The 54,848-nt window shown below is 69.7% G+C and carries 58 protein-coding genes; 32 read left to right on the top strand and 26 right to left on the bottom strand.

Annotated elements, in window-relative coordinates:
- Positions 1-811: 811 nt before the first annotated feature.
- From amrb99_RS06245 to amrb99_RS06235, 3 genes are all read right to left on the bottom strand, one after another.
- Entirely contained in the window at positions 812-1,234 is a 423-nt protein-coding gene (locus amrb99_RS06245; RefSeq protein WP_190853394.1) for a DUF4440 domain-containing protein, read from the bottom strand.
- 162 nt (positions 1,235-1,396) lie between these two features.
- Positions 1,397-1,846 (bottom strand): nitroreductase family deazaflavin-dependent oxidoreductase, encoded by a 450-nt coding sequence (locus amrb99_RS06240; RefSeq protein ID WP_190853392.1) that lies wholly within the window; start codon positions 1,844-1,846, stop codon positions 1,397-1,399.
- The gene (locus tag amrb99_RS06235) at positions 1,843-2,121 is read right to left on the bottom strand and encodes a DUF6069 family protein (RefSeq protein ID WP_190853390.1); all 279 of its coding nucleotides are present in this window, start codon (positions 2,119-2,121) and stop codon (positions 1,843-1,845) included. The genes amrb99_RS06240 and amrb99_RS06235 overlap by 4 nt, the downstream gene beginning before the upstream one ends.
- Before the next feature lie 114 nt (positions 2,122-2,235).
- Between amrb99_RS06235 and amrb99_RS06230 the strand changes: the two genes are divergently transcribed.
- Entirely contained in the window at positions 2,236-2,727 is a 492-nt protein-coding gene (locus amrb99_RS06230) for a MarR family winged helix-turn-helix transcriptional regulator (protein WP_190853388.1), read from the top strand.
- A gap of 435 nt (positions 2,728-3,162) precedes the next feature.
- Here amrb99_RS06230 and amrb99_RS06225 read toward each other — a convergent pair whose 3' ends face one another.
- Positions 3,163-3,567 carry a hypothetical protein gene (locus amrb99_RS06225; RefSeq protein ID WP_190853386.1) on the bottom strand — a complete coding sequence of 135 codons (405 nt, stop codon included), beginning with the start codon at positions 3,565-3,567 and terminating at the stop codon, positions 3,163-3,165.
- 727 nt (positions 3,568-4,294) lie between these two features.
- Entirely contained in the window at positions 4,295-4,714 is a 420-nt protein-coding gene (locus amrb99_RS06220) for a DUF2809 domain-containing protein (RefSeq protein WP_190853384.1), read from the bottom strand.
- 586 nt (positions 4,715-5,300) lie between these two features.
- Here amrb99_RS06220 and amrb99_RS06215 point away from each other — a divergent pair.
- The 5 genes from amrb99_RS06215 (at position 5,301) to amrb99_RS06195 (ending at position 8,864) form a co-directional block, all read left to right on the top strand.
- Positions 5,301-5,822, top strand: a complete 522-nt coding sequence (locus amrb99_RS06215) for an SDR family NAD(P)-dependent oxidoreductase (protein WP_241755306.1) — start codon at positions 5,301-5,303, stop codon at positions 5,820-5,822.
- Positions 5,774-6,052 (top strand): SDR family oxidoreductase, encoded by a 279-nt coding sequence (locus amrb99_RS49720; RefSeq protein WP_347256558.1) that lies wholly within the window; start codon positions 5,774-5,776, stop codon positions 6,050-6,052. The genes amrb99_RS06215 and amrb99_RS49720 overlap by 49 nt, the downstream gene beginning before the upstream one ends.
- A gap of 400 nt (positions 6,053-6,452) precedes the next feature.
- Positions 6,453-6,830, top strand: a complete 378-nt coding sequence (locus amrb99_RS06205; protein WP_190853379.1) for a VOC family protein — start codon at positions 6,453-6,455, stop codon at positions 6,828-6,830.
- 50 nt (positions 6,831-6,880) lie between these two features.
- On the top strand, positions 6,881-7,882 hold the full coding sequence (locus amrb99_RS06200) for an RNA polymerase subunit sigma-70 (RefSeq protein WP_190853478.1): 1,002 nt from the start codon (positions 6,881-6,883) through the stop codon (positions 7,880-7,882).
- Positions 7,883-8,072: 190 nt separating this feature from the next.
- Positions 8,073-8,864 (top strand): SDR family oxidoreductase, encoded by a 792-nt coding sequence (locus tag amrb99_RS06195; protein WP_190853377.1) that lies wholly within the window; start codon positions 8,073-8,075, stop codon positions 8,862-8,864.
- A gap of 347 nt (positions 8,865-9,211) precedes the next feature.
- Here amrb99_RS06195 and amrb99_RS06190 read toward each other — a convergent pair whose 3' ends face one another.
- Positions 9,212-9,919 (bottom strand): hypothetical protein, encoded by a 708-nt coding sequence (locus amrb99_RS06190; RefSeq protein ID WP_190853375.1) that lies wholly within the window; start codon positions 9,917-9,919, stop codon positions 9,212-9,214.
- Positions 9,920-10,909: 990 nt separating this feature from the next.
- Between amrb99_RS06190 and amrb99_RS06185 the strand changes: the two genes are divergently transcribed.
- On the top strand, positions 10,910-11,566 hold the full coding sequence (locus amrb99_RS06185) for a hypothetical protein (RefSeq protein WP_190853373.1): 657 nt from the start codon (positions 10,910-10,912) through the stop codon (positions 11,564-11,566).
- A gap of 35 nt (positions 11,567-11,601) precedes the next feature.
- Here amrb99_RS06185 and amrb99_RS06180 read toward each other — a convergent pair whose 3' ends face one another.
- Entirely contained in the window at positions 11,602-11,766 is a 165-nt protein-coding gene (locus amrb99_RS06180; protein ID WP_190853371.1) for a hypothetical protein, read from the bottom strand.
- 177 nt (positions 11,767-11,943) lie between these two features.
- A complete protein-coding gene (locus amrb99_RS06175; protein WP_190853369.1) occupies positions 11,944-12,678 on the bottom strand; it encodes a hypothetical protein in 735 nt (244 codons plus the stop codon).
- On the opposite strand from amrb99_RS06175, the gene amrb99_RS52970 reads away from it, so the two are divergent.
- Positions 12,607-13,272, top strand: coding sequence for an NUDIX hydrolase (locus amrb99_RS52970; RefSeq protein ID WP_347256552.1), 666 nt, complete (start codon positions 12,607-12,609; stop codon positions 13,270-13,272). The genes amrb99_RS06175 and amrb99_RS52970 overlap by 72 nt on opposite strands.
- Here the strand turns inward: amrb99_RS52970 and amrb99_RS06165 are convergent.
- Positions 13,264-14,592 (bottom strand): PQQ-binding-like beta-propeller repeat protein, encoded by a 1,329-nt coding sequence (locus amrb99_RS06165; RefSeq protein ID WP_190853365.1) that lies wholly within the window; start codon positions 14,590-14,592, stop codon positions 13,264-13,266. The genes amrb99_RS52970 and amrb99_RS06165 overlap by 9 nt on opposite strands.
- A 480-nt stretch (positions 14,593-15,072) precedes the next feature.
- Complete coding sequence (locus tag amrb99_RS06160) at positions 15,073-16,065, bottom strand: zinc-binding alcohol dehydrogenase family protein (RefSeq protein WP_206699813.1); 993 nt, start codon at positions 16,063-16,065, stop codon at positions 15,073-15,075.
- A gap of 54 nt (positions 16,066-16,119) precedes the next feature.
- Between amrb99_RS06160 and amrb99_RS06155 the strand changes: the two genes are divergently transcribed.
- From amrb99_RS06155 to amrb99_RS50660, 3 genes are all read left to right on the top strand, one after another.
- Entirely contained in the window at positions 16,120-16,596 is a 477-nt protein-coding gene (locus tag amrb99_RS06155; RefSeq protein ID WP_190853363.1) for a MarR family transcriptional regulator, read from the top strand.
- 89 nt (positions 16,597-16,685) lie between these two features.
- Entirely contained in the window at positions 16,686-17,258 is a 573-nt protein-coding gene (locus tag amrb99_RS50665) for a carboxylesterase family protein (RefSeq protein ID WP_241755278.1), read from the top strand.
- Positions 17,259-17,272: 14 nt separating this feature from the next.
- A complete protein-coding gene (locus amrb99_RS50660) occupies positions 17,273-17,848 on the top strand; it encodes a hypothetical protein (RefSeq protein ID WP_241755277.1) in 576 nt (191 codons plus the stop codon).
- 331 nt (positions 17,849-18,179) lie between these two features.
- Here amrb99_RS50660 and amrb99_RS06145 read toward each other — a convergent pair whose 3' ends face one another.
- Positions 18,180-18,572, bottom strand: coding sequence for a tautomerase family protein (locus tag amrb99_RS06145; protein WP_190853361.1), 393 nt, complete (start codon positions 18,570-18,572; stop codon positions 18,180-18,182).
- 110 nt (positions 18,573-18,682) lie between these two features.
- On the opposite strand from amrb99_RS06145, the gene amrb99_RS06140 reads away from it, so the two are divergent.
- Positions 18,683-19,537, top strand: coding sequence for a LysR substrate-binding domain-containing protein (locus amrb99_RS06140; protein WP_190853472.1), 855 nt, complete (start codon positions 18,683-18,685; stop codon positions 19,535-19,537).
- A gap of 669 nt (positions 19,538-20,206) precedes the next feature.
- On the opposite strand, the gene amrb99_RS06135 is transcribed toward amrb99_RS06140, so the two are convergent.
- The 3 genes from amrb99_RS06135 to amrb99_RS06125 all read right to left on the bottom strand — a co-directional run bounded on the left by amrb99_RS06135 (position 20,207) and on the right by amrb99_RS06125 (position 22,821).
- The gene (locus amrb99_RS06135; RefSeq protein ID WP_190853359.1) at positions 20,207-20,410 is read right to left on the bottom strand and encodes a hypothetical protein; all 204 of its coding nucleotides are present in this window, start codon (positions 20,408-20,410) and stop codon (positions 20,207-20,209) included.
- A 591-nt stretch (positions 20,411-21,001) separates the two neighbouring features.
- The gene (locus tag amrb99_RS06130) at positions 21,002-21,661 is read right to left on the bottom strand and encodes a hypothetical protein (RefSeq protein WP_194736593.1); all 660 of its coding nucleotides are present in this window, start codon (positions 21,659-21,661) and stop codon (positions 21,002-21,004) included.
- Between the two features lie 410 nt (positions 21,662-22,071).
- Positions 22,072-22,821, bottom strand: a complete 750-nt coding sequence (locus amrb99_RS06125; protein ID WP_347256557.1) for an alpha/beta hydrolase — start codon at positions 22,819-22,821, stop codon at positions 22,072-22,074.
- An 811-nt stretch (positions 22,822-23,632) separates the two neighbouring features.
- Between amrb99_RS06125 and amrb99_RS06120 the strand changes: the two genes are divergently transcribed.
- Positions 23,633-23,809 carry a hypothetical protein gene (locus tag amrb99_RS06120; protein WP_241755276.1) on the top strand — a complete coding sequence of 59 codons (177 nt, stop codon included), beginning with the start codon at positions 23,633-23,635 and terminating at the stop codon, positions 23,807-23,809.
- Positions 23,810-23,954: 145 nt separating this feature from the next.
- Here the strand turns inward: amrb99_RS06120 and amrb99_RS06115 are convergent, their stop codons facing one another.
- Positions 23,955-24,452, bottom strand: a complete 498-nt coding sequence (locus tag amrb99_RS06115) for a Tautomerase enzyme (protein WP_190853355.1) — start codon at positions 24,450-24,452, stop codon at positions 23,955-23,957.
- A 94-nt stretch (positions 24,453-24,546) separates the two neighbouring features.
- Between amrb99_RS06115 and amrb99_RS06110 the strand changes: the two genes are divergently transcribed.
- The 7 genes from amrb99_RS06110 (at position 24,547) to amrb99_RS06080 (ending at position 29,780) form a co-directional block, all read left to right on the top strand.
- Positions 24,547-25,038, top strand: a complete 492-nt coding sequence (locus amrb99_RS06110) for a helix-turn-helix domain-containing protein (protein WP_190853352.1) — start codon at positions 24,547-24,549, stop codon at positions 25,036-25,038.
- A gap of 87 nt (positions 25,039-25,125) precedes the next feature.
- Entirely contained in the window at positions 25,126-25,290 is a 165-nt protein-coding gene (locus amrb99_RS06105) for a hypothetical protein (RefSeq protein ID WP_190853350.1), read from the top strand.
- A 388-nt stretch (positions 25,291-25,678) separates the two neighbouring features.
- Positions 25,679-26,320, top strand: coding sequence for a hypothetical protein (locus amrb99_RS06100; RefSeq protein WP_190853348.1), 642 nt, complete (start codon positions 25,679-25,681; stop codon positions 26,318-26,320).
- Between the two features lie 306 nt (positions 26,321-26,626).
- Positions 26,627-27,109, top strand: a complete 483-nt coding sequence (locus tag amrb99_RS06095; RefSeq protein ID WP_190853346.1) for a hypothetical protein — start codon at positions 26,627-26,629, stop codon at positions 27,107-27,109.
- Positions 27,110-27,705: 596 nt separating this feature from the next.
- Positions 27,706-28,023, top strand: coding sequence for a hypothetical protein (locus tag amrb99_RS06090; protein ID WP_190853344.1), 318 nt, complete (start codon positions 27,706-27,708; stop codon positions 28,021-28,023).
- A complete protein-coding gene (locus amrb99_RS06085) occupies positions 28,020-28,772 on the top strand; it encodes a glucose 1-dehydrogenase (RefSeq protein WP_190853342.1) in 753 nt (250 codons plus the stop codon). Before amrb99_RS06090 ends, amrb99_RS06085 begins: the two co-directional genes overlap by 4 nt.
- A gap of 9 nt (positions 28,773-28,781) precedes the next feature.
- Positions 28,782-29,780, top strand: a complete 999-nt coding sequence (locus amrb99_RS06080; RefSeq protein WP_190853339.1) for an amidohydrolase family protein — start codon at positions 28,782-28,784, stop codon at positions 29,778-29,780.
- 49 nt (positions 29,781-29,829) lie between these two features.
- On the opposite strand, the gene amrb99_RS06075 is transcribed toward amrb99_RS06080, so the two are convergent.
- The gene (locus amrb99_RS06075; RefSeq protein WP_190853337.1) at positions 29,830-30,555 is read right to left on the bottom strand and encodes an FCD domain-containing protein; all 726 of its coding nucleotides are present in this window, start codon (positions 30,553-30,555) and stop codon (positions 29,830-29,832) included.
- A 152-nt stretch (positions 30,556-30,707) separates the two neighbouring features.
- Here amrb99_RS06075 and amrb99_RS06070 point away from each other — a divergent pair, with 152 nt between their 5' ends.
- Genes amrb99_RS06070 through amrb99_RS06045 form a run of 6 tightly spaced genes read left to right on the top strand, consistent with a single transcriptional unit; the run spans position 30,708 to position 37,587 of the window.
- A complete protein-coding gene (locus tag amrb99_RS06070) occupies positions 30,708-31,535 on the top strand; it encodes a fumarylacetoacetate hydrolase family protein (protein ID WP_241755275.1) in 828 nt (275 codons plus the stop codon).
- The gene (locus amrb99_RS06065; protein ID WP_190853332.1) at positions 31,532-32,461 is read left to right on the top strand and encodes a VOC family protein; all 930 of its coding nucleotides are present in this window, start codon (positions 31,532-31,534) and stop codon (positions 32,459-32,461) included. The genes amrb99_RS06070 and amrb99_RS06065 overlap by 4 nt, the downstream gene beginning before the upstream one ends.
- 23 nt (positions 32,462-32,484) lie before the next feature.
- Complete coding sequence (locus amrb99_RS06060; protein WP_190853330.1) at positions 32,485-33,321, top strand: SMP-30/gluconolactonase/LRE family protein; 837 nt, start codon at positions 32,485-32,487, stop codon at positions 33,319-33,321.
- On the top strand, positions 33,318-34,829 hold the full coding sequence (locus amrb99_RS06055) for a bifunctional 3-(3-hydroxy-phenyl)propionate/3-hydroxycinnamic acid hydroxylase (protein WP_190853328.1): 1,512 nt from the start codon (positions 33,318-33,320) through the stop codon (positions 34,827-34,829). Before amrb99_RS06060 ends, amrb99_RS06055 begins: the two co-directional genes overlap by 4 nt.
- Positions 34,823-36,400 (top strand): AMP-binding protein, encoded by a 1,578-nt coding sequence (locus amrb99_RS06050; RefSeq protein ID WP_190853326.1) that lies wholly within the window; start codon positions 34,823-34,825, stop codon positions 36,398-36,400. The genes amrb99_RS06055 and amrb99_RS06050 overlap by 7 nt, the downstream gene beginning before the upstream one ends.
- Positions 36,397-37,587, top strand: a complete 1,191-nt coding sequence (locus amrb99_RS06045; RefSeq protein WP_190853324.1) for a lipid-transfer protein — start codon at positions 36,397-36,399, stop codon at positions 37,585-37,587. Before amrb99_RS06050 ends, amrb99_RS06045 begins: the two co-directional genes overlap by 4 nt.
- Before the next feature lie 145 nt (positions 37,588-37,732).
- Here amrb99_RS06045 and amrb99_RS06040 read toward each other — a convergent pair whose 3' ends face one another.
- The 6 genes from amrb99_RS06040 to amrb99_RS06015 form a co-directional block, all read right to left on the bottom strand.
- The gene (locus amrb99_RS06040; protein ID WP_190853321.1) at positions 37,733-39,166 is read right to left on the bottom strand and encodes a M1 family metallopeptidase; all 1,434 of its coding nucleotides are present in this window, start codon (positions 39,164-39,166) and stop codon (positions 37,733-37,735) included.
- A complete protein-coding gene (locus amrb99_RS06035) occupies positions 39,154-39,354 on the bottom strand; it encodes a hypothetical protein (protein WP_190853319.1) in 201 nt (66 codons plus the stop codon). Before amrb99_RS06035 ends, amrb99_RS06040 begins: the two co-directional genes overlap by 13 nt.
- Before the next feature lie 10 nt (positions 39,355-39,364).
- A complete protein-coding gene (locus amrb99_RS06030; protein ID WP_241755274.1) occupies positions 39,365-41,338 on the bottom strand; it encodes a serine hydrolase domain-containing protein in 1,974 nt (657 codons plus the stop codon).
- Positions 41,339-41,456: 118 nt separating this feature from the next.
- A complete protein-coding gene (locus amrb99_RS06025) occupies positions 41,457-42,065 on the bottom strand; it encodes a response regulator (protein WP_190853314.1) in 609 nt (202 codons plus the stop codon).
- Between the two features lie 11 nt (positions 42,066-42,076).
- The gene (locus amrb99_RS06020) at positions 42,077-43,030 is read right to left on the bottom strand and encodes a nucleoside hydrolase (RefSeq protein WP_190853312.1); all 954 of its coding nucleotides are present in this window, start codon (positions 43,028-43,030) and stop codon (positions 42,077-42,079) included.
- Between the two features lie 107 nt (positions 43,031-43,137).
- Positions 43,138-43,662: a hypothetical protein gene (locus amrb99_RS06015; RefSeq protein WP_190853310.1), complete on the bottom strand. Its 525-nt coding sequence runs from the start codon at positions 43,660-43,662 to the stop codon at positions 43,138-43,140.
- Between the two features lie 119 nt (positions 43,663-43,781).
- Between amrb99_RS06015 and add the strand changes: the two genes are divergently transcribed.
- The 4 genes from add (at position 43,782) to amrb99_RS05995 (ending at position 47,740) form a co-directional block, all read left to right on the top strand.
- Complete coding sequence (gene add / locus amrb99_RS06010; RefSeq protein ID WP_190853308.1) at positions 43,782-44,816, top strand: adenosine deaminase; 1,035 nt, start codon at positions 43,782-43,784, stop codon at positions 44,814-44,816.
- The gene (locus amrb99_RS06005; protein WP_190853306.1) at positions 44,813-45,868 is read left to right on the top strand and encodes a LacI family DNA-binding transcriptional regulator; all 1,056 of its coding nucleotides are present in this window, start codon (positions 44,813-44,815) and stop codon (positions 45,866-45,868) included. The genes add and amrb99_RS06005 overlap by 4 nt, the downstream gene beginning before the upstream one ends.
- 40 nt (positions 45,869-45,908) lie before the next feature.
- Complete coding sequence (locus amrb99_RS06000; RefSeq protein ID WP_347256551.1) at positions 45,909-46,559, top strand: TetR/AcrR family transcriptional regulator; 651 nt, start codon at positions 45,909-45,911, stop codon at positions 46,557-46,559.
- Between the two features lie 260 nt (positions 46,560-46,819).
- Positions 46,820-47,740 (top strand): cyclase family protein, encoded by a 921-nt coding sequence (locus amrb99_RS05995; RefSeq protein ID WP_347256550.1) that lies wholly within the window; start codon positions 46,820-46,822, stop codon positions 47,738-47,740.
- Positions 47,741-47,815: 75 nt separating this feature from the next.
- On the opposite strand, the gene amrb99_RS05990 is transcribed toward amrb99_RS05995, so the two are convergent.
- Complete coding sequence (locus amrb99_RS05990; RefSeq protein ID WP_190853301.1) at positions 47,816-48,691, bottom strand: YhjD/YihY/BrkB family envelope integrity protein; 876 nt, start codon at positions 48,689-48,691, stop codon at positions 47,816-47,818.
- A 227-nt stretch (positions 48,692-48,918) separates the two neighbouring features.
- Positions 48,919-51,189, bottom strand: coding sequence for a catalase (locus amrb99_RS05985; protein ID WP_190853298.1), 2,271 nt, complete (start codon positions 51,187-51,189; stop codon positions 48,919-48,921).
- Positions 51,190-51,374: 185 nt separating this feature from the next.
- On the opposite strand from amrb99_RS05985, the gene amrb99_RS05980 reads away from it, so the two are divergent.
- Positions 51,375-52,175, top strand: a complete 801-nt coding sequence (locus amrb99_RS05980) for a helix-turn-helix domain-containing protein (RefSeq protein ID WP_241755273.1) — start codon at positions 51,375-51,377, stop codon at positions 52,173-52,175.
- Positions 52,176-52,260: 85 nt separating this feature from the next.
- Positions 52,261-52,656 carry a VOC family protein gene (locus tag amrb99_RS05975; protein WP_190853296.1) on the top strand — a complete coding sequence of 132 codons (396 nt, stop codon included), beginning with the start codon at positions 52,261-52,263 and terminating at the stop codon, positions 52,654-52,656.
- Positions 52,657-52,937: 281 nt separating this feature from the next.
- Here amrb99_RS05975 and amrb99_RS05970 read toward each other — a convergent pair whose 3' ends face one another.
- Entirely contained in the window at positions 52,938-53,789 is an 852-nt protein-coding gene (locus amrb99_RS05970; RefSeq protein ID WP_190853293.1) for an oxidoreductase, read from the bottom strand.
- A gap of 133 nt (positions 53,790-53,922) precedes the next feature.
- Positions 53,923-54,798, bottom strand: a complete 876-nt coding sequence (locus amrb99_RS05965) for a helix-turn-helix transcriptional regulator (protein ID WP_190853291.1) — start codon at positions 54,796-54,798, stop codon at positions 53,923-53,925.
- Between the last annotated feature and the right edge of the window lie 50 nt (positions 54,799-54,848).

Genomic DNA, 54,848 nt, shown 5'->3' with positions numbered 1-54,848 from the left:
ACGTGTCATCCCAGCGCCTCACGCCCGCCGCTGGACCCGATCGCACCCCGGTCACCGACTGCCGGGGATCCGGCAAGGGGGCGAGCGCGGCGGTCGGGTGGGCGAGTCCAGCGCCTTCTCTCTCGCGCGCTGTCCGGGCCTCGGTGGGGCTCGGGGACGAGGCCGCTCGCCCCCGAGCCCCGGCGCCGGAGGGGGTCGGCGCCGGCATATGTGAGCGCCCTCCCGGGGTCCGACCGCACGCCAGCGGACCCCGGGAGGACCGGTTCCCGGTCGCGGCCCGGCCGCCCCGTCGGCGAACGGGGCAACGCTCGGTGCGGGGACGGGCCGCGCGAGTGCCGATGCCCGGACCGGGCAGGGCCAAACAAGCGCCCGGTGGCGGCGCTGGCGGCCCCTCGGACGCGCTCCGGGAGAGCCCGCCCGAGTAGGTGATAACTCCCATAGCTATGCGGTCCCGGGCCTGCAGTCTCGTCTGCTCACCCAGCCCGCCTCGGCATAACCAGACTGAACCGTCGCGGCGGTCGCGCCGAGCTCGCCACGACGAACCATCACACCGTGCCGGCCCGAACCTTTCCCTTCAACGGAGAAGTCTGGGCCTGCGCGCTTGCGGGGTGAGGGCGCAAGAGGGTCGGTTGTCCCAGGCCGGGAGGGTTCCCCAAGGCAGGGAAGTGGTCCGATGACCGGGCTCTCTTGCAGGCTGATGCAGAGTTTTCGGCGCCTTCCCCGGCAATCGGGAGCCCGTGTGTCGGACCCGGGGCGGGCGCGACCTACGTGCCCGGGAAGGATCGTCGGGAGCCGGTGGTATGCCTTGTCTTTAGTTGTGCAGCGGTGATTCGCCGATGGGGGTGTTCTGTGCCGCTGCGAGCCACCATCGCCCGGCGCGTTCGACCAGGACGTACAGTGCCATCTCGGAGAATCCGTCGGCGTCGGCTGCCTGCCGGCGGATGTGTGTCACCACCACGCCGGGTGCGGGGGCGAGTGCGGTGACCACCTCGAACCGTGACGCTGGTGCGGCGTTCGCCACCATGAGCCGTCGGTGGATGGCGTTCAGTTCGGTGTAGCCGGCCACGGTGGCTCCGTAGGGGCTGCCCCACAGCACGTCTGCCGCGAAGGCGGAGTCGTAGAGGTCGGCGTCGCGGGTCTCGCCGGCCCGCTGCAATGTCGTGGCGAAGTCGGCTGCCACCGTCTGCGCACTCACGGCCTGTTGGCGGTCGCTCAGGGCAGGTCGCGTCTTCATGGTTCCTCTATCCGTTTCCGTCTGGGGTCGGTGCGGGATCGATGGGGTGCCGGAGTTCGGCACGGAAGGGCGCCGTCGGTGGGGACGGCGCGCGCTCGCCGGGGCGGCGGCGGTCGTGTCGGGGGTTCTCGGGGATGCGGCGGGTGGCTCGGTCCGGTCCGGTCACCCGGGCGGGGCCTGTGGGGTGAGGATCACCAGGGGCAGTTCGCGTGCTGATTCCTCTTGGTACTTGGCGTATTGGGCGAACAGTTCGGTCATGATCTGCCACAGCCGGGGCTTCTCCTCGGCGGTGGCGGTGCGGGCGGTCGCGGTGAAATGGTCCGGACCGACCTGCAGCGACACCGTCGGGGTTTCGGCCAGGTTGAGGTACCAGGCGGGGTGGCGTTCCGCGCCGCCGTTGGAGGCGACCAGCAGGTAGCGGTCCTGGTCGCGGCCGTAGATCAGCGCGGTGCGGCGGAGTTTGCCGGACCTGCGGCCGCGGGTGGTGAGCAGCAGCGTTGGCCAACCCTGGTAGAGGTGGCCCTGGACGCCGCCGGTTTCGAGGTAGGCGCGGATGTGATCGGCGACCCAGGGGGTGGGGCTGTCGAAGATCTCGTTCTCTTGCGCTGTCATCGCCCGCTCCCGCTGTCGGCGGCCCGGGGCGTGGCCGTCCACCAGAAGACGGGGATCAGAACGGCTCCGACGGCCACATGGGTAAGGGCGAGCACCGCTTTGCTCCCGCCGGAAGCCTGCACGCCGATGATGGGCAGGAACGACACCGTGAGCAGGATCAGAGCGGCGGCCGCCCAGATCGCTGGCGCGGCCGCGACCGCACTCGCCGCGGCGAGTGCCTGTGCAGGTCCTGGACTCCTACGGCCGGCGCGTCGACCCGTGGTCGCCTGTGTCATCGCGACATCTCCTTCAGGTACCTCATAGTTCAGTTCCCTGAGTTTCTTTGGAGCGTAGCACTTACTTCAGGAGCTCAACAATCCAGTTCCTTAAGCGGCGGCTATGCTGGTCGCATGCGCTCCAATGCCGACGCCGACGCCGACGCCGAAACCGGTGCCGGCACCGACGCCGATGCGGTCGTAACTGAGCTGAGCGGACTGGTCTTCGAGGTCACCGGGCGGCTGCGCGCCCAGTTCAACGCCGCCGCGGCGGAGCTCGGCCTTCCCCCGGCCCAGGCGCTCGTCCTGACCAACCTGTCCGGCCCCGCCCCGATGCGTCAGCTGGCCGACTGGCTGTCATGCGAGCCGTCCAACGTCACCGGCATCGTCGACGGCCTGGAGCGCCGCGGCATGGTGACACGCCGGCCCGCTCCGGGCGACCGCCGGGTCAAGCACGTGGTGCTCACCGAAGCCGGCGAGCGCAAGCGCCGGGAGTTGCGCTCCAGCGCCCACGCGCTGGCCCGGACCTTCTTCGAACTCCCCGGCTCCGACCAGCGGCACCTCCGTGACCTGCTGGCACGCGTCCTGGCAGGCCCATCGGCAAGCACGGATGCCGAAGCCGGCTGAGACGCCGAAGCGCCACGCCCTGTCGGCGGGCTCTCGTCGATCGGCGTTGACCATCCCCGACCGGGCCCGTGGAAGACGGTGGGTACTCCCGGCTGCGCGGCCGGTCAGGGCGCGCCCGACACGATTCTCAACAGAGCCCGCGCCGCCTTGGTTCGCACCTGGAACCAAGATCGCTGCGTGTTGAGGCGGCCGATGGGCGCGGCGGGTGCCGGCCGCCCGGATCGCCTCGGGTGCGCTGGCCGACGGAGCAAGCTGCGGCGGACGGGGGCGGTGGCCGAGCCCGGGTTGACGAGCCGGGTGGTCAATGGTGCGTGGCGGGCGTTGGTCGCTGCCGGAACGGTGGCGGTGCTGCCCAATCGTGAGGGGTTCGTGAAGGCGCCCAAGCCGCGCCGCTGCCCCGGCGCGGACCTCAGCCTCTGGACGGTGGGGCGGGGATTAGCCGTCCTCGTCTGGCGCCAACACGCTCTGGGCGGCAGTGGTGAACGCCCCGTAGGCCAGGTGGTACTGCTCCTCAAGGCTCGCCAGCTCAGCCCGCATCTCTTCGAGCTCGCCAGCGGGGCCGAGCACCAGCTCCACCCGCTGCTGTTGTCTCTTGCTCAGCGCCTCCGCCCGTCGCGAGACCGCCTGCGGGCCGAGGGGCAGCACATGTGCCACGGCCCGCCGCAGCTCCGCGAGTGTCCGCTGTGCCTCCTGCGCGGCATCGCGGACAGGGCCGGGCCCGTCGGCCAGGGGCGCGCCGCCTGCCGCTTCCTGGCGCAGCTCCCACACCTGCGCGAAGGCCGCGTGCGCGTCATCGCAGCGGTCCAGCACCCGCGCGTACGCCGCACGCCGTTCCTGCAAACTTCCCGCTCGGCCAATGGCGTCGATCGCGCCTGGCAGAAGCCGGCCGTACGAGAGCGGATGATCGGCGGTTCAAACCGTCAACGGTTTCGGATCGCACTTCCCCGTCATCGGCTGCCATAACTGGGTGCGTGCGGGTAAGGAGCTGGGCCAGCTGACAGCGACGGTCTCTCCAGGGGTGATGACGCAGTACCACGCGGCCGCCACGTCGGTCCGGGCCTGCCCCAACCACCGCAGATCCCGCAGGTCGCCCGCGACCGGAACCAGCGTCTGCACGACCAACTCCACCACGCCGCCCACCCGGCACGTCGCACACCACCGCGATGAGCTCTGCATCACGGTCGGACCGGCGCGTGGCCAAACGCCAGATGCCGTCTCTGTTCGTAGACGACCTGGTCGGAGTCGGTACTGGTGAAGTCACACAAGCAGCGTGCTTCCGAGCCGCCGGCGGTGCACTGCGGAGATCCCGTCCGCGCGAGCTACGGGGTAAATGCCTGGTCGCCGACTCCCTGATCGAGCGGGGCGGGCTGGACCTGCCGGACGTCTTCGGCCGCTTCCGACACTGGGCCGCGTCCGTTGATGCGGGCCTCCACACCGGCGGTCTTCTTGGGGGCACAGGCTCACGTGATCTCCCCAGCACGCCGCGAGTTGGGCGAGATGGCGTGCCGCCCGGAGTGTCGGTGGTTCGCATCCAGGGGGTCAGGTGGCTGGGCGCGACTGTTCGAGATTATGAACTGAGGGCGGGTGCCGAGTCGGTTCGGGAACGTGTGCGGGCACGGAGCAGCCAATGCGCGGCGATCAATGGGATGACGCCGACGGGGTACCAGGCGACATCAATGAGGTCGAACTGGGCGCCCAGCAACTGCCGTGCGAACCAGCTGCGTTGGGAGAGTGCCGCAGGTAGGGGAGTGAGCTGTGCGAACTCGATGAACCAGCAGTATGCGATCGTGGCGCTGCCCGCAGACAGTGGTGAAATCGGCGGCCGTATGCAGATCACTATCGTGTAGACGATGGCTGCGGACAAGGCGGCGCCTGAATACTGTTCGATGGGCCCGTCCATCATGGCACGGATTGCGAAGGCCGTACCGGCAAAGCCGGCTGCCGAGACCACCATCAGCAGCCGAATCCAGCGTACTGCGAGCGACATGACGCAATAGTAGGGGCCTCCCGGGAATTGGCCAGTGCCTTGGCGGCCCTTCCCTGGTGGGCGGGCTGGTTGCCGAGGTTGGTCAGCGAGCGCGCCAGCTCCGCGCGCCTCGGGCGTCCGGTCCGACTGCCGCCGCCGGGCCCTGACGGTCCGCTCCGCGATGGCCAAGGCGTCTCCCTGCAGACCTAGGTGGGACATCGCGACCTGCAACATGTCCGCGAATGTGGCGAGCTGCCTGGAGTTCTCGAGGTCGGTGTAGAGCGCGGCGGCCTCTTGCAGCCGCTGGTAGGCGGGTCCGCAGCGGCCCTCGTGCAGGACCCGTGCCGGGATGGTCCCGCGATCAACGTCATCGTCATCCCGGGCATCGTCGTCGGCCCCGCGCCGGTGAAGCTGGTCCGCGCGTGGTCCGGTTCCGGCTGCTCAGACCCTGCCTGCTTGGCCGCGGCGCTCGCCCGCCCCCGGCCCGGGTGGGGCTTAGCGATCGAGGAGGCCGTACTCGCGGATGCGGGTGGCGGCCTCCGTTCGGGTGGCCACGCCGAGCTGGGTGAGTATGCGTGCCACATGGGTGGCCGCGGTGTTGGCGGAGATGCATGGTCTCACCCGCCGGGAACTGGACGTGCTGAGAGTGCTCGCGCGCGGCCGGTCCAACCCGCAGATCGCCGCGGAGCTGTTCGCCCTCCCGGCCGGGCTGGGCGCCGCGCCGCTGCTGGCCCGCATCGACGACCTGGCGTCCCGGGGCCGCCTCGGCGACGGCGCGGACGCCCCGGTGGGCAACGGCCTGGCGCTCGGCGGTGACCTTGCTGATCCTCGCCTCCCGGCTCGGCTGCTGCGCGAGGCCGCCGAGGCGCTCCTGGGCCCTGTCGACCCCCTGATTCCCAACGCGGGCCACGCGGTCCAGCAGGACTACACCATGCTCGACTCCGAGGCGTGGGAGCGGACGCTCGTGGTGAACCTGCGGGCTCCCTTCCTGCTGGTCCAGCACGCGCTGCCCGGCATGGCACAGCGCGGTTTCGGCCGGGTGCTGTTCATGTCCCCTCGGCCGCCGGCTTCACCGGCGGCATCGTCGGCGCGGACTACGCCGCCTCCAAGGCGGGGCTGCACGGCCTGACCCATTTCCTGGCCGGCCGGGTCGCCTCGCGCGGGGTGACGGTCAGCGCCGTGGCACCCGCACTGATCACCGACACCGGCATGCTGCCCCCCGAAGGCGATCCCCGCGCACTTCCCACCGGCCGGTTCGGTCGCCCCGAGGAGGTCGCCGACCTCGCGCTGGCCGTCCTGCGCAATGGCTATCTCACCAACCAGGTGCTGAGCCTGGACGGTGGCGCCTACCCACGCTGACCTTTCCCTGCTGATAGGAGGCCCCTCGTGCCCGTGGCCCGGCTCGCCCTTGCCAGCTGGCACCGCGATCGAGCAGGAGTTCGGTTGACGCGCCACCTTCTTGTCGCGCTGATGAGGTGCGGGGAATGTCCTCGGCGGCCGCTCCCGCCGACCGGGCCGTGCTACCCGCGGTCTACGGGTCCGTCCGCGCGCTCACGGGGCTGTCAGCGATCGTCGCCGTGGCGGAAGCGTCCGCCGTCGTACGCTCCTCGGCGCAGGGAGATGACCTTGCGCGGGCCGCCGCTCACGTTCCTTCGACTTCGTCCGACGATCCGGCCGCTGTCCCGATCGATTCCTTTCGGCGGGTCGCCGAGTCGATAGATGGACGCAACTCCGATGACGATCCCGAGAAGGAGCGATCATGCCAGAGTCGACAGGGATCCGGCTGGGCGGCCTCGTGCTCGGCAGCGACGATCCGGAACGGCTCAGCGCCTGGTACCGCGCGGCGTTCGTTCCGTCGGCCGGGCCCGGCACCGTCCTGATGGTCGGCGGCAGCCGGTTGGTCTTCGACCGCCGTGACGATCTCCAGCCGAGCACGCGGGAGCCCGGCAGGATTCTGATCAACTTCTATGTCGAGGACATCAAGGCGGTCGTCGCCCACCTGATGGCGCTGGGCGTGTCGCGGTGGATCCGGCCCGTGGACGACTTCGGCCCAGGCCTCATCGCAACGGTCGAGGATCCGGTCGGGAATTACGTGCAGGTCGTCGAGTTGGCCGCCCGGCCCGGTGCCGGGCGGTGACGCAGGTGGCCGACACCCGCGTCAAGGCCGGTCGATCGGCCGGGGAGACGGTGCCGCCGGACAACGGTGTCTTCACACGGCTGACTTCTCCCTACCGGCCGGAACTGCTGGCCTACTGCTACCGCATGCTCGGTTCGGTTCACGATGCCGAAGACCTCGTGCAGGAGACGTACATTCGTGCGTGGCGCTCCTATGAGGCGTTCGAAGGCAGGTCGTCACTGCGCACCTGGCTTTACCGGATCGCCACCAACGTCTGCCTCACCGCCCTCGAGCATCGCAAGCGCCGGCCGCTGCCCTCGGGGCTCGGAGGTCCTACCGATGATCCGGAAGGCCCTCTGGCGCCGCCGCCGGAAGTCACCTGGCTCGAGCCCTTCCCCGACCATCTGGTCCGGGGCGATCCCGCCACGATCGTCGCGGCGCGGGCAAGCCTGCGGTTGGCGCTGGTCGCCGCCCTGCAGTATCTGCCCCCGCGCCAGCGCGCCGTCCTCATCCTGCGCGACGTACTGGCACTGCGCGCGACCGAGGTCGCCGATCTGCTCGGCATATCCGTCGCCGCGGTCAAGAGCATCCTGCAACGCGCTCGAGCCCGGCTCGGCCAGGTGGCGCCCTCTGAAGACGACACGACCGAGGTCACCGGCGCCGACCAGCGGGAACTGCTGGACCGCTATGTCGCGGCCTTCGAAAACGCCGACGTCGCCGCTCTGTTGGGGCTGCTGACCGAGGACGCCGTGCTGGAGATGCCGCCCACGTCCTCCTGGTTCGCCGGTCGGGAGTCCATCGTCCGGTTTTTCGGGGCCAGGGTCCTCACCGTGCCAGGTGCCATCCGGATGGTGGCGACCTCGGCCAACGGGCAGCCCGCAGCCGCCATGTACCAGCGCGGCGAAGACGGCGTTCACCACCTTCACGCGTTGATGGTCCTGACGGCGTCCGGCGGCGGGATCACACGCATTTCCGCGTTCCGCGACCCGCAGTTGTTCGAGTATTTCGGACTCTCCCGGTCCCTCGGCCCTGGTCCATCAAGTCCCCAGCCCGGCGAATCGGCACTTCTGTAGACGCAAGAAGTTCGACGGCGAGGGCAGGGCGCTTCCGCCCTGCCCTCAGGCGTTGATGACCCCGGCTCACCTGTGTAAATACGAGACTTCGGTGAACGGGTGCGGGCAGGACGATTCCTTTTGGCCCGCCGCCGAGTCGACACCATTGACGGAAAGCCCGTCACCAACGTAGACAATTGGGAGCCGGACAATGCTGCTCGAAAGCAAGAACGCCATCATTTACGGAGCGAGCGGTTCCATCGGAAGCACGGTCGCTCACACCTTCGCCGCGGAAGGGGCGAGGGTGTTCCTGGCCGGGCGGAACCTCGCCGGGCTGGAGGCGGTCGCCGAGAAGATCCGCGCCGCCGGGGGAAAGGCCGAGGCCGCCGTGGTGGACGCGCTGGACGACGCCGCCGTCCAGGCGCACGTCGAGGAGGTCGCCGAGACGGCCGGCAGCGTGGACGTCTCCTTCAACGCCATCAGCCTGCCCCAGACCCGGATCCAGGGCACGTCCCTGGCCGACCTGTCACCCGACGACTTCGACCTGCCCATGACCACCTACCCCAAGGCCAACTTCCTGACCGCCAGGGCAGCGGGACGGCGCATGACCGCCCAGGGCGCGGGCGTGATCCTGACGATCACGGCGAGCCCGTCGCGCACGGCCGTCCCGCTGATGGGCGGTATGGCGCCGGCGTGGGCGGCGGTCGAGTCGCTGTCGCGGGGCCTGGCCGCCGAGCTGGGACCGCACGGTGTGCGGGTCGTGTGCCTGAACGCCGCCGGGATGCCCGAGACGCCGCAGCTCACCGAGGTGTACGGGCTGCACGCCGACGCCTACGGCATCAGCCGCGAGGCGTTCCACCAGCGCATGGCCGACCGGACCCTGCGCAAGCGGCTGCCCACGGTCGCTGAGATCGCCGATGTGGCCGCCTTCGTCGCCTCGGACCGTTCCGGCGCGATGACCGGCGCGATCGCCAACCTCAGCGGCGGCATGATCGCCGACTGAGAGCACGGGCGGCGCCCGGCTCCGGGCGCCGCCCTCTTGGTCACCTGACCTGCCGCGGCGACGCGCTTGACGGCCTGGACGCCGACCGCGGGCTGGTCGACGTAGCAGTAGTGCCGGCACGTGGAAGACGGCTGGCCGCGAGCGTGATCGTCAGCGGGCCGGGCCGGGCCGGGCCGGGCCGGGCCGTCCGCCGACGGGACGACCGCCGTGCTGGCGGCCTTTGCCGGCGGACATCTGTGAGTGTGGGTGGGCGACCCTGGTCAGTGGCCAGGGTCTGTGCTGGTAGGCGGTCGGTGGAGTGCCACACCCCCGACACGGAGATGGCGTGGGCGGCACCGCGCGGTCGGCTAAACGGTCCGACTCGCTCCGGCCACATGCCTTTCCCACACGGCTCGGGTGCTGGGCCGTTCGGGGTGCCGCAGCATGTCCAGAACGTAGGCGGCGTGGAGCCTGGCCCACGGGTTGGGCTGCTCGGCCACAGAGGCCACTCGATTGCGGAGTTCGGGGCTGTCGATGACGCGTGCGATGCCGACGTAGCGTCTGTCTTTGCAGCGGTAGGCCCTGGCCATGACGAGCTCAAGCATGGTGGCGAGGCGTTCGCGGGTGATGTCCTCGTGCCCGGGGACGGCGAGAGCTCGCAGCCAGCTTTCCTTGGTCCCCCAATGCTTGGCGTGTCTGGTCCATAGGTCTGGGTAGCGGGCCTCCCATTCCAGGAAGTTGAGGACGTAGGGCAGCCCGGGCCAGTGCGGCACGTCCTTCGCGGAGACCTGCTGCCAGAGGCCGGAGGGGAAGCCGTAACGCTGCGCGGCGATGTGCTCGGCGATGGACTGGCGGAACGCTGGATCGCTGTAGTCGGCGTTGGTGCGGTGCCAATGCCTGTTCATTCGCTGAAGCGCCGCCGACACGGCGGCTCCGGTGGCCATATGGTGCCGCAGGGCGACTTCCCGCTCGGCCGGGACTGCGGAAATCAGCCCGTGGGTCCACCCGAGGCGGGCCTCCCAGCCTTCGTCGAACATGTGAGTCAGCGTATGGGTGATCGCGATCTTGTGGATCACCCGGTATCGATTCCGCCGAACCCTGCCAGCACGCCTCCTTGTTCAACCCCAGCCCGTCACCCGACCGGCACTTCCATGTCCACTTACCAGCACCCCCGATGTCCACCCGTCTCCCAGACCGCTTTGCGGGGGCGACGGCGGCCGCTGGGCGTACACACGCCGATGCGCTGCACGCCCTCCTCGTCCTCGGTGAACGCCGCACGCTCGGCGGGGGTCCGCTCGCGGGCGAACAGAACGTCCGCTCCAGCGTCCGCGGCGACATCCGGGCAGCATCGGCCCACCTCGTCACCAGGAACTGCGGTACCGGAACCCCGGCGGCCAGCACCTCACCCAGCGGCACCGGTGCTCCGGCGGCCGATTCCCGTCCGACGACGCCGTCCCGGCCGACGCGCGCCGTCCGGTGTGTCGCGAGCGGCGGCATGCGCCGCGGCGACCGCGTCCCGCGCCCGGTGCTCCGCGGAGACGCTGCCTTGAAAGTAGGCGAACGCTTCCCGGTCGGTGTCGGTCTGTCCAGTACGGCTCGCGCCCCAGGCGACGGTCGCGCGCTCGCCGCCCGGGCGTTCGGTGGAGCCGGCCGGTGACGGTAACCCGGCAGCGGATCAGCCATGGACGCGCTACGGACCGCGCCAGGGGACCGCCCAGTCTCGGGGCTGCGGCGTTCGGTCAGTGCCCGCTCCGCCATCGCCTCTGTTCTCGGAGGCGCCGGGCTAGCGCCTCGCTGCCGTCATGACGGCACACCCCGCTCACGAAAGGAGCCGTCACCAGCACCTGAACGTGAATGCGGGGCCCGTAGGTGCGCCAACACCGCCCGGAGCCCTGAGCCCTCACCAGAACACACCTTTGGAAAGGCCCTGTGCACGATGAAATGCATGGTCCAACGCGGCCGGGACGGCGCCCCGTTCGATCTCGCCGCCTTGATTCCGGGCGCGGGGTCGACGTGGGGAAAGCCCGGCAATAGGCTCCAGTGGTCGTTCACGAGGAAGGGCGGTCATGGGATTCAACCATTCGGTCATCGCGGTCGAGAACCTGCCGGTCGACGAGGTCGCCTCGCGGTTGGGCAAGCGGGCCGGCGGCCGGACGACCGATTACGACACCGCCATCTCCAGCCGTACACCGGGCTGGTGCGTCAGCCCGCCGATCGACGGCTGGACCTTCCTCGTCGACCAGAAGCGCACGCTCCACAACGACGAGGACGGATTGCGAAGCCTCAGCACCGGCACGCGGCTCCTCGCCTTCGAGGTCATGGAGACATCGATGGGCTTCAGCGCCGCCTGCTGGATCGACGGCGGGATGACATGGAAAGCGGCGGTGGAGGACGAGGGCGGTCTGCTCTATACCATCGGGGAGCCGCCGCCGCCCTTCGCTGAACTCGTGAAAATCGAGAGCGAAGGCGCCAAGGCGGCGGACTATCTCGAATTCTGCCTCGCCCCGCCGCGCGAGGAGTGGGAGGTGTTCGAATTCGATCCGGACACCCTGCCGGGGCGGCGGGCCGCCATGCTGAACGTCCCGGTACGAACAGCCCGTGCGGTATCCGGAGGAAACGAGGCGCCGATCATCGAGGTCTTCGCCAGCATCACGGGCTACCGATACAACACCGGCGGAGCCCTCGACCCGTTGCACGTTCTCAGCGAGAACCCCGCCCATTGACGGGAACTGGCGTTCGTCCTGTAGGACGGCGATCTCTAGCGGACGGTATGCAGGGTCACGGATACTCGTCGGCCGCGGAGCACCCGTCCGGCCGGGCCGGGGGCGGTCTTGCGCGACGGGATGGCGTTGCGCCAGGTGAACCGCGCCGGACCCGTCATCACGCACAGGCTGCCGGGGGCGAGACGCACCGGGCCGCGCATCCCGGCCTCCATCAGACCGAGATCTCCAAGTGCGGCTGGAGCACTAGGAGGAGTCTGGCCCTGCCCCGTGTCTGGGCACGTTCGTTGCGCGGGGTCATCGTCCGGACATGGGCGGAACGATCAACCCGCGGCGTGGGAGTCGACCGCGCGGGTCGTGGAGGACCTGCGCGCCAGCGGTCAAGGCCGGGCCCGGTCGACTTTGACGATCTTCGCGTTGATCGTCTTGGCCAGTTCCGGTTCGACGACAGTGCTCTGGAAGCGGCCGAGGGCGCTTCTGTCGTCGTCGAGATCAAAGGCGGTGGACCTGCCGCCGTGCCTTACGTGCAGCTTGCGGCCGCGCAGTGCGGTCGTGGAGTAGGCCTGCAGGAGGTCGAAACTCACGTCATAGGCCAGCTGGCCCTTTCGGCAGGTCATGGGCTGGCCCATGATCCCCGCCGCGCAGTTCTCGGCGCCGAGGGCGCCGGGCACGTCATTCCGGTGGGAGACCAGGTTCGACCAGTTCATGTCCACGACCTCGGGACGCGCGTCGATCTCCTCCGCCACTCCGATGACGACCCCCTGCAGCCCGGGCAGCTCGAACTTGTACGTACAGCCACCACGTGGCGCGGTCAGGGGGCCGCCTGTGGCGTCGAACGCGTTCATCGTGCTCAGCCTGACCTCGCCGCCCGTCCTCTGGATCCGGGCCGCCTGTGGCAGGACGGCCCGGATCTCCGCGTCGCTGAGGAACGCGCACGCGTCCGGCCAGCCGGTTCCGTCGACGAAGCCGTCCGGCCGGCCGACCGTTCCCGGGTCGATGCGCGTGGCGCCCGGCTTGGCGGTTCCGACCAGCAGCGGTGGCGCATGCTCGGGCTGTTCCGGAGCGCACGCCCTCCAGGCGACGAACACGACCGCTCCGATCAGCGCCAATGCCACCAACTGGCAGCCCCTGCCCACGCTCCCCACCTGAGATGGGCCCGGCGTTCCAGCCGCACTCATCCGCGCTGCTCCCTCCGTAGCGGCATGGTGACGATGATGCCCATCCGCGATTACAAAGCGCTTACGGTCAATGGTCAGGGCCACGGTGGACGGGCCCGCCAGGGCAGGTACGCACCGTCTCGACGGTGGAGGCGATCAGCGGCCAGGAAGCCACCATCGCCCGGTGCCATGGACGGACCCCACCACCTGGTTCGAGCAACTGCCTGCCTGCTGCCTGGGGCTACGGGCATGCTTCTCACCGGTCCACAGCGGCACGTGCTGCTGGTGAAGACGCACTACCGCCCCGACTGGGGCCTGCCCGGCGGTGTCGCGGAGGACAAAGAACCGCCGCACCTGGCATGCGCCAGGGAGATCTGCGAAGAAGTGGGACTGGCCCGTCCAGCCGGCCCGCTCCTGGCCACCGTGCAGGAAGACGAGATCGCAGACTTCGCCTTCCTGCACGCCGACAGCGTGGCGACCGGGCTCGTTCACCTCCCGCGCCCCGGTGGGGGCTTGGTCTCGGCGGCGTGCCTCCAATGCCGATCACCGTGATCGGTGGCCGCCTGTGAGAAGTACGGAGGGGCGTTCGCCGCCGTTGGGCTCGGGGTCGGAGTCCGCGACCACGAGGGTGCCGTAAGCCCCTCCAGCCAGCGTCGGGAAACCGGCGCCCTCGAACATCGGAAGTTCCTGCTGCCCTGCGTCCCCACCTGTCGCACTGAAGGTGAGCACCTTGATCGGACGCGGCTCCTTCTCGATGACGCGCACCTGGCCGGCGATCACCATGCCGGCTTGCAAGACGACCGAGTCGCCGAGTTCACGCCGCCATAGCAGCCGCCCGTCGATGGCGCGGTACAACGCGACCTTCCCGCCTTCCTGGTCGGTGACCACCACCAGGCCGGCGGCCGCGGTCACGGCGTCCGGCCCGTCCGAGGACGACCATTGGTCGACACGCCACAACGGCCGTCCCGACCTTGAGTCGATCAGCCGGTAGCCGTGACTGCTCACGTCGCCGTCCTGCTTGTCCTGCAAGAGCTCGTGGTCCCCAGCCGGTAGCAGCGAACCCCCGGGGAAATGCTCGAAGCCCTGGAGCGGCTGACCGGACGGGGCGAGCAAGGTGCTGTAGGTGTAGTCCGCCGCTTGGCCGCCGTACTCCAAGCAGTCGACGTCCAACGACAGCAACCCGGTCTGGACCTCGATGCCGTCCTGCACCGCGTCCCGATAGAAGCAGTTTCGAGGCGCCTGCCGCGTCCACGCCCGCCGGCCAGACGCGGCATCGTAGGCATCGACTTCGCGGTCCTGGACGGCGGCCACGAGCAGGCGCCCGTCCGGGCCGGTGAGCCCGCCGGCCTCGACGTGCACCTTCTCGGAGCCCATGAGGTGCGCGGCCGCGGACCGGTTCGGCAGCTCGACATGCGTGCGGTGGCCGGACGGCACGTCGACGACGGTGAGACGGCGGTCGCTCCACACGACGGCGACGCGCCTGCCGTCCACCTTCCACACCGAGGCGACGCCCGCCCGCCCCGGCCTGCTCAGGTTCCACCACGTGCGCCCACCGGCCAGGTCGACGGCCCGCACCCCCCGACCGTGCTTCTCCACCACCGCGCCCGCCGCGAGCACCGGATCCACGACGTCCCCGAAGTACCGCGCCCCCTCGGACGGCACGTCGTCCACCGCCTTCGGCGGCGCACCGTGCAGACCCGTCATGCGCTCCCAGGGGCTGAACCACCACAGGCCCGCGCCCGCCAGGAGCACCACCGCAAGGACGCCCCCCAACGCGGCGATCGTCCTCGCCGGCCATCTGCGCCGTGGCGTCCGGACGGGCGCGGACGCCGGCCCGGCCACCGCGGACGGGGACTGCTCGTCCTCATCCATGAGAAAGGCCCCTTCCGGTCAGTTCCGTCGAGAACGGTACGGGAGACCGCGTGCACCGGCATGGTCGTCGGACGACCGCACCCGTCCCTTCATCGGACAGGTCGATCGGCGTTTCCGGAGTCACCCGGCGATACGCCACGCCGCGCATGGAAGTCTCGACCACGGAGATGGCCCCGACTTCATTGACCCGGGGTCTGGCCACTCGGTTGGCCAGGGCGGCGAACTTGCCGGGCTGGTAGGAGCTGCTGGGGTCGCGGACGACCACGTTGAGGCGCTTGTCGGCGTTGATCGGGGTGATCAGGGAGAGCAGCGCGGGAGGTTGCCTCGAGCATCGCGGAACTTGAGGTGGCGATCCCAGTCTTCGTTGTGGCAGGTGAGGGGTGCGGTCGCTTATCGGCGCGCGGTGGGTGTCGTGACGAAAGGCCGCCTTCGGGTTTATGCGTGGGGCGGCCTTCCAGTTGGTGTGTCTGCGAGTTGTGGTCAGGTGATCCGGAGGATGGTCTTGCCGCGCGCGGCACCGTTGGCGAGTCGCTCGATGGCCGTGTCGAGGTCGGCCGGTTCGTATTCGGCGGTGATGTCGATGTGGACCTGGCCGTCGGTCAGGAGCCTGAGGGCCTGGTGAGCGCTGGCGGCGAGCCGTTCGGGGTGGGTCTGGCTCAGTAGGTTGCTGTTGTAGGTCAGCAGGGATTTGCCCTGCATGAGCAGGTCGTTGGCGGAGACTTCGACGGGCTCGAAGGTGGCGATGTTGCCGTAGACGACCAGTCGGCCGTGGGGGGCGAGGCGTTCCAGGCTGGCGTGGCGGGTGGGGCCGCCGATGGGGTCGAGGATCACGTCGAACTGGTCGTCGGCGAGTGCTCGGGGGAACTGCTCGCGCATCAGCACTTGGTCGTAGCCGAATGGTGCGGCGTAGTCGGCCTGGTCCTGGTTGCCGACGATGCCGGTGATTGCCGCGGCCCCGGCGGCCTTGGCGAACTGGGCGGCCAGGGTGCCGACGCCGCCCGCGGCGGCGTGGATGAGCACGCGGTCGCCGGGCCGTACGAGGGTGACGGTGTTGATCAGGTCGTAGGCGGTGGGGGTGATCCAGCCGAAGCCTGCGGCGACCCGTGGGTCCAGGCCGGTGGCCTCAAGGGTGAGCACGGCGGGTGCGATGACGACTTCGGCGTAGGCGCCGGCGCTGGTCAGCGCGGTGACCGGTGTGCCGATGCGGGCCGGGTCGATGCCGTCACCGACTGCGATGATGTGCCCGGCGGCTTCGAAGCCGGGGACGAACGGGCGGGGCACGGGGAAGTGGCCGTTGCGGACCAGCACGTCGCCGTACTGGATTCCGGCGTAGGCGACTCGGATGGCCACCTCGCCGGGGCCGGGGGTGGGCTCGTCGAGGTCGGTGAGGTGGAACCGGTCGTCGGTGCCGAGCACGACAGCCTTCATGATTGAAACCTCCTGAGTTGACTCAGTATCCTGATAGTCGACCACGGTAGGAGTATCAGGATGCTGAGTCAACACAGTGAATTGTGAAAGTGGTGAGTGATGGCGGAGATCCCGGTCGAGGAGTATCTGTGCACCCGGATCAGGCGCACCGAGCAGGCGCTGATGGGGCACCACGAGGCGGTGCTGCGCAGGCACGGGCTCACCATGACGCAGTACACGGTGCTGCTGGTGCTCGCCCGTGAGGGCGGCATGTCCGGCGCCCAACTCGCCCGTGCCTGCGGCGTCACCCAGCAGACCATGGCCACCGTGCTCACCGGCCTGCAGAACAAGAACCTCATCACCCGCGAGCCGTCCCCGGTGCACGCCAAGGTGATGATCGCCAACCAAACCGCGGCGGGCCGCGAGCTGCTGGACCGCGCCTACCAAGAGGTGATCGTGCTGGAGCGTGCGCTCACCGATGCGTTCACCCCCGCCGAACACGCCGCCTTCTGCGAACTGCTGGAACGTGCGACAGCCATCTTGATCGAGCAGACTCCGCGGTCCTCTTCCGCGTCCGGGACCAAGTCCGCCACCTGAGCTCCCTCGACGGCCAGGCCACCGACCTGCGGCCCTCACCGCTACCAGGGTCACTGGCAACGTGCCGGTCGAGTGAGGCGCGCAGTCGCTTGAGGACCCCGGAGGCCGGCGGCGCGCGCCTGCCCGTGACGGTGTTCGTGCACAGCAGCGGCTTCGTGGCGGGCTCCACCCGTTCGCCGATCTACGACGGCGCCGCCTTCGCCCGCGACGGGGTCGTCCTTGTGACGCTGAACTACCGGCTGGGCGTCCAGGGCTTCCTCGATCTGCCCGGAGCGCCCGCCGGCCGCGGCCTGCTCGACGTGATCGCCGCTCTTCGCTGGGTGCGGGAGAACATCGCCCCTTTCGGCGGCGACCCCGACCGCGTCACGCTGCTCGGCCAGTCCGCGGGCGCGACGACCGTGGGCGGCGTGCTGACCTCGTCCGAGGCCGGGTCCGCCGGTCGGCGGCGGCTGTGCCGGCGCGCGATCGTGCAGAGCGGCAGCGGCCCCGGCGTCTTCACACCCGAGCAGGCCGCCCGCGTGACCCGCGCCGCGCCCCGGGAGTCGAGCCGCACGCAGGCGCTTTCGCCGCCGTCCCCGACGGGCGGCTCGTCGAGGTCACGGGCGAACTGCCGGGCATCGATCTGCGGACCGAGACGCACACCGACCCGCTCATCGGGCTGAGTCCGTTCAGCATCGTGCTCGACCGGCAACCGGCCGAGGCCGTCGCTGCGGTCGCCGGAGCGGACGTCGACCTGCTGGCGGGCACCAACACCGAGGAGGGCAACCTCTACCTGGCGCCCTTCGGGAACCTGTCCACCTCCACGGCGGCGGATGTGGACGTCACCACCGCGCGCTCGCACACGCGGCCGGCCCGGCTCGTCGAGGCCTACCGCAGGGCCAGGCCGCACGCCTCCGCCGGGGAGCTGCGCTCCGCCATCATGGGCGACGCCCTGTTCGGCGCCGGAACCCGGCGACCGGTCGACGCACACGCGGGAAACACGCGCACGTCCGGCGCCACCTACCGCTACTCGTTCGCGTGGCGCTCGAACGCCCTCGGCGGCGAACTCGAGGCCCCACGCCGTCGAGCTGCCGTTCGTCTTCGACGCCACCGGACTGCCGTCCCTCCGCGGCCCCGCCGCCACCCTCGGGCCGGACGAGCCGCCGACGGATCTGGCCGCCCGCATGCACGCGGCCTGGGCGTCCTTCGCCGCCACCGGCGATCCCGGCTGGGTCGCCGCATTTTTCGGGAAAGATCAGGCGGATATGCTTGACCACGGAAGCTGGCGCCACGTGATTGGTGGCCTCCGGCGAGTGCGTTCTGCTGGGGTTGTGACACTGAATCTCGATTAGTTGTCGCATCAACCGGCATCCGCAGGAGTCAGCCCTGGCCGACCGCCCGATACGGTACCGGCGACTCGACGGCGTTATGTGTCACACGACCTCTGTTTACGATCGCCATTGCCGGTTTCTGGTGTATCTCGGCCGCCTGCCCAACTGACCGGGCTCCAGCGATATGTCATAACTGCCCACGATCAGTGACGGCGCCATATGGCGCCGTCACATGTCGCTGGAACGCAGAAGGCGCGGAGCGAACCGTTCCCTTCAGCCCTGCTGCACCGCGTACTGCGCGATGCCATGGCCGAACGACCAGTTCTCCGGCAGTACCTCCACGAGATTGATGAATACGTCTTCGGGGCGCACGCCGGGGTTCGCCCCCAAGAGTTCGACGATGCGGAGGTAGAGCGCCTGCTTCTGGACGAGGTCGCGCGTGTTGTTGGCGGTGATCCGGATGATGACCACATCGTCGCTCCGTTCGACGCCGTAGTAGGTGGGGCTGACGCTGAAGGTGCTGCCGTCGTGCTCGGTGATCGTCATGAAGCGGTCGTCTTCCGGCACGTCGAAGGTCTCACGCATGGCGCGGTAGACGCCCTCGAAGAGGGCTTGGTGGTACTCGGCGGACTTGCCTCGCCGCAACGACACTTGGACCAAGGGCATGGTCGGACTCCGTTCCTCGGGACGGTTCGCAGCGTAGCCATCACTTGGTCATTCAAAAAAGTCATCTTAAGATATTTCAGTCATTAAAGATTCGAATGGTTGGTGTGACGATGAAGATGCTCGCCCTGGACGCTGTGCAGGCCTTCGTGCTGACCGCCGAGATGAAGAGCTTCACGCGCGCGGCGGAGGCGATGGACTCCACGCAGTCCGCCGTGAGCTTGAAGATCAAGCGGCTGGAGGACGCCTTGGGTCGCCGCTTGCTGGACCGTACGCCCCGCCTGGTCCGCCTGTCGCAAGACGGCGCCGCCTTCCTCGGGCCGGCACGTGAACTGCTGGCCGCCCACGCGGGCGCGCTGGGCTCGTTCGGCGTTCAGCGGCAACGCCTATCGATCGGCATAAGCCACCACGTCGTCGGCACCGAACTGCCCCACCTCCTGCGCCAGATAGGGCGAGCGGAGCCAGACCTGACGCTGGAGGTGAGGATCGCCAGCTCGTGGGAGCTCCTTGACCTGTTCGACAGCGGTGCGCTGGACGCGGCCATCGTGCTGCGCCACGAGGGCCGCCGCATCGACGGTGAGGTCCTGATGGAGGAGTCCTTTGGCTGGATGGCCTCATCCGACTTCGAACACCGCTCCGGCGAGCCTCTGCGCCTCGCCCTGCAGGCCGAGTCATGCCATGTGCACCAGATGGCGGTGACCGCGCTGAACGAAGCGGGCATCGCTTGGCAAGAGGCGTTCGTGGGCGGCGGCATCGCGACCATCGGTGCGGCCGCGGCGGCAGGCTTGGCCGTGGCGGCGCTCAGCCCGCGCGTGACCCCGCCCGGCGCCATGGACATGGGCGAATCACTCGGCCTCCCCCCGCTGCCCACTCGCAGCGTCGTCCTGCAATCACGGCCGTCCGAGCCGACCGTTCGCAGGGCGCTGCGCACCCTCGCCTCCGCCCTGCGCACCACAGCAGGACACTGATCGCCACCACCGTGTGGTTGTGGGATCGGCTCCTGCCCAATGCCGCGCCGTCGGACCGGGAAAGCCGCCCAGCATCGACCAGCCAAATCACGGCAGGATCAACGCGGTTCGGGGCTCATGCACGCTTCTTGCCGGCACGCCTTGTACGGGCGAGTTCAAGCAGGTGCAACGACCTCTGCTTGGCAGGCGAGGCACATCAGTGTGTACTCCACTACGTGGCGCTGCTTGAAACGCTGACCCAACTCGACCGCGCACTCGTCGCACTCAGGGCACGTCCAAGGGCCGGACTCGCCCTGCTTCGCCGAACGGATCATGCGATTCCACTCATCATTACTCATCCCGGGATCCTACGGCTCTCCGGCGTCCCGCTCCCGAAGTTGGCCTGGCCCCAAGGTGACAGAGCGTGACTGGCCGGGTCGACGCAAGTGGTGCACAAATGCCGAGCGTGCGGGTGAGGGCTGGACGGATGCTGTTGTGGGTGGCCTCGCTGACTCGCCTCACAGGAGAGCGAACGGTGGCCGTTGTGCCGAAATGCGGATCAGTCCAGTGGGCTCTGCCGTCCAGACCTCACCCTCGAACAGCGACGCATCGCCATCGGCAATGAGGCCTCGGGTCCCCAGCGTCGCGGCGATCAAGTAGCGTGTCGTCGGACCCAGTGAACGTAGGTGGTCAGCGCACCTGCGGGTCCAGCACCATGACCTCATGGATGAAGCTCGACGGCGGTGGCACCAGCAGCACCAAGCGTCCTGGCTCCAGCTCGCCGCCACCCTGCGGAGCGAGGGCTGGGAGGCACAGGTGACCTGTGGGGCAGATCCAGTGCAGGTAGAAGGGTTTCTGCCAAGCGGCGAACGGTTCTACTTCCGCGCCCGCCATAGTGATGTGTCGTTGGGCATAGGAGGCGACGAGCCAGCAGACATCCCCGAATGGGAAGACAGCGAGTCACGCCCAGAAGCCGGCTACCTGCCCGCCGCCGTCGGCGAGGCCATCATCAGACGGCTCACTCGCCGCTACCAAGAGGAACGGTAGGCGAGTAGGCGAGCACCACCAGTTCGGAAAGTGCCTGATCAACCATGGCGGGTCGACCTGCGTCTTCCTACTCTGGTCGGCCACGGCGATACCGTGCTGGCCCTGCCGCCGCCAGGTCGCCCAGCTCCAAACCGGAGCTATATGCGACAGAAGAGGGCGGCGGACAGTTCTTAAGGGCTGGACCAGGGGCGGCTGCCTGACGGACGAGCGGAGGATACCGTCGCAAGCGCCCCGACGGGCTGGTTCTGCTTTTTTTGCGCACTTCTTCCTTGGCGTCTCGTTCGCGGAAGAGCGCCTGGTCAGGCGCGTTGTCGCGCGACTCAGGAAGACTTAAACCGTCCATGAGGAAGCTGAATGGCGAGGTAATCCTCCGGAACCTGGTCAGCGCGCACAGTCTAGGGTGGCGACGCGAGAGGCTGGCGGTTCCTGACGGTGGGCCTACCGATGTCGCCAGGTTGCAGCGCATGCCTCTATCCAGGTAGCCAGGTCGGGCACATTGTCGATCGTGAGCAGAGAATATGGCGGGGAGCCTTCCAACGGTGTGACGTCTTTGAACGCATGATCCGGGGCGAACAGAAGCACCCGACCGTTCTCACGATGCGCCAGAGCCAGATTCCCGTTCGCCTCTATCGCGACGGCGTAATACTCATTCGGGTTGATCGAAATCTTCAGGCCGTCGCCTTCCCAGAGCCACGCATAGTCGGCCAGGACGTCCGCGACTTGTACCTGCGTAGCATCAGCAGTGAGCACTTCGTTCTGATTGCTCCACCAGGTGGTGGGTCCACCGAATCTTTCGAGGATGCCGCCGCAGAGTTTCCAGAAGCTCTCGTGCGTCTTCGGAACAGACCCGCCGCCCGCGCTCTCCGGCGGGTGGCAGAGCCATCCTCGTCGATCGTCCGGGGGTCCCCATGCGAGCAACTCGTAGGCAGTGCCTTCGACGCGGATGGGGGTGAGAGTCGCCGAGGCGAGCAGCGCGGACAGTTGAGGCAGGTCTTCGGCCGATCCGCGGGTCCACGGCTGCGCCTCGCCCACTGCGACGCTCTCTCCGGGTTGGAGGAACCAGGACACCTCCTGGAGGAACAGCTCCCAATCGTTCATGCCATCGATGATGGCAGTTCCACTCTAGGAATCCCGCGAGACCGCTCATCGGCATGAGCGGACCTGCTCAACCCGGCCGATCCGCGAGGTGGGCAGGGACCCTGATGCCCGTCGGCCTTTGGATCCTCCTCCGCTATCGGCACCAGCCAACGCGGGCGGCGCGCGACGGTCACGGCACCGGTGCGAGTCACCGCCGGGATCAGGTTCAGGCGGGTTCATGGCAAGTGCCATCGATGGTTTCCGGGCGACCACATTCGCCGGGCCCCACCTGGGCAGCCGCCCTGCACGGGCACTTCGAGCGTTGTTCGTCCTCGGGCGCTTCGACGGTCGGGTTGGAGGCATTACCACCGGCCGAAGTAAGCCAAATTGCATTGTTTTCACTGCAGTCCGCTTAACGCTTTTGGCAGCCCTCACCCGCCGCCTTGGTGGCTGAAGATCATGTCGGCTACCTGGTCAGGTGTCTCCGCGCGGGGGGGGAAGTGCCCGACGTCAGGCAGGACGATCCGTTCGTATTCGGCGGTGAACAGCGCGCTCTTGTTGGCGGAGGTCTCGGGCAGGTTGTCGCCGTCGCGGGCGCCGTGCAGGACCAGCGTCGGCACCCGCACCGGGGCGGGTTCGAGCGGGCGACGCTCGATGTCGTCATAGCTGGGGTCACCCTGGGCTTCGCCCCAGCGGTGCAGGTAGGCGTGCGCGGTGATGTGCGGCCAGTCGTCGTTGTCCCAGGCGTCCGCCGCCTGAGCGAACTCCGCCACTTGGATTTCCCATTCCGGGCTCCAGGAGCGCCACAAATAGCGGGCGAACGAGCGGCGGTCTTCGTATATCGCTCGCCGACCACGTTCGGTGGCGACGAACCACTCGTACCAGTAGGCATGAGGCAACGGCCAACTCAACTGCACATCGGCTCGGTTGGTGGCGTACCCGGCGGACATCGCCACCAGGCGGGCGACCCGCTGGGGAAACAGCGCTCCGACCACGTAGCCGGCTCGGGCGCCCCAGTCGTGCCCCACCAGCGAGACCTGATCGAGGTCGAGGGCCTCCAGGAAGCAGGCCAGGTCGTGCCCGAGCGCACCGATCTGGCCGCTGCGCATTTTGCCATCAGAGCGGAAACGGGTCGGCCTGAAGCCCGGCAGGTACGGGGCGGTACACCCGGTACCTGGCATCATGCCAAGCCGGCAGCAACCCGCTCCAGCAACGTGGATCGTCGGGCCAGCCGCGCACGGCCACCAAGGGCGCCCCGCCCTCTGGCCCGCTCACCTCGTAGCCGATGTCCGAGTCCGTTGTCCGGACGAACTCGGTCAGAGTGATCACCCCTGGGGGTTGCCCGGCGCCGGCCGCAGCCAACGAGAGCGGACTCGCCCGCCGCCTCACCGCTCACAGCGAGGCCCGGGTCCCGACGGCACCGTCCGACTCCTCACAACCGCCCCGGATCGGTGCTCTCGCGAACACCCAAGCTTCCCACTGCGTGGAGCCTGCACCATCAGGCACCCGGTTGAACACGTCGCCACCTGACTCTGGTGGCCGTGCATGCGTAGGAGAGGACAGCTTGTCCGTCCTCACCGAGCAGCTCGGAGACATTCCTGTTTTCGAATACGGCCGCTGGCGGACCCGCCGCGACCGTGACGCCAAAACCATTCGGGAGGTGGTCCGCAACGCTGGGCGCCCGAGTTCTGCCACCCAAGCGACGGCTTCTCCGCCGACGGCGGTCGCGACGAGAACCGTTCCTGGTCGCCTACGCCTCGCGCTCCTGCCGCCGCACCCTCTGCCCCGCCGCCGAAATCGCCGCCCACGCCGCCGTCGGCATGCGCGTCGAAACCCCGGCCAGACCCGATGTCAGCCCCTGCCCCTGCACGTTTACCCCTGCCGAAAGAATGAGGGTGTGACTGAACCGGATACCGGAATACTGATGAGAAAGCCACTAGCGGTGAGCTGGCCACCACCGCACCGCGTTCGTGCTCGACAACTTCTCCCCGCTTGACCACGAAGCAGGACAGCCGCGTCGGCGACTGGGGCGCGGCGAACAGCGTCGAACTCGCCTACACGCCGACCAGCAGCTCCTGGCTCAACCGCGTCGAGGCCCAGTTCACCGCCCTGCGCTACTTCACCCTGGACGGCACCGACCACGCCACCACAAAGAGCAGGGCGGCATGATCCGCCGTTACATCATCTGACGGAACCAGCACGCCGCCGACAAACGCCTTTGCGAGGTGGTGGCCAAGGCCGACGTCGCCTGAATCGGGCTGATCCTCACGACTGTGTCACCGGCCGCATCGATCCCCACTTCGTTCGCCATCCATCAGGGCAGGCGGGCGTGTTCGGCTCGGGTGGCAGCGATCCGCTCACGCGCGAGCGTACGGGCCCGCTTGGTGTCGTCGCCGGTGAGTCGGGCGAGGATCGTTGCGAGTGGCCTGATCTGGCCCCGGCCGCCCCAGTGGCCCTCGGGGATCTCGGTGGGGAATACCCAGATCCGGCTGGCGTCACGCGGCCAGGCGCCGTCCTCGGCGTCGAGGATCGCCTTGGTGACCTCGGCGATGACGCTCGCACGCTTCTGCTCGTCGAGCTGGCCCTCGGGGACGGACGGGACGACCTTGTAGCGAGGTGCGTCCGCGGGTTCTCCGCCGACGTAGATGCCGGCCGGTCGGTGCAGCCAGAGCCAGGAGACGGAACGGCTCACCGGGTCGGCGGGGTCGAATCCCTCGTTGCGGATGAGGATCTCGGTGATGCGGTTCAGCAGCGCCGCCTCGGCGTCCGGGCGGAGCGCGCCGTCGGGGATGTACACGTCGAGCATGGGCATGGTCGATCTCCTTGCTGAGTTTAGTTCTTCAACTCAGGCCGGAGCCTACGAGGGCTAAGTACAGCTTGTAAACCCAGATGCGTACACTCGTCCCATGGAGACGCGGCGAATCGACCCGGTGAACTGCTCGGTGGCCCGCGCCCTCTCGGTGGTGGGGGAGCGCTGGTCGCTGCTGATCGTTCGTGAAGCGCTGGACGGCGCGCGTCGGTTCGGAGAGTTCCACTCCCGCCTCGGGATCGCCAGAAATCTCCTGGCGACTCGGCTCGAGACGCTGGTGACGGCGGGAGTGATGCGCCGCGTGCCTTATCAGGAGCCCGGGGATCGGCAGCGCTTCGCCTACGAGCTCACCGAGCAGGGCCGGGCATTGCGGCCCACGCTCGTGGCGCTCCTGGAATGGGGTGACACGTACCTCGCCGACCCGCAGGGCCCGTCGGTCATCGTCCGGCACCGGCCCGTCGACGATGCGAGCTTCTGCGACGAGCCGGTCAAGGTCGTCCTGGAGTGCGCTGCGGGGCACAGCCACCTCGCCCCGGAAGACGTCTGCCGCACGCCCGGGCCGGGCGCGCGCTTCGTGGAAAGCTCCTGAGGTCCCAGGAAGGCACTGGCCTCTGCGTTCCCCGCTCCGCGCAAGAAGCCGCCGGCGCGGGTCCTCGCGGCTGGAGCCGTTCAAGCGGTGTTCGACCGGATGCTGTGGACGGACCTGGACGCCCCGTGCAAGCAGCGGCATACGGCGCGCCGGATCTTCAACCACTTGATCGCTGAGCAGGAGATGGAAGGCATCTCCTCTTCCACCGTCGCCAACTACGTGGCCTGGCGCAGACCGCCGAATCATGGTTGAGGCCGTCCGGGGCTCGCCGCCCGAGGTGTTCATCGACCAGGTTCGGCTCGTGAGCACTGGCCAAAAGGGAGCTCAGGGGGTCGAGGCCGTTCACGGCGACTGATGTTGCCCCGGTTCTGTGGACAGGTCGGGGCAACATCAAAGCTCATCCCCGCCCTCAACAACACGCGCCCACCCATGGCCGATCTCGCTGACCTGTCCTACCCCCGGCGCCGCGACGAACTTTGTCGGCGTCGCCGGGGACGGCGTGACCTTCGTCAACGTGGAAACGACCCTCGCCGACGTCGTCCCGCAGCTGGCGCAGTTCAGAAAAATGGCGGCATAATCGCTCGGCGGGGCGCGGGAGGTGCTGATCGATTTGTCCTTCCGCTGACACGGAGGTCGCCGCGTGGAGCCCGGGATCGTCGTCGTGCTGAACGGCCTCACCGGTGCGCGGAAGGCGGGTGCCATCGCTGGGGTGGCCGTGGGAGCGTTTATGGCGGCCGTTTTGGGGGCCGCCTTTACCGTCGGTGTGACGATGGGGAGCTGTTCGCGGGCGAGTGTCGCCGCCTGGGCGGGTGGTGTGGCCGTGCTGATCGCCACCGCCGTGGTGTGGCCTTCGGTGCCGCGCCTGCGCCGCCGGTTCGCCCATCCCGGGGTGTGGTTGGACGGGACGGTCCTGCACGCCCGCATGCCTGACGGGCTGCGGAGCTGTGACCTCGCGACCGCGCACGTCGTGATAGACGACGTCCCGCCCCGGCGGGGCCGGCAGTGGAATCCGGCGTTCCAACGGGCGGGGATCGTGACGGTCCCGGGGATTGCGCGTTTCCGGGTCGAAACCGACACGGGACCGATCGACTTCGCGCTGTACGACACTTACCGGCGGGCGGAGGTGCCGCGGGAGGTGCTGAAGGCGCTGGCGGACGCGATCCTTGCCGGTCCGGACCGCTACGGGCAGGTCGATCAGGACACCGAAGATGCCGTCCGGAAGCTGCGCGAGAGGGCGGTGGCGGCGCTGAAACTCCGGGGGCGGCCGCAGTGGCTTCGCTGAGCGGCTCGAGACGGCAGATGTATAGAAGGTGCTGCGGTGCTTCACCCACGGCAGCCCCACCTATCAAGGGCTCGAAGAACTCGGCCGCGCGGTGCGCACCATCTTCGCGTGCGAGTCGGCTGAATGCGCACTCGGCCAGCACGTGCACGACGGCCCACACCTTTTCGAACTAGAGTAGTGCAGTCGTTATCGGACTTCTGTGTTCAAGCACGGCGATCTTGAAAATGGGAACGGTCGCGAAGGGCGGCACGTCCGAGAAGGGCGAACCGGGTGCGGTATATGCACCCTGCGAGAAAGAGGAGCATCATGCCGCTTGCCGAGCAGAACGGCCGTCTGCCGTCCCGGAAACTCCTGCCCGGAGAAAAATGGCTTCCATCCGTCGCTGCCGGGTGGTTGATCGTGGTCGCCTTGACCGGCACCACCTTCCTGTTGAGTTGGGGGATTGCAGGGAGCATCGACGCTGGATGCGATTATCATTACAACCGCCGCGGCCAGCGCTCCTGCGGAGTGCCGGACGAAGGAATGGATAGTTTTATTGCAGTAATGATCGGAGCCTTCTTGTGGGGGCTTGCGGTGTGCGCACTGGGCTTTCGAGTGATGTTCAATGGTTCGTGGTGGCCTGCTCTCGGCGTCACCGTCGGTGCAGCGGTGGCCTTGGTGGTCTCCGTTACGGGAGGCGTCACCACGGGTGAAAAGGCCATGCTATTCATGGCCTTGGTGGCCGCCGTGATCGTGCCATGGATCACCCGCTACCGGAGTAACAAGCGATCCGAGAGGAAGGGGAATTGAGGGGCGGAAGGGGGAGGCGCGGCTGGTGGGCAGCCGAGCACGCTGATGGCCGCATGTCGATCAGGGTGAAGGCCGTCGCGTCGCCTCGCTGGTCGAGAGCGCCGAGTCACCGCGGTGATCGAGGTGTCCGATGTGTTCGTGGCCATCGCCGCCGAGCAAAGGCGTCCTGATGGCGGTCGCCTTCGAGGCTGCCTGACTGCCGGGCGGCCCGCCCCGAGGCCACGAACGGCGGGCGTCAGGCGCGCCTCGCCGGCTCCTGCGCGCCTCGCCATCTGACCGGCGGCCGGGCAAGAGCGATCCGGGCGCGATGTTCAGTTGGTCCTTCTGCGGAGGACGACACAGGACGCGGAGCGGACGCTCACCAATACGCAACGAGTACTGCGATGGACAGCCGGAAGCACGGGCGGCGGGTCGCCCTCGAGGGTAGATGGTCGTCGGCGCCGAACCGTGAAGATGCTCGGGCAGTGCGCTCATCCGGGGTCCCTTCGGCGTCGGGCCGCCGGGCACCGATCAAGCTCGAATCCATGCCTTCGAGTTATCGCCGTATTCACAATCGATCTTGGAATTCTGTGCCGGGAGAAGCGCATCATCTAGGCATGATTCACCACACGATGATCGTTTCATTCGATGGCGATATCCCGGACAGTGCCCTCGATCAGTACCTGAAAGATATCGAAGACGTGATGCGGGCCTCCGGGGCGATCCAGACCTTCGCGGCGAGGCGGCACATCCGGGTGCCGGCCGACGACCACAGCCCGGTGTTCGTGGCCAGCGCCGTGGTGCAGCTCGGTCTTGCGGATGTGGACGCGCTGAACGCCTCGTTCGCCGCGCCCGGAGCGGCGGACCTCATCGAGCGCTGGCAGGCCGAGTACCCGTACCGGGTGGTCTGGGTGAACCATGAGGCGCTCGCATGACCGGCTTCGCGGGCAAGGCCGGTCTGGTGACCGGGGCGGGGAGCGGGATCGGCCGGGCGAGCGCGATCGACTTCGCCCGGCGCGGCGCCGCCGTCGGGGTGCTCGACCTCGATGCGCGCGCTGCCGAGGAAACCGTGGCGCTGATCGCGAAGGCGGGCGGTACGGCGAAGGCGATCGCCGCGGACGTCGGCGACGAGGCCGCCGTGCGCGCAGGCGTCGCCGCCGTGGTCGACGCCTTCGGCGGCCTGGATTTCGCGGTCAACAACGCGGGCCTGCAGTCCACCGGACGGGAACTGACCGGCATGACGCTGGACGAATGGGAGCACGTGCTGCGGGTCAACCTGACCGGCGCCTTCCTTTGCCTGCGGGCCGAACTGCCCGAACTGCGCAGGCGGGGCGGCGGGGCCATCGTCAACGTCGCCTCCAATGGGGGCCTGTACGCCATCCCGAACGCGCCGGCCTACGTGGCGAGCAAGCACGGCGTCGTCGGGCTGACCAAGGTGGCCGCCGTCGACTATGCGCCGTACGGCATCCGGGTGAACGCAGTCTGCCCCGCGCTGACCAGGACCGCCATGTACGAGACCGTTGCCGCGGGCACCGATCTGACCGCAAGGCAGGAGGCGGTGACCCCGCTCGGGCGGCTGGCCGATCCGGAGGAGGTGGCGGCCGCCGTGGTTTGGCTCTGCTCACCGGAAGCCTCCTATGTGACCGGAACCGCCCTTTCCGTCGACGGCGGCCGACGAGCCTGAGGAGGACCCATGGACCGCGTCATAGCGGTGGAAGAGCACATCGCCACCGAGGCGTTCCTGCGGACCGCGCACCGGCTCGAGGTCGTGCCAGGCGACCGGGCCGAGATCGACTTGATGCGCACCGTCGAAGGCTCCGATCCCCTGCGGGCCCAGCTGCTCGATCTGGATGCGCGCATCGGGGTGATGGACGCGATCGGCCAGGATCTCGCGGTACTGAGCCTCAACCCGCCTGGAGTGCAGCCGTATCCGCCAGAGGACGCCGTGCCGCTGGCCCGGGAGTTCAACGACGTGCTCGCCGGTATCGTGCGGCGGCATCCGGGGCGGTTCGCCGGTCTCGGCACGCTGGCCCCGCAGGATCCCGCCGCCGCGGCCGAGGAGATCCGGCGCGTCATGGGGCCGCTCGGGCTGAACGGCGTCATGATCAACTCGCACACCGGCGGCCGGTACCTCGACGAGCCGAAGTTCGCCCCGATCCTCGAAGCCGCCGAGGACAACGGCGCACCGATCTACCTGCACCCGCGGATCCCCGCGATGCGCGGCGGCTACCTCGACTACGGGCTTTCCGGAGCCATCTGGGGCTACCAGGCCGAGGCAGGGCTGCACGCCATGCGGCTCGTCCTCGGCGGCACGCTCGACCGGTATCCCCGCCTGACTGTCGTGCTCGGCCATCTCGGCGAGGGAATCCCGTTCTGGCTGCGGCGGATCGACAACCGCCATGCCTTCGCCCGGCAGGTCGCGGGAGCCGCCACGCCGATGCCGAAGCTGGAGCTCGCCCCGAGCGAGTACTTTCGCCGCAATTTCGTCCTGACCACCAGCGGCATCGATGATCCGGACGTCCTCGGCCTCGCGCTGCGCGCGGTCGGCGAAGACAACATCATGTTCGCCATCGACACGCCATATGAGGATCCGGCCGCCGCGGCCGCCTTCCTGCGCGAAGCCCCGCTGACCGAGAAGCAGCGCGCGGCGATCGCTCACCGCACTGCGGAGCGGGTGTTCGCGCTCCGCTGAGGTGCTCGGCTCCTGAGACGCGAGATCCTGGCCGTTGACGCCCGGGCGTTCACGCCTGGCCGGTGACGCCGGCGGAGAACCCGGGCGAGTCCCCGGCGGTGACGGCCCCGTCGCCCAACCTGGTCAGCAGCATTCGCGTGGTGAATGCGATGTGGTCGCGCAGGAGCGTCGCGCCGCGGTCCAGGTCGCGGGCGAGGGCGGCGTCGGCGAGTGCTCGGTGCTCGGCGGCCGGATCGCGGTCGTGTTCGGCGATGAGGGGAGCCGCCCACCGGCGGTACAGTTCCGTCTCGGCGCGCAGTTCCCGTGCCATCGCGATGAGGCGGCGGTTGCCGCAGCCCGAGACCAGCGCGGCGTGGAAGGCCTCGTGTGCGAGATACCACTCGTCACCGCGCGGACCGTCCGACGCCTCGCGCTCACGGAGGCCCAGTACGTGGTGAGCGGCCACGACCTCGGCCTCCCACTGGCCGTCGCCCGTGGCCATCGACAGGCGGAAGGCGAGCGCCTCCAGTTCGACGCGCGCCGCCGTGACGTCGGCCAGTTCGTCAGCCGACAGGGACGCGACCGCGTACCCCTGGTGAGGCTGCAGGGCGACCAGTCGCTCGCCGACGAGTTTGGTGAACGCCTCCCGGAGGACGCCCGGGCTCGTCTCGTACTGAGCGCACAGGGCCGGGAACTTGAGCCGCTGTCCCGGCGCGAGCCGGCCCGTGAAGATGTCCTGCCGGATCTGCTCGTACGCCTCGGTCGCCCGGGTGCCGGACCCTCCCCGCTTCACCATGCGTCAGACCCTACTCGATCTACTACTATCCGCGAAACTTTAGAAAGTTTCCTTGACATGAGAAAGTTCTCCGCGCAGGATCGGTGGCACTCAAGCGAAGCCGCAGCAAAGGAGCGACGTTGCGCATCGGAAACGTTCGGGGACGGCCGTGGTTGATCACGGACGAGGCCGAGGGCATCGACATCTACGAGGCGAGCGGGCACCGGTTCGGGCCGGACCTGCCCGCGCTGTACGAACGGTGGGAGGAGTTCGTGGACTGGGCGCCGGCGGCGGCCGGCGAACGGGCGGCCTTCGTTCCCGCCGATCTCGGGGCGCCGTCGCCGAATCCGCGTCAGGTGTTCGCCATCGGGCTCAACTACCACGGGCACGTCCAGGAGGCAGGGCTGGAGGTCCCGGCAGAGCCTTCGGTGTTCACGAAATACGTCTCCTCGTTCGCGGGCGCGGAGTCGACGGTCGAACTGCCGCCGGGCACGGTGGACTGGGAGGTCGAGATCGCGGTGGTGATCGGCCGGACGGCCCGCGACGTCGCGGCCGGCGACGCCTGGGGCCACGTGGCGGGCTTGACCGTGGGACAAGACCTTTCCGAACGCCGCCTGCAGCTGTCGGGGGCGCCGCCGCAGTACAGCCTCGGCAAGTCCTTCCCGGGCTTCGGTCCGACCGGGCCGTACCTGGTCACGCCGGACGAGTTCGCCGATCCGGCCGATCTGGAGCTGGGCTGCGTGCTCAACGGCGAGCCGGTGCAGAAGGCCCGCTCCACCGAGATGGTCTTCTCCGTCGACGTGCTGATCGAGAAGCTTTCCCAGGTCACCACGCTCCTCCCTGGTGACGTGGTGTTCACCGGCACGCCGGCGGGCGTGGGGGCCGTGCGCACGCCGCCGCGGTTCCTGTCCGCGGGGGACGAACTCGTCTCCTATGTCGAGGGCATCGGGAGCATCCGGCAGACCTTCGTGTCCGTCGGCGCGGAGAGGAGCGCGTCATGAGCCTGCATCGGCTCGCCTCGATCACTCTCGGGGTGCCCGACGTCGCGGCCGCCGGCGCCTACTACGAGGAGTTCGGGCTGGCGAAGGAGCGGGACGGCTGGTTCTCGACCGCAGACGGCGGTCGGCAGCTGCGGCTGGTCCGGTCTCCGGCCCGGCGGCTGGTCGGGCTGTCGATCGGCACGGACACCCTTGATGATCTGTACGCCATCGTGTCCCGGTTGACCCGGCTGGGGATCGATGCGCGCGCCGACGGGCACCGGCTGGTGGCGATCGAGCCGGTGACCGGTGTCGAGGTCGAGGTCGCGGTCATGCCGCGGGCGGTGGTGGCCGCCGTGCCGGCCACCCTGTTCAACGGCCCGGCCCGGGACGACCGCGGGGCGGCCCGTGCACCCGGCGTCGTGCGCGAGGGCCCGGTCCGCCCGCGCAAGCTCGGGCACGTGGTGATCGGGTCGATCGACCAGGAGGCGAGCCAGCGGTTCTTCACCGACGGCATCGGGCTCAAGGTGAGTGACGAGATCGCGGGGGTCGCCGCGTTCATGCGGTGTTCCACCGACCACCACAACGTGCTGGTGCAAGGCGCGCCGGTGAACTTCGTCCATCACACGTCGTGGGAGGTCGACGACGTCGACGAGGTCGGGCGTGGCGCCATGCGGATGCTGGAAGGCGCCCCCGAGCGCCACGTGTGGGGGCTGGGCAGGCACACCGTCGGGTCCAACTTCTTCTGGTATCTCCGGGATCCGGCCGGCAACTTCAGCGAGTACTACTCCGACCTGGACTGCATCGTCGACGACGCCCTGTGGAAGCCGAGCGTGTGGGACGGCGGCGACGCCAAGAGCTTCCAGACCTGGGGCCCGCCCATGCCGCCGTCGTTCATCGAACCGGAGGACCTCGCGGCGCTCATGATCGGCGCGCACGGCTCGCCATGACCACGCGACCGTACGCGAGTGGCATGGGCTGGGGCGAGAGCCCCCGCTGGTACGACGGCGCGTTGTGGCTTTCCGACACCCAACGTGCCCGGTTGTGGACGGACGCTTCGGGCGAATGGCGTCCGTTCGCTCTCGAGTCGCCGTCCAACGGCCTGTGGTTCCTTCCCGATGGCAGGCTCGTGGGCGCGCTGATGCGCGAACGCAGGATCGGGGAGTGGGACGGCCGGGCCTGGCGGCCCTATGCCGACCTCGCCGGTCTCGGCGCGGGACCGCTGGGCGACATGATCGGAGACGCCGACGGCAACCTCTACGTCGACGATGTCGCTTTCGACGCCGCCGCCGGCGAGGAGCCGGTGCCGGGCCGGATCATCCTGGTCCGACCGGATGGCAGCGCCGTGGTCGCAGCCGAGGACGTGGAGTTCCCGAACGGTCTCGCGCTCGTCGACGGCGGCGCGACGCTGGTCGTGGCGCAGACCGCGGCCCGGTGCCTGACCGCGTTCGAGGTCCTCGCCGACGGCACTCTCGGCGAGCGGCGGCGCTACGCCGACCTCGCCGGTCTGGTCGGGCCGGACGCGCGCCCCGACGGCATCTGGCCCGCGAAGCGCGGTGTGTGGGTGGCGACGACGAGCGGCCGGGCGATCGTCCGGGTCGGCGAAGACGAGGTCCACGAGACGGTGCCGACCGCGCCGCTGCTGCCGATCGCCTGCTGCCTGCGCGACGACGGCGCATTGATCGCGACGCTCGCCGACACCCGGGGAGCCCCGTTGCTCGATGCCGTGAGATCCCGCCGGGTCACGGCCTCCGCCGTGCTCATCGAGCCGCGGAAACCACTGGAACGACACCATGAGGTGAAAGAATGAGCGACGCCACCACTGCTGCGGGCGTAACCGACGTCGACGTCGCGGTCCTGGGGTGCGGCACCACCGGCCTGGTCCTGGCGCGGTTGCTGGCGATGGAAGGACTGCGGGTCGCCGTGGTCGACGCCCAGCGCATCCCGCGGCCGTTCCCCCGGGCGACGCACCTCGACGACGAGACCATGCGCACCTTCCAGACTCTCGGCCTCGCCCATCTCGAGGAGCGGTTCTCGCTCGCCAGCATGTACCGGTTCTACGACCCGCAGTGGCGGCCGGTGATGGAGTTCCCCTTCAACAAGGGCGTCACCGACCAAGGCTGGCAATCGGACTACATGTTCCATCAGCCGGATTTCGAGGCGGTGCTGCGCGGTCACGCGCACGCCCACCCCGGAACCACCCACTTCTTCGGATGGGACGCGACCGAGCTGACCACGTCGGACGCATCGGCGCGGCTGCTCATCAAGGAACGGGACACCGGCCGGGAGCACACGATCACGTCCGCGTTCCTCGTCGGCGCCGACGGCGCGAACTCCTTCGTGCGCGGGCGGATGGACTGCACGCAGGTCGACTACGACGCAACGCACCGCTCGCTGATCGTCGACATCCTGCCGTTCGTGCGGAAGGAGAACCTCTCGCATCGTGACTGCTTCATCCAGGCGGGGATCCGGAACCCGTTGACGTTCGTCGCTACCGCGGAGCCGCTGCTGCGCTTCGAGCAGCTCCTCCGTCCCGACGACGACACCGCGGAGTTCGAAAGCCCCGAGCACGTCTACGAGCTGCTGTCCCGGTTCCTGAGCCCGGACGAGTACCGCGTCCTCCGGGCCGACGTCTACGAGTGGAAGGCGGTGGTCGCCGAGCCGTGGGGCAGGGGACCGCTGTTCCTGGCCGGAGACGCCGCGCACGAAATGCCGCCGCACCTGGGTCAGGGCATGGTCTCCGGGATCCGCGACGCGCTGAACATCGCCTGGAAGCTGGGCCGCGTCGTCCGGGGCCGGTCCCCGCGGGAGCTGCTGGACACCTACGAATCCGAACGCAGGCCGCACATGACCGAGTACGTGAAGCTCGCCGCGCAACTGGCCAACGAGATCGAGGACATGAAACCGGTGGGGGCCGAGGCAGGGCAGCAGGTCCCGGTCACCGAACGCGAGGCGCTGCGTCCGAAGATCGGGCCGGGAATCCGAACCGAGGACGAGTTCGCCGGAGCGCTCAGCGCACAGCCCACGTTGGCCGACGGCCGGCGCATGGACGACGTGGCGGGATACCGGTTCGCGGTCCTCGGTACAGCGGATTGCCTTGCCGGGCTCAGCGATCGGACGAAGAAGTCGTTGGAGTCGTTGGACGCAGCGACCATGACGGCTGACTCCGAGGAAGCGAAGCGCTGGCTGAAGACCCTCGAAGCCGGCGCCGTCCTCATCCGGCCGGATCGCTACCTCTTCGGCACCGCAGCGAGCACGCGACAGCTCGACGCGCTGGTGGCCCGCCTGGAAACGGCGCTGGGCGAGGGCGCATGGTGACCTATGCCGGCGCCCCGGACAGGCCGACGACCCTTCCCGAGATCCTGCGAGCGCGTGCGGAACTGAGCCCGGACGACCGGTTCCTCACGTTCGACGGCGCGACGAGGACCTACGCCGAGATGCACGCCGCAGCCGGACGCGCCGCGGCCGCACTGGCCTCACTCGGCGTCCGGAGGGGCACCAAGGTCGCCGCGCTGCTCCCCAACTCGACCGAAATCCTCGACGTGTGGCTGGGGTCAGCGCTGCTCGGTGCGGTCTTCGTCCCGATCAACACCGGACTCCGGGGCGAGGGCCTGCGCTACATCGTCGAGCACAGCGAGGCGGAGTTCATCGCCGTCGACGAGCCACTGACCGAGACGCTGAGCGCCGCTGTCCCGCCCGGCCGCGGACCCCGCCATCGCTATATCCGCGGGCGAGACGAGCCGCCCCGCGGATACGGGTCGCTGGCGGCCCTGCTCAACGGCGCCCACGCGGCCGTCAGGCCATGCGATGTCGAGCCGGGCGATCTGGCCTCCATCCTGTACACCTCCGGCACGACCGGGCTGCCGAAGGGCGTGATGAACTGCCACAACTCCTTCGCGGTGGCGGCCAACGAGTTCACCCGGCGATACGTGCGGATCCGCGACGACGACATCCTCTACACGAGTCTTCCGCTCTTCCACGCCAACGCCCAGTCCCTGACCACGGTCGGCGCGTTGATATCGGGACGGCCGATGGTGCTGGCCCCGCGCTTCTCGGCCTCCGGGTTCCTCAACGACGTCCGAGCGCACCAGGCAACGGTGTTCAACTACATCGGGGCGATGCTGACGATTCTGGCCAACCGGCCGGAGCGCCCCGAGGACGCGCGGAACCCGCTGCGCCTCGCGATCGGCGGGGCCGCACCGGAACACCTGTGGCGCCGGTTCGAGCGGCGGTTCGGCCTCACGATCCTCGAAATCTACGGGCTCACCGAAAGCGCCACCTTCTGCCTGGCCAACCCTCCGGACGACATCCGTCCCGGGACGATCGGGAAGACGACGAGCTGGTCCGAGGTCAAGATCATCGGACCGGACGGCAGAACCCGGCCTGACGGGGAACCCGGCGAGATCGCGATCCGGAGCACGCGGCCGGACACCATGTTCCTCGGCTACCACAAGAACGGCGAAGCCACCCGCGAGGCCGTCGGCGACGGCTGGTTCCGCACCGGGGACCGCGGCCGCCGCGAGGCGGACGGATACTTCGTCTTCCTGGACCGCCTCAAGGACTCGATCCGCCGGCGGGGCGAGAACATCTCGTCCTTCGAGATCGAACGGACCGTCGACGCGCACCCGCTGGTGAGTGAGAGCGCGGTCGTCGGGGTTCCGTCCGAACTCGGAGAGGAAGACGTCCTGGTGGCCGTCGTGCCGCGAGACGGCTTCGACTGCGCGGACCTGGTGGAGTTCTGCCGGCAGCGGATGGCCGACTTCATGGTGCCCCGCTACGTCCGGGTGGTCGCCCGGCTGCCGAAGACCGCAACGCAACGCGTCGAGAAGTACATCCTCCGGGAAAACGGCGTTCAAGGCGCCTGGGACCGGCAGCAGGAGGTCGGATGATGCGCACTTTCGTCATCGGGGTCGGGCTGGCGACATTCGAGAAGCCCGGAACCAAGTCCGGCGACTATCCGGACTGGGTGCGGGAAGCCGGCACGGCGGCGCTGAAGGACGCCGGCATCGGCTACGAGATGGTGGAGCAGGCGTACGCCGGCCACGTGTACGGCGATTCCACGTCCGGCCAGCGAGCCGTCTACGAGCTCGGGCTGACCGGTATCCCGGTGGTCAACGTCAACAACAACTGCGCGACCGGGTCGACGGCGCTCTTCCTGGCACGCCAAGCGGTCGCACACGGGGTCGTGAACTGTGCCCTGGCCGTCGGGTTCGAGAAGATGAAGCCGGGCTCGCTCTCCGCCACGTACACCGATCGGACGAACCCGCTGGGACGCCACCTCGACCGCATGGGCGAGATCCGTCCTCGGGAGTCCGCGCCGTTCGGTCCCGAGATGTTCGGGAACGCCGGTCGCGATCACATGGCCCGATACGGTTCGACGCCAGAACACTTCCTCTGGGTGGCCTGGAAGAATCACAAACACTCGGTCGACAATCCGTACGCCCAGTTCCGGACCGAGTACAGCCTGGCCGAGATCGCCGCGTCGCGGGTGATCCACGCTCCGCTCACCAAGCTCCAGTGCTCTCCGACCTCGGACGGCGCCGGCGCCGCCGTCATCGCGTCCGAGGAGTTCGTCGAACGCACAGGCTGCTGGGACCGCGCGATCGAGATCACCGGCCAGGCCATGGCCACCGATTTCGCGTCGACGTTCAGCGCCGGGACCGACTGTATCCGCATCGTCGGCTCCCACATGTCGCGGGAGGCGGCCGATCGCGCCTACCGGGAAGCCGGGATACGCCCGGAGGAGGTGGACGTGTGCGAGCTGCACGACTGCTTCAGCACGAACGAGATCATCACCTACGAGGCGCTCGGTTTCGCCGAGGAAGGAGAGGGGCACCTGCTCGTCGAGCGCGAGGCCACCACCTACGGCGGGGACGGACCGGTCGTGAACCCGTCGGGCGGGCTCATCGCGAAGGGGCATCCGCTGGGCGCCACCGGCCTGGCGCAGTGCGCTGAACTGACCTGGCAATTGCGCGGCGACGCCGGCCGGCGCCAGGTCGAGGGGGCGGAGGTGGCTCTGCAGCACAACCTCGGCCTCGGCGGCGCCGCCGTCGTGACCGTGTACAAGCGACCATGAACCGCTCGACCGGGGGCGCAGGGCCTCCCGCGCGACGGTTGATCTTGGGTCTGCTCGTCGGTCACGAGCGCCCTGCGTCCTGTTGGCCATGCACCGAACGCCGTGGAAGATGATCTCGCTTGGCGTGGCATCGGAGCCGGCGTCTTCAGCGATCCCAGGTGGGCTTGCCCGGCGAGTGCAGCCAGACCCGGAAGAACTCGCGGAGGTCCTGCCCGGAGATCCGTTCGGCGAGCGCTTCGTAGTCCTCCGTGGTCGCGGTGCCGTACTTGTGCTCGGCCAGCCAGGTGCGGGTCAGCCGCAGGAACCGCTCGTCGCCGATCCTGTGCCGGAGCGCTTGCAACGTCATGCCGCCGCGGAGGTAGATCGAGCGGTGGAACATCTGGTCGCGGGACGGGTCGGCGATCGCGAGGTCCCAGAACCCGGGGCGGCCGGGCGGCATGGGCGGCGGGTCGGCGTAGATCTGCTGGAAAGCCTCCTGCGCGGACTGGCCGCCGTGCTTCTCCGCCCAGTACTTCTCCGTCCAGACCGCGTAGCCCTCGTTCAGCCAGGTGTCACTCCAGCGGCCGACCGAGACGCTGTTGCCGAACCACTGGTGGCTGATCTCGTGCACCACGCCCTTCTCGACGGGCGGCGTTTCGTAGGTGGGACGGGTCTGCGTCTCCAGCGCGTTGGGGACGTTGAGCGGCGGAACGTTGTTGTTCTCGATGATCGAGCCGGTCGTGGTGAACGGGTAGGGACCGAAGTAGTCGGCCAGTTCGTCGGTCGCCCGCGCCGTCCACGCCGGAGTGCCGACCGAGCCCGGGTCGGACGCCACACCTGGATCGACCGCGTCGAGCTGCGGGATGCCCTTGCCCGTGGTGGTCCTGGAGATGTCGAACCGTCCGATCGAGCCGGTCGCCAGGTAGGTCGCCATAGGGCGGTCCTCGCGCCACACGAAGGTGTCCTTGCCGTCGGCGCGCCACCGCTTGACCAGTCGGCCGTTGCCGATCACCTGGAGACCCTGCGGCACGGTCGTCTCGATCGTGAAGAACGCCTTGTCGCGCGGATGGTCGTTGGCGGGGAACCACGTGGACGCGGCGTTCGGCTCGCAGACGATCGTCGCGCCGTCGTTGGTGTGCAGGAACCCGTACGGCAGATCGAACCCGATCGGGCCGCCGAGCGTCTCGGGGACGCCGTCGTAGCGGACGACCACCGTGAACCGGCTCCTGTTCCGCAATCCCCGGCGCGGCGTGATCTCCAGTTCGCGTTCGCCGGTGCGGGCGAACGGGACGCGGTGGCCGTTCACCTGCACCGATCGGACGTTCATCTTGTAGAGGTCGAGATTGAACCGGGACAGGTTCTGGGTGGCGGTCGCTCTGAGCGTGGTTTCGCCGATGAGCTGGTCGGTGGCGGGATCGTAGGCGGTCTTCAGGTGGTAGTCGCCGACGTCGTATCCGCCGTTGCCGAGATCGGGGAAGTAGGGGTCGCCCAGCCCCGGCGCACCGGGTTCGTACCGGACGTCGGCGTTCGCGGCCGGCACGCACAGCCCGAGCGCGACGGCGGCGGCCGCAGTGATCCGCGCAGGCTTCACAAGTCCCATCGAATGACCTCTCCCTCGAAAATCACACAAAGGCCGTCGAACAGTTGAATTTGATCAGCATCGCTCCGGCCGAGTTCGTCGATCAGGCGAACAGGACGGGCCCGCACCCCCGCCGGGCAGGGCGGTGACGCGGCCGGCCCGTCGGTCAGCCCGCGTTCATGGATCGGAAGTACTTCTTCGGCGGTCATAGGGCCTCGCTCAGTTGGTCGGGAACGGCAGCGCGAGGAGGTTGTAGGTCATGGCGACTTTGTAGAAGGCCACGGCTGCCACCACCAGGAGCGTGTAGGAGAGCCGGCCCGTCCATCCCCACCAGCCGCGGACCCAGGCGACTACCGCGGCGCCGGTGACCGCGATCGAGAACAGCAGACCGGTCGTGGCCACGAACGGCAGCGCGGCGAACCGCGGTGAGTTCAGTGCGGTGAGTTCCATGAGCACGTTCGGGTCGGACACGGTCACGGCCACCGCGGCGGTGAAGCCCGTCACGATCGCGGCGGTGACCCAGGCGAGCAGTTTCGCGGCCCGCGGGCCGGCGGGCTCGGGAGGGGTGCCGGTGCGGGACCGGCGCCGCGCGACGCCCACCAGCCCTTTGACCGGCAAGAGGAGGAAGCAGACAAGGAACGCGAGCGCGCCGAGACCGAGAAGGATGACGTGCGGCGTCGGGGTGTCGTACCAGGCGAGCTTTTCCAGGGCCTCGGAGGGGTTCATCGAGCTGGTCAGCGTCCCGTCGCCGGTGAAGGCGATGCGGGCCTGGCCGCCGCGTTCCTGGAAGAGCCTTGGACCGATCCGGACCCAGCGCTGGGTGGTGTCGTCCGGGTCGGGGGAGAGTCCGGTGGTCGTCAGGGTCCCGTCGCCATGGGCCTGGACGGACGGCGCCGCGAACAGCGACGCGACCTTCATGATGCTCGTCCTGCTCGTGCGGGTGGACCGGTAGGTGCCGGCAAGGCCCTTGAGGTCCTCGGCTTTGGTGGCGAGGGCCGGCGGGGCCTGCGACGTGGCCGGGAAGTAGCGGTCGACGATCTGGTCGACCAGGCTCTGGCCGTCCCATGGGGCGGTGGTGCCGACGCCGCCGCCGTTGTAGACGACGTAGATGCCGGTGCGGTCGTCGGGGAGCAGGGCCATGACGTTGTGGTGGCCTGGGACGTCACCGTCCTTGTAGACGAGGCGGTGCCCGTTGCGCGGCCGCTGCTCGAACACATAGCCCATGCCGGGGATCCGGGGGTCCTGCGCGTAGTGCTGCTGCTGCATGCGCCGCGCGACGTCGCGGCCCAGGCGCGGGTCGTTGCTCAGCTGGGCGAGCATGAGGCGGCCCATGTCGGCGGGGGTGGTGACCGGCCCCGTTCCGGTCGGTGTCCACGGCCCGTACTGGCCCTTGACGGTGGCGTAGCCGTCCCCGTTCGGGCGGTACGCGCCGGCGAGGATCGCGTCCAGCTCCGCCGTGTGCGGCACCGCCATGCTGGTCGCTGTCATGCCCAAGGGCTTCAGGATGTGCTGCTCGACGTACTGGGCGAACGGCCGGCCGGACGCGATCTCCACCAGGTGTCCCGCGAGTGCCATGCCGTAGTTGTCGTAGGCGACACGTGTGCCGGGTGGCCGGACGCGGCGGGGCTGCCGGTCGGCGAGACCGCGTGCCAGCGAACCGACGTCGGCTGGGTCGGCCTTCGCGAGCCCGACGATGTCATCGTCGAAGCCCGCCGTGTAGGTCAGCAGGTGCTCCAGCGTGACGGGCCGCCCCGGGTAGGAGTTCTTGATCTTGAAGGTGGTCAGGTAGCGGTTGACGTCGGCGCGCAGATCGAGCTTGCCGGTGTCGACGAGCTGCAGTGCCGCGGTGGTGGTGAACAGCTTGGCCAGCGACCCGGTGAAGAAGCCCGTCTTGGGGGTCACCGGCCTCTTCCCGGCCGCGTCGGCGGTGCCGTACCCCTTGGCGAGAACGGTCCGGCCGCCCGAGACCACCACGACCGCCGCCCCGGGGATCTTGTCGTCGGTGAGCTGCCGGCGGACGATGCCGTCCACCAGCCCGGTGAGTCCGGGGAGGTCGGTGGAGCGGGGTGGCGGGACGATCGGTCGTGTGGGCGCCGCCGGGGGCGGAGCGAGGGCCTGTGCCGGCAGGGCGAAGCCGAGGACCGTGGCCGAGGCCAGCGCCATGGCCGCCCAGCGGGCGATCGTCGGTCTCATGATGATCACAGTGCCGACCTGCATAGGGACCGGACCAGTGTCTGCCGCCCGGTTCTCATGTGCGGAACGCACGAACAGGACGGGCGGGTACGATCTCGCCTCGCGGTGGCCATTCGTCCTACAGCCAGCCGGCCTCGGTGGCGATCCGGACGGCGTCGAGCCGGTTGCGTGCGTCCAGTTTGGTGACGATCACGCCCAGATAGTTGCGCACCGTCCCCTTCGACAAGTGGAGCGCCGAGGCGATCTCCGCGGGATCCGCGCCGTCCGCCGCGAGCCGCAGGACGTGCACCTCCCTGTCGGTCAGCGGGTTCGGCCGCTTCGTCAGCGCCTCCGCCGCGAGCCGCGGATCGAGGACGTGCTCGCCGGCCGCCACCCGGCGGATCGTGTCCGCCAGCTTGGCCGGCGGCTCGTCCTTGAGCATGAACCCGCGAGCTCCGGCCGCCAGTGCCTTCCGCAGCGTCTCCGGACGGTCCAGGGACGTCAGGATCAGCACCCGGCACTCGGGAAGCCGCTCCGCCAGCAACGCGGCCGCCGCGAGCCCGTCGACGCCGCCGGGCATGCGCACGTCGAGGACCGCGACATCGGGACGGTGCGCCAGCGCCAGCGCCACCGCCGCGTCCCCCGACGCCGCCTCGGCCACGACGGCCAGATCGCTCTCCAGGCCCAGCAACGCGACGAGGGCTCCTCGGATGAGTTCCATGTCCTCGGCCAGCAACACCCGAATCACGTCCGTCCTCTTTATCCGATCAGCCGGGGCAGGGGAGCGGCGACGGTGTCGAAGAGCAGCCTTTTGAATCCGGCCTCGTGCACGCGGCGGACCAGGGTCAGGTTGGGGGGCGGGGCCGTCCTCCGCCGGTCGATGACCATCTGCCCGCGGGTCAGGCCGTCCAGCGCGATGTCGACGTGCGCCTCTTCCTGCTCGGTGACCAGCTCGGGTCTGAGGGCGACGGCCATGGCCACCGGATCGGGCAGGTCGTAGCCGGGCAGGCCGGTGACGTCGCGGGCCCAGTCGGCGACGGTGCGGTTGATGCGATGGGCGAACGAGGCCAGCGGGGTGCCGATCCGCTCCAGCCGGCGCTGATCGGCCGGGGTCATCACCGCGTCCCGGCGGGAGACGTCCCAGCCGATCCACGTCACCTTGTCCGGGGTGGCGGCCTGGGTGAGGACCCGGGCCGCCTCGGGATCGGCCCACACGTTGAACTCGGCGGTGGGCGAGACGTTGCCCGCCATGTCGGCGGCACCGGCCATGCAGTAGACGTGCCGGAACCTCGACAGCAGCTCCGGGTCGCGCAGCAGAGCGGCGGCGATGTTGGTCAGCGGGGCGAGGGTGACCAGCGTGAGTTCGCCCGGGAGCCTTCGGGGCAGCGTCAGCAGGACATCGACCGCGTGCGCCGCCCGAGGGACCGTGACGGGGTCGGGCAGGCCGATGTCGCCCATGCCGTCCTGGCCGTGGACGTGCTGGGCGCTGGACAGGGCGCGCGTCATGGGGCGCGCGCAGCCGGCATGGACCGGGATGTCGGGGCGCCCGGCGGTCTGCAACGAGATCAGCGCGTTGCGGGTGCCGGTCTCCAGCGGCACGTTGCCCGCCACCGTGGTCACCGCGCGGACATCGGCCAGGCCGCTGGCGGCGGCCAGCACCAGGGCGACCGCGTCGTCGGAGCCGGTGTCGGTGTCAATGATCAAAGGCCGCATGGCGGCGTTCCCCAAGAAGGTGATGCGGTCCCGAAGGACCGGGTGTGGCTGATGGCGTGTTCGCTGTGGCCATGGCTCTGATCGCCCAAGTGCGCAGGGAGCCTTGGTCAGGCGGGCTGCTCCACCGCGGCACGGACGCCGTGGAGGATCTCAAGGGCCCGTTCGGGACGGATCGGAGACGTCTCGGCCGGCTCCGCCGGCGCGAACTCGATGAAGACGATGGTCGTGGAGGTCATCGAAACGCAGGCGATGTCGTGCGCGGGCGGTGTGCATATGGCCGAACCACTGCCGGTCAGGCCACGGAAAACGACCAGCCTGTCATCGGCGGGGTCGGCGTAGACGGCCCCTACTGGGCGGCCGGTGATGTCGCCGCCCAGTTCCGCCTCGTACCGTTGCCGGCTGTAATCGGACAGCTCCATGTCGACGGTGCCGTACGCCTCGGTCTGGCTCCGGTCGAGGGGCAGGCCCGCGGCGGTCGCCGGGACGACGAGCCGGTACGGCCTTGTGCCGCCGTCCGAGACGCCGCCCGGGGACAGGGCGGCCACCGCACCGGCCACCGCGCCCGCCACCATGACGGCGCCCATGCTCGCGACCAGTACGAGCACACCCTTGCGGTCCCTGGCGATCGGCATTGACGGCCCCCTTGATCGGTCAACGGCAAGGACGCTAGTAAAACGTATGACGTCCGTCAACGCAGGCTTGTGAGCAGATGATGTAATACGTTGCATGACCAGATCCGAAGGGAGCCGCCGTGGAGGTCCTGCCCCGTTCGCAGCCCAAGGCCGAGCTGCATCTGCACCTGGACTGCTGTGTCAGCTACGCCTGCGTCGCCGCACTACGGCCGGGCACGTCCCTGACCGAGTACCTGCGTGACTACGTCGCCCCCGCCAGATGCGCGGATCTGGTCGACTTCCTCACCAGGCCCACCAGGATCGTCCAGCTCATGCAGACGCCCCGGGCACTGCGCCTGGTCACCGATGACCTGTTCGCGCAGCTCGTCGCCGACAACGTGGCCTACGCCGAGATCCGGTTCGCGCCGCTGCTGCACACGGCGGGCGGGATGCGGCCCGAGCGTGTCGTCGAGGAGGTCGAGACCGCGGTCGCCCAGGCCAGCGAGGCGACGGGAGTGCGGGCGAGCGTCATCCTGTGCACGCTTCGGCACTTCGACGCCGACGCGAGCATGGCCACGGCCCACCTGGCCGCCGACCGGCTGGACGGCGGCGTGGTCACCGGGTTCGACCTCGCCGGCGACGAAGCGGGGTTCGGGCTGGACGCGCACGTCGCCGCCTTCCGCCACGCGCGCGAGCACGGTGTCCGGATCACGGCGCACGCCGGCGAGTCACGAGGCGCCGACGGCGTCAACGACGTCCTGGACCGTCTGGGCCCCGAGCGGATCGGGCACGGGGTCCGCAGCATCGAGGACGAGCGCACCGTCGAACGCCTCATCGCCGGCGGCGTCCACTTGGAGGTCTGCCCCACGTCCAACGTGCAGACGATGGGGAGGCTGCTGCCGTCCTACGCCGACCACCCGGTCGACCGGCTCCGATCGGCCGGTGTCCCGCTGTCCATCAGCACCGACGCCCGCACCGTCGCCAATGTGACCCTGGACCGGGAGTACGAACGCCTCCGGCGGGCGTTCGGCTGGACGGCCGACGACCTGGCCCGTTGCAACCTCGCCGCCGTCCAGGCGTCCTTCGCCGGCGCCGGCCTCCGGCAAGAGCTGATGCGGATGTTCACCGCACCCGCCTGCCCGCCTGCGCCTCCGGCTAAGATCGCCGCGCCATGACAGACAGCCCCACCGGCCCGTCCCGCCGCTCGCCCGGCGGCACGGGCGGCGCACACCGCCGTCCGACCGGACACGAGGTCGCCGAGCTGGCCGGCGTGTCCCAGTCGACGGTGTCGCTGGTGTTCTCGGGCAAGGCGGCCGGCCGGGTCTCGGCCGAGGTGGAGCAGCGCGTCCGGCACGCCGCCCGGCAGCTCGGCTACCGCCCGCACGCCTCCGCCAGCACCCTGCGCGCCGGACGTACCCGGACGGTCGGCCTCCTGGTGCCGGACATCACCAACCCGTTCCTCGGCCATGTGCTGCGCGGCGCACAACGGGCCGGGCGCGCGGACGGGATCACCGTCGCGCTCATCGAGCCGGGACCCGAGAGGAACTGGCAGCTCACCGCCGTGGAGGCCCTCAACGCCGCGGCCATCGACGCGATGATGCTGTTCGGGATCGAGCCGCCGTTCTCCGACGCTCCCGGGCCGACCGTCCTCATCGAGGCCGTCGCCGACGGGTTCACCAGCGTCCTCCTCGACGTCCGGCAGGGCGCCTCGGCGGCGGTCGGGCACCTGCTCGACCTCGGCCACCGCCGGATCGCCCACCTCGGAACCGACCTGCCGTCCACGACCTTCAAGGCCCGAGCCTCCCGATGGCGCCGCGAACTCGACCAGGCCGGTATCACCGCCACCGAGAGCCCGGAGGTGCTGGCGGGCTTCAGCCTGCAGGCCGCCCGCGGCGCCGCCCATCAGCTGCTGTCCCTGACACCGAGGCCGACCGCCCTGTTCTGCGACGACGACCTGCTCGCCGCCGGGGCGCTCATGGCCGCCCACGACCTGCGCATCCCGGTCCCCGGCGAACTGTCGATCATGGGCTTCGCCGGCACTCTGCTCTCCGAGGCCGCGACACCCCAGCTCTCCACCGTCGTCGCACCCGCCAAGGAACTGGGCGCCGTCGCCCTCCAGACGCTCCTGCGCACCATGGACGGCCACGTCACCGCGCCTCGTCCCCTCCCCATGACCTTGGTGCCGCGCGCTTCCACCGCCCCTCCGCACCGTCCACCCCCTCGATGAACCGCCGGGCGACCTCCGGGGCGGCGGTCAGGAGTCCGCTGTGAGCGCCGCCGTACCGCGTCCGCCGCGACGCCACCGCCGGATGTCGCGCGCCGAGCGGGAACGGCAGATGCTGGACGTGGCGGAGGAGGTGTTCGGTGACCGCGGCTACCAGGGCACCTCGATGGATGAGATCGCCCAGCGGTGCGGCGTCTCCAAGCCGATGCTGTACGAGTACTTCGGCTCCAAGGACGGCCTGTTCGCGGCGTGCGTCGACCGGACCAAGGCCGAACTGCTGCACGTCACCCAGAAGGCCATGGCCGCCGCTTCCACACCCGAGGACGTCCTATGGCACGCGATGGTCGCCTACTTCGCGTTCGCCGACGAACACAGCAGGTCGTTCGCGATGATGCTCAGCAGGCCCACCGACGGGTCCTGGAAGACGGTGGACGCCGTCGAGGCGATCCGCCGCCAGCAGGGCACGCTGATCTCCGCGGCGCTGACGGCGTTCGCCCCCCACATCGGCGAGCAGGCGATCGCCGCGTTCACCGAGATCATCATCGGCGCGAGCGAGCGGCTCGCCCAGTGGCGGACCCGGCACCCGCAGGTGCGCATCGAGGACGCGGCGCGGCACATGACCGACTTCTGCTGGAAGGGCCTCAGCCCCTACCTCGCCGAACCCGGCCGAAGCATGCCCCCGCGAACCCCTTGAGCCAGTTGGCGCCCCACCTGATGTCTCCTGAGGGCCTGAACGGATCCAACATGGCAGAAGGCACGTGACGCCTACATCATCGCCAAGGCCGAAACTCGCCGTGCCTGACTCGGTGGGATCACCTAGCGCGCTGTCCGTGTGGCCACGGCGGGCTGCTGATCGCCGGCAAGGAGAAGAATGATGTTGACGCACTCGGAGCAGCTGACCGGAGGGGCGATGCTGGGATGACGGCAGAGCGACCGATACCTACACAGGATGACGTGCTCAGGTACTTCGACACGCTGTCGAACTGGGGACGGTGGGGTGACGACGACGAGCTCGGCACTTTGAACCACATCACCGACGACGTCCGGCTGGCGGCGGCGCGGGCCGTGCGCCACGGCAGGAGTGTGTCCTGCGCATGGGAGGTTTCCGTACCGGAAGAGATGGAGCGGTCGACGACGACGTGCCCGTGCTTCGCCGACATGCCGGGCGTCGAGAACATGCCGCTGCCCGGATTCCGCAACGACCGGCGCTGGGGCTATTCGAACGAGCGGCTCGGCATCCTGTTCCACGGCAACACCATCACCCACGTCGACTCGCCATGCCACATCTTCTGGGACGGCACGATGTACAACGGGCGGTCGCATTCGCTGGTCGACGCCGCGACGGGGTCGGCGTGGGGGGCCGTCACGGCGGCGGCGAACGGGATCGTCACGCGTGGTGTCCTGCTGGACATCGCGAAGGTCCGCGATGTGCCGTGGTTGGAACCGGGTGAGGGCGTGTTTCCCGACGATCTCGAGGAGGCCGAGCGTCGCCAGGGTGTGCGGGTGCGATCCGGCGACGCGGTACTGCTGCGGACCGGCCATGGCCGCGCCCGGCACGAGGCCGGTGCGTCCGGCGGTTTCACGCAGGCCGGCTGGCATGCGTCCTGCCTGCCCTGGCTGCATGAACGGGGAGTCGCGCTGATCGGCGCCGACACCCCTCAAGACGTTCAGCCGTCGGGGTACAAGGACATGGCGATGCCGGTTCACACCGTGGGCCTCGTCGCGATGGGCCTGTGGCTGCTCGACAACTGCGACCTGGAGGCTTGCGCGGCGACGGCTGCCGAGCTCGGTCAGTGGGACTTCCACCTCGCCGTCGCGCCGGTCCGCTTCGCCGGTACGTCCGGCAGCCCGGTCAACCCGATCGCCACGTTCTGACCGCTGGACGCGCGCCCGACGGTGCCGGCACCCTTCACCGTCTGCGGCCCGGAGGATCGACCGGGCTGGTTCTGCTCAGTCGCGGTGCCGTTGGCGGGGAGCGTGGGCGTGGCGTTCGCTGTACAGGCGGCCGGCGATGGAGCCGAGGTGGACGACGACGCCGACGGCGACCAGCCAGGACATGATGACCATGACGACGCCGATGGAGCCGTAGCTCTGCTTGTTGGAGACGATCTCGTCGGAGAAGAAGCGGGACGAGAAGGCTCCCAGCCCCACCCAGAACAGACCGGTGGCCAGTGCCGAGGGCAGCAGGGCCATCCAGTCGGCGGCTTTCCCGAGCAGGACTTTCATCGTCCACCACCAGAACAGGACCGCCAGCGCCAGGCCGGTGAGCCCCTGGAGGATCGGTCCGACGAGGGGGCCGAGAGGGCCGAGGGCCCAGCCGAGGGCGGCGTGCGCGGCGCCGTAGCCGAGGAGGCCGGCGAGCCAGGCGCCTTGGGCGCCCAGATCGCGCAGCCCGCGGCCGGGCAGGTCGAACACCCGCCGGTACCAGCCCTGCAGTGTTCCTGCGACGGCCAGGGCTCCCAGGATCAGCAGGCATGCGCTGATCACGGTCGAGGATCCGGTGGCGGGAGTGGCGGTGAACAGGCCGGCCACGGCGTGCGAGGCCGGTTCGTCCAGGCCCAGCCAGCGGGTGACGACGGTGGCGGTGTCCTGGCCGGCCGCCGTGGTGATCACGATGAGGAACGGGAAGAAGCACAGGACCGCCAGCGCGGCCAGTTGGATGGAGTTGCCGAAGAAGTCGACCGCCGTCATCCGGGTCCACAGGGGGTTCTCCTTGATCCCCTTCAGGCGTGGGACGGCCCACTCCCGGCTCGCCCGGTGGAGGGCGCGACGCCGTGGTCGAGGCGGCGGTCCGAGCTTGTGAACCCCGGACGGTTCGGCGCTCATGTGGCAGACCTTCCCTGGCACCGCATCGCCACCTACCAGCCAGCATACGCACCTCGCCGCGCCCGGCGCCGCCGCCGGAGGGCGGGCGGTCCGACCGCGGATCTCCTCCGAATGGGGTGAATCGCGCGCCGGCCCACATCCGTTGTCGGCTTGTGTCGCGGGCCGCCCCCACGGCCTGCTTTCGCGGGGCGTGGGGGCGGGACTTGCCGACGTGGTGAGCCTGCCGGTCAGGCGGGGGCGGGGAACCGTTCCCAGACGCGGTGGAGCGCGAGCAGCTCGACGACGCCGCGCAGGGCGGTGGCGGGGTCGTCGTTCACCAGCACGCCGGGCGCGTCCTGCGGGATCCCGGCCCCAGGCAGGACGGGGCGGGCGGCGGCCAGGACCCCGATCGGCTTGGCGTGCCGGTAGGCCTCCGCGAGCAGGAGCAGGACGCGCGGGTCGGTGCCGGCGTCGACGGGACCGTTGCCGGCCTTGGCGTCCCGCGCGCCGAAGGCGTCGCCGCCGGGCGCGCCCGGCGCCGCGAGGATCAGCGCGTCGAACTCCACCGAGCGCGCGGTGGCGAAGGTGCGCTGGACGGTCACCGGTTCGCCGGAGCCGAGCTGCCCGCCGGACGGCGCGATGACCAGGGGGACCATGTCCCCGTCCAGGATCGACTGCCGGAGGGCGGCCACCGCCGCCAGGTCCGCGCCGGCGTCGGCGACGATGCCGATGATGCGGCCGGCCGTCGGCCAGCTCTGGCCCACCTGGGAGAGCGCCGGGCTGGGCTGGACGTCGGGGAGCGCTCCGGCGGCCTTGGGCGCGGGGAGTCCGAGCCCGGCGGCGACCTGCTCGCACAGGTAGGGGTCGATCTCGGCCAGCACCCGCAGGTTGCGTTCCTTGATGGCCTGCTCGTAGCACTTGCCGAGTTCGAAGGTGTAGGCGGCGATGATGTGCTCGCGTTCGACCGGCGACATGCTGAGCCAGAACAGCCGGGCCTGGCTGTAGTGGTCCGCGAAGGAGGCCGGCGCCTCGCGCACCTTGCGCGCGGCGGGGACCTGCACCGGCGTCTCGACGTAACCGCCCTCCTCGCTGCCGGCGAAGAAGGGGCAGCCGCCGTCCAGGGAGTTCGGCTTGTAGGGGGCGACCCCGGAGTGCACGGCCGTCTGGTGCATGCCGTCGCGCAGCATGTCGTTGACCGGCGCGTGCGGGCGGTTGATCGGCAGTTGCGCGAAGTTGGGGCCGCCGAGCCGGGTGATCTGCGTGTCGAGGTAGGAGAACAGCCGTCCGGCCAGCAGGGGGTCGTCGGTGATGTCGATGCCGGGGACGAGGTGCCCGGGGTGGAAGGCGACCTGCTCGGTCTCGTCGAAGAAGTTGGTGGGGTTGCGGTCGAGGGTGAGCAGGCCGATCGGCTGGACGGGCGCGAGCTCCTCCGGCACGATCTTGGTGGGGTCGAGCAGGTCGATGCCCTCGAAGGTCTGCTCGGGGGTGTCGGGGAAGGTCTGGATCCCCAGTTCCCACTGCGGGTAGGCGCCCGCCTCGATGGCGTCGGCGAGGTCGCGGCGGTGGAAGTCGGGGTCCACGCCGTTGATGATCTGGGCTTCCTCCCACACCAGCGAATGCACGCCCGCCTTGGGCTTCCAGTGGAACTTCACCAGGGTCGTGCCGCCGTCCGCGTCGACCAGGCGGAAGGTGTGGACGCCGAAGCCCTCCATGGTCCGGTAGGAGCGGGGGATGCCGCGGTCGGACATGTTCCACAGCGTGTGATGGGTCGCCTCGGTGTGCAGGGACACGAAGTCCCAGAAGGTGTCGTGGGCGCTCTGCGCCTGCGGGATCTCCCTGTCGGGGTGCGGCTTGCCGGCGTGGATCACGTCCGGGAACTTGATCGCGTCCTGGATGAAGAACACCGGGATGTTGTTTCCGACCAGGTCGAACACCCCTTCGGAGGTGGAGAACTTGGTCGCGAAGCCGCGGGTGTCCCGCACGGTGTCGGCCGACCCTCGGGACCCCAGGACCGGCGAGAACCGGACGAACACCGGCGTCTCGACGTCCTTGGCGAGGAACGCCGCCTTGGTGACGCCGGACGCCGTCCCGTAGCCCTTGAAGACGCCGTGCGCGCCGGCGCCGCGCGCGTGGACGACGCGCTCGGGAATCCGCTCGTGGTCGAAATGCGTGATCTTCTCGCGCAGATGGTGGTCCTGCAGCAGCACGGGTCCGCGCGGGCCCGCCTTCAGCGAGTGGTCGCTGTCGGAGAGCCGCAGCCCCTGCGCGCCGGTCAGGTAGGAGCCGTTCTGCTCGCGCACTCCTGCGGGGGCGCCGGTCGGCCGGCCGGTCGCCGTGAACGGCTCCGGCGCACCCTGGTCCGCCTTGGGGGGCAGCGGCTTCCGCGGGTCGGTCGGTTCCTCGACCTGCGGCGGCCGGCTCCCGGGCGCGCCCGGTAGGACGTCCGACGGCGCCATCGCGTCCTTGGCCTTGTCCGCCACCTTGTCGACCACGGACTTGACCGGGTTCTTCTCCTCCACGAGTCTCCCTTCGAGGTGTCACGGCTGCCGCCGTCGTCGACCTGCTTCTTTCCTCATGTCCGAGATCAAACGCTCGGGCGTTCCGCCCGGCGAAGGCAAGCGCTCTTCGCCTGGGCGAGGTCACCGACGCGACCTGCGACGCGTCCGGTGTGATGGCTCGCGGAAGTCGACCTAGTGTGGTGAGCATGATGTCCGCCCCTCAGCTGCCCGCGGCGCTGGCGCCGTTCGTGGCGACGCTGAGCCCCTACGATCTCGGCACGGGCTCGGCCGGTGTCCACCGCGGGCTGCCCTCGACCACGGTGTCGATCACGATCCCCGAGGACCCGATGGAGATCGCCTGGCTCGGGCGGCCCTCCTCCCGGCGGCGGTTGCGGGCCGTGGTCGCAGGGCTCCATCTGGAGGCGGCGGAGCTGCGGCAGGTGGGCGGCACCCGCGGTGTCTGGCTGACGCTCAGCCCGATCGGAGCCGGGGCCCTCCTGGGCGTCCCGGCGGCGGCGCTGGCGGGGCACTTCGTCGAGCTGGCCGACGCGGTCCCGGCGATGGCGTCCCTGCCGGAACGCCTGGCGTCCTGCCGGACGTGGCCGCAACGCCGGACCGCGGTCGTCGAGGCTCTTGCGGCCGCTCTGGCTCAGCAGGGGGCGAACGCCGACGCGAACCGTCAGCAAGCGATGCTGGCGGCGCTGTCGGGAACCGGGCGAGTGCACGAGGCGGCCCGGCGTCTCGGATGCTCGCGACGCCACCTGAGCACCGCGGTGCGCGCGGAACTGGGAGTGACGCCGAAGGAGTATCAGCGCCTCCTGCGTTTCGAGGCCGCGCGAGGCGAACTCGTCACCGCCGCACGCACCGGGACGGTCGGTCTGGCCGCCGTGGCCGCCGCGTCGGGGTTCGCCGACCAGGCACATTTCACCCGGGAGTGGCGGGCCATGGCCGGGTGCACTCCCACCGAGTGGCTGCAAGTGGAAGGTCCGGCCGCGCGGACTCCATGATCAGATGTGGGGTGCGATCCGTTCCCGGTGCGATCCGTTCCCAATCGTTCAAGACTCCGGCTTCGCCCGGCACCACCCTGGACGCATGAGCGCAGCCATCGACATCCTCGCCCGCGTCATCGTGCCCGATCCGGATCTCGCGTCGGCCTTCTACCGGGACGCCCTCGGCGCCGAGCAGGTGTTCCGCGCTCCGCCGGGCGACGACGGCAGGCCCGCCGTGGTCGACCACCGCGTCGGCGGCTCGTTCTTCCGCGTCTCGCCGGCCGTCGCCTCGTGGGGATGGCTGTCACCGAGCGATCTCGGCGGCTCCCCGGTCCTTCTGGAGATCGAGGTCGACGATCCCGACGCGGTCGGGGAGCGCATGGTCGCTCACGGCGCCGAGGTGGTCGTACCGATCGAGAACCGGCCCTACGGCAAGCGCTCGGGCCGCGTCCGCGACCCGTTCGGCCACCTGTGGATCATCACCGGCGAACCGCGCTGAGCCGCCACCGGCCGCTGCGCGGGCTTCGCGAAATCCTGCCCGCTGGGTGTGGACGATCGCCGTCCAGTGCCGATGCTGCGCCTACTGTGCGGCGCCGCCCGCCACGAGTGCGGGCAGGTCCGCGAGGCCGAGGCCCGCCGCAGTCGGTGAGCCTCGGCCTCGCGGCGAGTAGGAGAAGTCCGGCATGGTCGGCAGACGGGGACTGACGACGGACCAGACACCCATCATCTGCCGGACACAGAACGCCTTCCGCTCATGCCGTCTTGGTGGATCGTCCAGCGTCAGGCGACGGTGACTCCGCCTTCGGTGGAGTCGGTGGAGTGGCTGAGTTCCTCCCAGGCGTCGAAGTCGTCCTGGACGCGTTGGCGCCCGGCGGCGACCAGGCGTACTGCGTCCGAGCCGAGCAGGACGTGCACGGGAGGCTTCTCCGCGTCCAGGAGGGCGAGGATGGCGTCGCCCGCGCGGTCGGGGTCACCGATGCCCTGACCCGCGAGGGCCTGGCGGCGGGCCCGGATCGGGTCGAACAGCGCGTCGTAGTCGGCGATGCCGCGCGGTGCGCGGACCAGTGACCTACCTGCCCAGTCGGTTTTGAACGCGCCGGGGGCCACGGCCGTGACCCGCACGCCGAACTGGGCGACCTCTTGGGCGAGGGTGTCGGTGATGCCTTCCAGGGCGTGCTTGCTGCCTTCGTAGAACGCCAGTCCGGGGAAGGTGGTGTGCCCGCCCATCGAGGTGATCACGAAGATGTGGCCGCCGCGCCGTTCCCGCATGCCGGGCAGGACCGCCTTGACGGTCGCGACCGTCCCGAACACGTTGACCTCGAACTGGCGGCGCACATCGGCCATCGATGACTCTTCGAAGGTGCCTTCGAGCCCGTAGCCGGCGTTGGCGACGAGCACTTCGACCGGGCCCAGCTCCGCTTCGGCGGCCCGCACCGTGGGGTCGATCCGGTCCGCGTCCGACAGGTCGAGGACGAAGGCCCGGGCGCGGTCGGGATCCAGGGCCCGGAAGGCGGTCGCGTGCTGCTCGGTGCGCACGGTGCCCGCGACCCGGTGCCCGGCCGCCAGGGCGCGTCGGGCGATGGCCAGTCCGAGGCCGGTGCTGACGCCGGTGATCAGGAATGTCTTGCTCACTACAGAGGTCCTTTCGTGGACGAGTGCCAGGCCGCGGGGCGTGCGTGGGCACGGCGGCATCGACCCCGCGGGTATGGCGGGGTCTTGGCTGGCTGGGTGGTGTCGGTGCCGGATCGCCCGGTTCGGGCGGTCGTCAGGACTCGGCGGCGGTGTCCCGGATGGTCGCGGTCGCGGGTTCGCTGCCCCAGCTGGCCAGCAGCCGCAGGCGCTCCTGAGACGGCGAGCCGGACGGCGCGCTGTAGACCACGAGCGATTGGCCCGGGTCGGCGACCGAGGTGAAGATCTCGTACTGCAGTTCCAGGTCACCGGCGACAGGGTGGTGAAGGCGTTTCAGGCCGGTGCTGCGTTCCTGGACGCGGTGTTCCGACCACCACGCCGGGAACTCCGGTGAGCGCATCATCAGCTCACCGATCAGGCCGGCGATGTGCTGGTTTCGGGGCTGGGCGGCGGCGGCCATCCGCAACCCGTGCACGTAGTCGCGGGCGACGCGTTCCCAGTCGCGCCACACCAGGCGAGCACGCGGATCCAGCAGCGTCCACCGCGCCATGCTGCGTTCGCGGCGCGGCAGCTCGGCCACCTCAGGGAACAGCAACGCCCACATCGTGTTCCCGCCGACGACGGTGAGGTTCCGGTCGCTGACGAAAGCAGGAGCCAGATCCATCGACTCCAGCACCTGCCGCAGCGCCGGTCGTAGCCGCGACGAGGGCTCGGCCCGGTCCCTGTGCCCGGCCATGGCGCCCGCGAGGGCGAACAGATGCCGCCGCTCGACGTCATCGAACCGCAGCGCGTCGCAAAGGGCATGCAGTACCTGTTCGGACGGCTGCCGGGCGCGGCCTTGTTCCAGACGGGTGTAGTACTCGGTGCTCATCCCGGCCAGCTGTGCGACCTCACTCCGCCGCAGACCGGCGACCCGGCGACCGGCGCCGAACTCGACCGGCAGACCGATCTCATCCGGCGTGAGTCCAGCACGGCGGGCCCGCAGGAAGTCGCCCAAGTCGTTTTTGCCCATGCCCCAAGTCTGCTCAGCCGCCCGGCCGATCACCAAGGGCGTAGCTGGCC

The sequence above is a fragment of the Actinomadura sp. RB99 genome (assembly GCF_014706005.1).
Lineage (GTDB): Bacteria > Actinomycetota > Actinomycetes > Streptosporangiales > Streptosporangiaceae > Spirillospora.
Note: the sequence above shows the minus strand (reverse complement) of the source record. Positions and strands in the feature narration are given on the sequence as shown.

Bases quoted from the DNA above. Each gene is read 5' to 3' on its own strand.
- amrb99_RS05990 (WP_190853301.1), bottom strand. From the start codon at position 48,691: ATGAGCGCCGAACCGTCCGGGGTTCACAAGCTCGGACCGCCGCCTCGA.
- amrb99_RS06050 (WP_190853326.1), top strand. From the start codon at position 34,823: ATGGTGACCTATGCCGGCGCCCCGGACAGGCCGACGACCCTTCCCGAG.
- amrb99_RS06135 (WP_190853359.1), bottom strand. From the start codon at position 20,410: ATGGCGGGCGCGGAAGTAGAACCGTTCGCCGCTTGGCAGAAACCCTTC.
- amrb99_RS06035 (WP_190853319.1), bottom strand. From the start codon at position 39,354: ATGACCGCCGAAGAAGTACTTCCGATCCATGAACGCGGGCTGACCGAC.
- amrb99_RS06065 (WP_190853332.1), top strand. From the start codon at position 31,532: ATGAGCCTGCATCGGCTCGCCTCGATCACTCTCGGGGTGCCCGACGTC.
- amrb99_RS06215 (WP_241755306.1), top strand. From the start codon at position 5,301: ATGCATGGTCTCACCCGCCGGGAACTGGACGTGCTGAGAGTGCTCGCG.
- amrb99_RS06165 (WP_190853365.1), bottom strand. From the start codon at position 14,592: ATGGATGAGGACGAGCAGTCCCCGTCCGCGGTGGCCGGGCCGGCGTCC.
- amrb99_RS06090 (WP_190853344.1), top strand. From the start codon at position 27,706: ATGATTCACCACACGATGATCGTTTCATTCGATGGCGATATCCCGGAC.
- amrb99_RS06205 (WP_190853379.1), top strand. From the start codon at position 6,453: ATGCCAGAGTCGACAGGGATCCGGCTGGGCGGCCTCGTGCTCGGCAGC.
- amrb99_RS06055 (WP_190853328.1), top strand. From the start codon at position 33,318: ATGAGCGACGCCACCACTGCTGCGGGCGTAACCGACGTCGACGTCGCG.
- amrb99_RS06130 (WP_194736593.1), bottom strand. From the start codon at position 21,661: ATGAACGATTGGGAGCTGTTCCTCCAGGAGGTGTCCTGGTTCCTCCAA.
- amrb99_RS06185 (WP_190853373.1), top strand. From the start codon at position 10,910: ATGGGATTCAACCATTCGGTCATCGCGGTCGAGAACCTGCCGGTCGAC.
- amrb99_RS06045 (WP_190853324.1), top strand. From the start codon at position 36,397: ATGATGCGCACTTTCGTCATCGGGGTCGGGCTGGCGACATTCGAGAAG.
- amrb99_RS52970 (WP_347256552.1), top strand. From the start codon at position 12,607: ATGCTCGGGCTGTTCCGGAGCGCACGCCCTCCAGGCGACGAACACGAC.
- amrb99_RS05975 (WP_190853296.1), top strand. From the start codon at position 52,261: ATGAGCGCAGCCATCGACATCCTCGCCCGCGTCATCGTGCCCGATCCG.
- amrb99_RS06140 (WP_190853472.1), top strand. From the start codon at position 18,683: ATGAAGATGCTCGCCCTGGACGCTGTGCAGGCCTTCGTGCTGACCGCC.
- amrb99_RS06005 (WP_190853306.1), top strand. From the start codon at position 44,813: ATGACAGACAGCCCCACCGGCCCGTCCCGCCGCTCGCCCGGCGGCACG.
- amrb99_RS06115 (WP_190853355.1), bottom strand. From the start codon at position 24,452: ATGCCCATGCTCGACGTGTACATCCCCGACGGCGCGCTCCGCCCGGAC.
- amrb99_RS06240 (WP_190853392.1), bottom strand. From the start codon at position 1,846: ATGACAGCGCAAGAGAACGAGATCTTCGACAGCCCCACCCCCTGGGTC.
- amrb99_RS06075 (WP_190853337.1), bottom strand. From the start codon at position 30,555: ATGGTGAAGCGGGGAGGGTCCGGCACCCGGGCGACCGAGGCGTACGAG.
- amrb99_RS06180 (WP_190853371.1), bottom strand. From the start codon at position 11,766: ATGCGCGGCCCGGTGCGTCTCGCCCCCGGCAGCCTGTGCGTGATGACG.
- amrb99_RS06060 (WP_190853330.1), top strand. From the start codon at position 32,485: ATGGGCTGGGGCGAGAGCCCCCGCTGGTACGACGGCGCGTTGTGGCTT.
- amrb99_RS06230 (WP_190853388.1), top strand. From the start codon at position 2,236: ATGCGCTCCAATGCCGACGCCGACGCCGACGCCGAAACCGGTGCCGGC.
- amrb99_RS06015 (WP_190853310.1), bottom strand. From the start codon at position 43,662: ATGCCGATCGCCAGGGACCGCAAGGGTGTGCTCGTACTGGTCGCGAGC.
- amrb99_RS06155 (WP_190853363.1), top strand. From the start codon at position 16,120: ATGGCGGAGATCCCGGTCGAGGAGTATCTGTGCACCCGGATCAGGCGC.
- amrb99_RS06040 (WP_190853321.1), bottom strand. From the start codon at position 39,166: ATGGGACTTGTGAAGCCTGCGCGGATCACTGCGGCCGCCGCCGTCGCG.
- amrb99_RS05965 (WP_190853291.1), bottom strand. From the start codon at position 54,798: ATGGGCAAAAACGACTTGGGCGACTTCCTGCGGGCCCGCCGTGCTGGA.
- amrb99_RS06145 (WP_190853361.1), bottom strand. From the start codon at position 18,572: ATGCCCTTGGTCCAAGTGTCGTTGCGGCGAGGCAAGTCCGCCGAGTAC.
- amrb99_RS06235 (WP_190853390.1), bottom strand. From the start codon at position 2,121: ATGACACAGGCGACCACGGGTCGACGCGCCGGCCGTAGGAGTCCAGGA.
- amrb99_RS06125 (WP_347256557.1), bottom strand. From the start codon at position 22,821: ATGCCAGGTACCGGGTGTACCGCCCCGTACCTGCCGGGCTTCAGGCCG.
- amrb99_RS06020 (WP_190853312.1), bottom strand. From the start codon at position 43,030: ATGCGGCCTTTGATCATTGACACCGACACCGGCTCCGACGACGCGGTC.
- amrb99_RS06110 (WP_190853352.1), top strand. From the start codon at position 24,547: ATGGAGACGCGGCGAATCGACCCGGTGAACTGCTCGGTGGCCCGCGCC.
- amrb99_RS06080 (WP_190853339.1), top strand. From the start codon at position 28,782: ATGGACCGCGTCATAGCGGTGGAAGAGCACATCGCCACCGAGGCGTTC.
- amrb99_RS06085 (WP_190853342.1), top strand. From the start codon at position 28,020: ATGACCGGCTTCGCGGGCAAGGCCGGTCTGGTGACCGGGGCGGGGAGC.
- amrb99_RS06245 (WP_190853394.1), bottom strand. From the start codon at position 1,234: ATGAAGACGCGACCTGCCCTGAGCGACCGCCAACAGGCCGTGAGTGCG.
- amrb99_RS06195 (WP_190853377.1), top strand. From the start codon at position 8,073: ATGCTGCTCGAAAGCAAGAACGCCATCATTTACGGAGCGAGCGGTTCC.
- amrb99_RS06030 (WP_241755274.1), bottom strand. From the start codon at position 41,338: ATGAGACCGACGATCGCCCGCTGGGCGGCCATGGCGCTGGCCTCGGCC.
- amrb99_RS06095 (WP_190853346.1), top strand. From the start codon at position 26,627: ATGCCGCTTGCCGAGCAGAACGGCCGTCTGCCGTCCCGGAAACTCCTG.
- amrb99_RS05980 (WP_241755273.1), top strand. From the start codon at position 51,375: ATGATGTCCGCCCCTCAGCTGCCCGCGGCGCTGGCGCCGTTCGTGGCG.
- amrb99_RS06220 (WP_190853384.1), bottom strand. From the start codon at position 4,714: ATGTCGCTCGCAGTACGCTGGATTCGGCTGCTGATGGTGGTCTCGGCA.